Annotated in this window: 58 protein-coding genes (1 of these 58 cut by a window edge); 34 read left to right on the forward strand and 24 right to left on the reverse strand. The window is 68.7% G+C overall.

Translation table 11 applies throughout. The features are described from left to right. Positions 1-301: 301 nt before the first annotated feature. From ACFU5M_RS10075 to ACFU5M_RS10085, 3 genes are all read right to left on the reverse strand, one after another. The gene (locus tag ACFU5M_RS10075) at positions 302-790 is read right to left on the reverse strand and encodes a GNAT family N-acetyltransferase (protein ID WP_379046807.1); all 489 of its coding nucleotides are present in this window, start codon (positions 788-790) and stop codon (positions 302-304) included. Between the two features lie 52 nt (positions 791-842). Continuing rightward, entirely contained in the window at positions 843-2,540 is a 1,698-nt protein-coding gene (locus ACFU5M_RS10080; protein WP_379046810.1) for a GMC family oxidoreductase N-terminal domain-containing protein, read from the reverse strand. A 181-nt stretch (positions 2,541-2,721) separates the two neighbouring features. Further along, a complete protein-coding gene (locus tag ACFU5M_RS10085; protein ID WP_379046813.1) occupies positions 2,722-4,317 on the reverse strand; it encodes an FAD-dependent monooxygenase in 1,596 nt (531 codons plus the stop codon). A gap of 385 nt (positions 4,318-4,702) precedes the next feature. Between ACFU5M_RS10085 and ACFU5M_RS10090 the strand changes: the two genes are divergently transcribed. The 3 genes from ACFU5M_RS10090 (at position 4,703) to ACFU5M_RS10100 (ending at position 7,681) form a co-directional block, all read left to right on the forward strand. After that, complete coding sequence (locus ACFU5M_RS10090) at positions 4,703-6,223, forward strand: PucR family transcriptional regulator (RefSeq protein WP_379046816.1); 1,521 nt, start codon at positions 4,703-4,705, stop codon at positions 6,221-6,223. A gap of 315 nt (positions 6,224-6,538) precedes the next feature. Further along, positions 6,539-7,090, forward strand: coding sequence for a CBS domain-containing protein (locus ACFU5M_RS10095; protein ID WP_379046819.1), 552 nt, complete (start codon positions 6,539-6,541; stop codon positions 7,088-7,090). Positions 7,091-7,240: 150 nt separating this feature from the next. Continuing rightward, complete coding sequence (locus tag ACFU5M_RS10100; protein ID WP_379046822.1) at positions 7,241-7,681, forward strand: TraR/DksA C4-type zinc finger protein; 441 nt, start codon at positions 7,241-7,243, stop codon at positions 7,679-7,681. 195 nt (positions 7,682-7,876) lie between these two features. On the opposite strand, the gene ACFU5M_RS10105 is transcribed toward ACFU5M_RS10100, so the two are convergent. Continuing rightward, positions 7,877-8,941, reverse strand: a complete 1,065-nt coding sequence (locus ACFU5M_RS10105) for a fatty acid desaturase family protein (protein WP_379046825.1) — start codon at positions 8,939-8,941, stop codon at positions 7,877-7,879. Between the two features lie 360 nt (positions 8,942-9,301). Here ACFU5M_RS10105 and ACFU5M_RS10110 point away from each other — a divergent pair, with 360 nt between their 5' ends. Continuing rightward, positions 9,302-10,057, forward strand: coding sequence for a ZIP family metal transporter (locus ACFU5M_RS10110; RefSeq protein WP_379046828.1), 756 nt, complete (start codon positions 9,302-9,304; stop codon positions 10,055-10,057). 210 nt (positions 10,058-10,267) lie between these two features. Here the strand turns inward: ACFU5M_RS10110 and ACFU5M_RS10115 are convergent, their stop codons facing one another. Continuing rightward, positions 10,268-11,206 carry an AMP-binding protein gene (locus ACFU5M_RS10115; protein WP_379046831.1) on the reverse strand — a complete coding sequence of 313 codons (939 nt, stop codon included), beginning with the start codon at positions 11,204-11,206 and terminating at the stop codon, positions 10,268-10,270. Positions 11,207-11,363: 157 nt separating this feature from the next. Between ACFU5M_RS10115 and ACFU5M_RS10120 the strand changes: the two genes are divergently transcribed. Continuing rightward, on the forward strand, positions 11,364-12,650 hold the full coding sequence (locus tag ACFU5M_RS10120; RefSeq protein WP_379046834.1) for a PucR family transcriptional regulator: 1,287 nt from the start codon (positions 11,364-11,366) through the stop codon (positions 12,648-12,650). A gap of 21 nt (positions 12,651-12,671) precedes the next feature. Here ACFU5M_RS10120 and ACFU5M_RS10125 read toward each other — a convergent pair whose 3' ends face one another. Further along, positions 12,672-12,803, reverse strand: coding sequence for a hypothetical protein (locus tag ACFU5M_RS10125; RefSeq protein WP_379046837.1), 132 nt, complete (start codon positions 12,801-12,803; stop codon positions 12,672-12,674). Positions 12,804-13,088: 285 nt separating this feature from the next. Here ACFU5M_RS10125 and ACFU5M_RS10130 point away from each other — a divergent pair, with 285 nt between their 5' ends. From ACFU5M_RS10130 to ACFU5M_RS10140, 3 genes are all read left to right on the forward strand, one after another. Then, positions 13,089-13,550: a hypothetical protein gene (locus ACFU5M_RS10130; protein WP_379046840.1), complete on the forward strand. Its 462-nt coding sequence runs from the start codon at positions 13,089-13,091 to the stop codon at positions 13,548-13,550. A gap of 90 nt (positions 13,551-13,640) precedes the next feature. Further along, on the forward strand, positions 13,641-14,276 hold the full coding sequence (gene lipB, locus ACFU5M_RS10135) for a lipoyl(octanoyl) transferase LipB (RefSeq protein WP_379046843.1): 636 nt from the start codon (positions 13,641-13,643) through the stop codon (positions 14,274-14,276). 209 nt (positions 14,277-14,485) lie between these two features. Further along, a complete protein-coding gene (locus tag ACFU5M_RS10140; protein WP_379046846.1) occupies positions 14,486-15,613 on the forward strand; it encodes a TIGR03364 family FAD-dependent oxidoreductase in 1,128 nt (375 codons plus the stop codon). 55 nt (positions 15,614-15,668) lie between these two features. Here ACFU5M_RS10140 and ACFU5M_RS10145 read toward each other — a convergent pair whose 3' ends face one another. Further along, positions 15,669-15,821, reverse strand: a complete 153-nt coding sequence (locus tag ACFU5M_RS10145) for a hypothetical protein (protein WP_379046849.1) — start codon at positions 15,819-15,821, stop codon at positions 15,669-15,671. 218 nt (positions 15,822-16,039) lie between these two features. Here ACFU5M_RS10145 and ACFU5M_RS10150 point away from each other — a divergent pair, with 218 nt between their 5' ends. From ACFU5M_RS10150 to ACFU5M_RS10160, 3 genes are all read left to right on the forward strand, one after another. Further along, positions 16,040-16,234: a hypothetical protein gene (locus tag ACFU5M_RS10150; RefSeq protein WP_379046852.1), complete on the forward strand. Its 195-nt coding sequence runs from the start codon at positions 16,040-16,042 to the stop codon at positions 16,232-16,234. A 271-nt stretch (positions 16,235-16,505) separates the two neighbouring features. Continuing rightward, positions 16,506-17,441, forward strand: coding sequence for a DUF5996 family protein (locus ACFU5M_RS10155; RefSeq protein WP_379047100.1), 936 nt, complete (start codon positions 16,506-16,508; stop codon positions 17,439-17,441). Positions 17,442-17,840: 399 nt separating this feature from the next. Next, a complete protein-coding gene (locus tag ACFU5M_RS10160) occupies positions 17,841-18,083 on the forward strand; it encodes a hypothetical protein (RefSeq protein ID WP_379046855.1) in 243 nt (80 codons plus the stop codon). Between the two features lie 204 nt (positions 18,084-18,287). On the opposite strand, the gene ACFU5M_RS10165 is transcribed toward ACFU5M_RS10160, so the two are convergent. Then, positions 18,288-18,569: a hypothetical protein gene (locus ACFU5M_RS10165; protein ID WP_040866379.1), complete on the reverse strand. Its 282-nt coding sequence runs from the start codon at positions 18,567-18,569 to the stop codon at positions 18,288-18,290. Positions 18,570-18,882: 313 nt separating this feature from the next. On the opposite strand from ACFU5M_RS10165, the gene ACFU5M_RS10170 reads away from it, so the two are divergent. Next, the gene (locus ACFU5M_RS10170; protein ID WP_379046858.1) at positions 18,883-19,104 is read left to right on the forward strand and encodes a hypothetical protein; all 222 of its coding nucleotides are present in this window, start codon (positions 18,883-18,885) and stop codon (positions 19,102-19,104) included. A gap of 64 nt (positions 19,105-19,168) precedes the next feature. On the opposite strand, the gene ACFU5M_RS10175 is transcribed toward ACFU5M_RS10170, so the two are convergent. Genes ACFU5M_RS10175 through ACFU5M_RS10210 form a run of 8 tightly spaced genes read right to left on the reverse strand, consistent with a single transcriptional unit; the run spans position 19,169 to position 26,800 of the window. Next, a complete protein-coding gene (locus ACFU5M_RS10175; protein ID WP_379046861.1) occupies positions 19,169-20,110 on the reverse strand; it encodes an ABC transporter substrate-binding protein in 942 nt (313 codons plus the stop codon). Positions 20,111-20,142: 32 nt separating this feature from the next. Further along, positions 20,143-20,850, reverse strand: a complete 708-nt coding sequence (locus ACFU5M_RS10180; RefSeq protein ID WP_379046864.1) for a class II aldolase/adducin family protein — start codon at positions 20,848-20,850, stop codon at positions 20,143-20,145. A 13-nt stretch (positions 20,851-20,863) separates the two neighbouring features. Beyond that, positions 20,864-22,033 carry an LLM class flavin-dependent oxidoreductase gene (locus ACFU5M_RS10185; RefSeq protein WP_379046867.1) on the reverse strand — a complete coding sequence of 390 codons (1,170 nt, stop codon included), beginning with the start codon at positions 22,031-22,033 and terminating at the stop codon, positions 20,864-20,866. After that, entirely contained in the window at positions 22,030-23,130 is a 1,101-nt protein-coding gene (locus ACFU5M_RS10190) for an LLM class flavin-dependent oxidoreductase (RefSeq protein ID WP_379046870.1), read from the reverse strand. Before ACFU5M_RS10190 ends, ACFU5M_RS10185 begins: the two co-directional genes overlap by 4 nt. After that, positions 23,127-24,152 carry an ABC transporter substrate-binding protein gene (locus ACFU5M_RS10195; protein WP_379046873.1) on the reverse strand — a complete coding sequence of 342 codons (1,026 nt, stop codon included), beginning with the start codon at positions 24,150-24,152 and terminating at the stop codon, positions 23,127-23,129. The genes ACFU5M_RS10190 and ACFU5M_RS10195 overlap by 4 nt, the downstream gene beginning before the upstream one ends. Continuing rightward, positions 24,149-24,928 (reverse strand): ABC transporter ATP-binding protein, encoded by a 780-nt coding sequence (locus ACFU5M_RS10200; RefSeq protein ID WP_379046876.1) that lies wholly within the window; start codon positions 24,926-24,928, stop codon positions 24,149-24,151. The genes ACFU5M_RS10195 and ACFU5M_RS10200 overlap by 4 nt, the downstream gene beginning before the upstream one ends. Then, complete coding sequence (locus ACFU5M_RS10205; protein ID WP_379046879.1) at positions 24,925-25,764, reverse strand: ABC transporter permease; 840 nt, start codon at positions 25,762-25,764, stop codon at positions 24,925-24,927. Before ACFU5M_RS10205 ends, ACFU5M_RS10200 begins: the two co-directional genes overlap by 4 nt. Before the next feature lies 1 nt (position 25,765). Then, complete coding sequence (locus tag ACFU5M_RS10210; protein ID WP_379046882.1) at positions 25,766-26,800, reverse strand: NrtA/SsuA/CpmA family ABC transporter substrate-binding protein; 1,035 nt, start codon at positions 26,798-26,800, stop codon at positions 25,766-25,768. Positions 26,801-27,057: 257 nt separating this feature from the next. Here ACFU5M_RS10210 and ACFU5M_RS10215 point away from each other — a divergent pair, with 257 nt between their 5' ends. The 3 genes from ACFU5M_RS10215 to ACFU5M_RS10225 all read left to right on the forward strand — a co-directional run bounded on the left by ACFU5M_RS10215 (position 27,058) and on the right by ACFU5M_RS10225 (position 29,213). Then, positions 27,058-27,804 carry an IclR family transcriptional regulator gene (locus ACFU5M_RS10215; protein WP_379046885.1) on the forward strand — a complete coding sequence of 249 codons (747 nt, stop codon included), beginning with the start codon at positions 27,058-27,060 and terminating at the stop codon, positions 27,802-27,804. Positions 27,805-27,957: 153 nt separating this feature from the next. After that, entirely contained in the window at positions 27,958-28,785 is an 828-nt protein-coding gene (locus ACFU5M_RS10220; protein ID WP_379046888.1) for an SAM-dependent methyltransferase, read from the forward strand. 74 nt (positions 28,786-28,859) lie between these two features. Further along, positions 28,860-29,213 (forward strand): hypothetical protein, encoded by a 354-nt coding sequence (locus ACFU5M_RS10225; protein ID WP_379046891.1) that lies wholly within the window; start codon positions 28,860-28,862, stop codon positions 29,211-29,213. Here the strand turns inward: ACFU5M_RS10225 and ACFU5M_RS10230 are convergent, their stop codons facing one another. Next, positions 29,214-30,230: an NADP-dependent oxidoreductase gene (locus ACFU5M_RS10230; protein WP_379046894.1), complete on the reverse strand. Its 1,017-nt coding sequence runs from the start codon at positions 30,228-30,230 to the stop codon at positions 29,214-29,216. 59 nt (positions 30,231-30,289) lie between these two features. Further along, complete coding sequence (locus ACFU5M_RS10235) at positions 30,290-31,063, reverse strand: SDR family oxidoreductase (protein WP_379046897.1); 774 nt, start codon at positions 31,061-31,063, stop codon at positions 30,290-30,292. 66 nt (positions 31,064-31,129) lie between these two features. Here ACFU5M_RS10235 and ACFU5M_RS10240 point away from each other — a divergent pair, with 66 nt between their 5' ends. After that, positions 31,130-31,717, forward strand: a complete 588-nt coding sequence (locus ACFU5M_RS10240) for a TetR/AcrR family transcriptional regulator (RefSeq protein ID WP_379046900.1) — start codon at positions 31,130-31,132, stop codon at positions 31,715-31,717. Positions 31,718-31,916: 199 nt separating this feature from the next. Next, positions 31,917-32,723, forward strand: coding sequence for an LLM class flavin-dependent oxidoreductase (locus ACFU5M_RS10245; protein WP_379046903.1), 807 nt, complete (start codon positions 31,917-31,919; stop codon positions 32,721-32,723). A gap of 9 nt (positions 32,724-32,732) precedes the next feature. On the opposite strand, the gene ACFU5M_RS10250 is transcribed toward ACFU5M_RS10245, so the two are convergent. Beyond that, complete coding sequence (locus ACFU5M_RS10250; RefSeq protein ID WP_379047105.1) at positions 32,733-33,350, reverse strand: LysE/ArgO family amino acid transporter; 618 nt, start codon at positions 33,348-33,350, stop codon at positions 32,733-32,735. 80 nt (positions 33,351-33,430) lie between these two features. Between ACFU5M_RS10250 and ACFU5M_RS10255 the strand changes: the two genes are divergently transcribed. Both ACFU5M_RS10255 and ACFU5M_RS10260 read left to right on the forward strand, forming a co-directional pair. Further along, positions 33,431-34,312, forward strand: a complete 882-nt coding sequence (locus ACFU5M_RS10255; RefSeq protein ID WP_379046906.1) for a LysR family transcriptional regulator ArgP — start codon at positions 33,431-33,433, stop codon at positions 34,310-34,312. 339 nt (positions 34,313-34,651) lie between these two features. Beyond that, complete coding sequence (locus ACFU5M_RS10260) at positions 34,652-35,401, forward strand: LGFP repeat-containing protein (RefSeq protein ID WP_379046909.1); 750 nt, start codon at positions 34,652-34,654, stop codon at positions 35,399-35,401. Between the two features lie 654 nt (positions 35,402-36,055). On the opposite strand, the gene ACFU5M_RS10265 is transcribed toward ACFU5M_RS10260, so the two are convergent. Continuing rightward, positions 36,056-36,952, reverse strand: coding sequence for a helix-turn-helix domain-containing protein (locus tag ACFU5M_RS10265; protein ID WP_379046912.1), 897 nt, complete (start codon positions 36,950-36,952; stop codon positions 36,056-36,058). Between the two features lie 254 nt (positions 36,953-37,206). Between ACFU5M_RS10265 and ACFU5M_RS10270 the strand changes: the two genes are divergently transcribed. The 4 genes from ACFU5M_RS10270 to ACFU5M_RS10285 all read left to right on the forward strand — a co-directional run bounded on the left by ACFU5M_RS10270 (position 37,207) and on the right by ACFU5M_RS10285 (position 39,659). Continuing rightward, positions 37,207-37,353, forward strand: coding sequence for a hypothetical protein (locus ACFU5M_RS10270; RefSeq protein ID WP_379046915.1), 147 nt, complete (start codon positions 37,207-37,209; stop codon positions 37,351-37,353). 25 nt (positions 37,354-37,378) lie between these two features. Then, a complete protein-coding gene (locus tag ACFU5M_RS10275; protein WP_379046918.1) occupies positions 37,379-37,864 on the forward strand; it encodes a hypothetical protein in 486 nt (161 codons plus the stop codon). A gap of 151 nt (positions 37,865-38,015) precedes the next feature. Then, positions 38,016-38,939, forward strand: a complete 924-nt coding sequence (locus tag ACFU5M_RS10280) for an SAM-dependent methyltransferase (RefSeq protein ID WP_379046921.1) — start codon at positions 38,016-38,018, stop codon at positions 38,937-38,939. Between the two features lie 15 nt (positions 38,940-38,954). Then, the gene (locus ACFU5M_RS10285) at positions 38,955-39,659 is read left to right on the forward strand and encodes a DUF6081 family protein (RefSeq protein ID WP_379046924.1); all 705 of its coding nucleotides are present in this window, start codon (positions 38,955-38,957) and stop codon (positions 39,657-39,659) included. Between the two features lie 104 nt (positions 39,660-39,763). Here the strand turns inward: ACFU5M_RS10285 and ACFU5M_RS10290 are convergent, their stop codons facing one another. Further along, positions 39,764-39,958 (reverse strand): hypothetical protein, encoded by a 195-nt coding sequence (locus ACFU5M_RS10290; protein WP_379046927.1) that lies wholly within the window; start codon positions 39,956-39,958, stop codon positions 39,764-39,766. Positions 39,959-40,367: 409 nt separating this feature from the next. Here ACFU5M_RS10290 and ACFU5M_RS10295 point away from each other — a divergent pair, with 409 nt between their 5' ends. Both ACFU5M_RS10295 and ACFU5M_RS10300 read left to right on the forward strand, forming a co-directional pair. Beyond that, positions 40,368-40,664 (forward strand): hypothetical protein, encoded by a 297-nt coding sequence (locus ACFU5M_RS10295; protein WP_043704450.1) that lies wholly within the window; start codon positions 40,368-40,370, stop codon positions 40,662-40,664. A 401-nt stretch (positions 40,665-41,065) separates the two neighbouring features. After that, the gene (locus ACFU5M_RS10300; RefSeq protein WP_379046930.1) at positions 41,066-42,520 is read left to right on the forward strand and encodes an AIM24 family protein; all 1,455 of its coding nucleotides are present in this window, start codon (positions 41,066-41,068) and stop codon (positions 42,518-42,520) included. Between the two features lie 14 nt (positions 42,521-42,534). Here the strand turns inward: ACFU5M_RS10300 and ACFU5M_RS10305 are convergent, their stop codons facing one another. Next, positions 42,535-44,064: a metallophosphoesterase gene (locus ACFU5M_RS10305; protein WP_379046933.1), complete on the reverse strand. Its 1,530-nt coding sequence runs from the start codon at positions 44,062-44,064 to the stop codon at positions 42,535-42,537. A gap of 88 nt (positions 44,065-44,152) precedes the next feature. Continuing rightward, on the reverse strand, positions 44,153-44,665 hold the full coding sequence (locus ACFU5M_RS10310; RefSeq protein ID WP_379046936.1) for a DUF664 domain-containing protein: 513 nt from the start codon (positions 44,663-44,665) through the stop codon (positions 44,153-44,155). 212 nt (positions 44,666-44,877) lie between these two features. Between ACFU5M_RS10310 and ACFU5M_RS10315 the strand changes: the two genes are divergently transcribed. The 7 genes from ACFU5M_RS10315 to ACFU5M_RS10345 all read left to right on the forward strand — a co-directional run bounded on the left by ACFU5M_RS10315 (position 44,878) and on the right by ACFU5M_RS10345 (position 52,009). Further along, a complete protein-coding gene (locus tag ACFU5M_RS10315) occupies positions 44,878-45,219 on the forward strand; it encodes a hypothetical protein (RefSeq protein ID WP_379046939.1) in 342 nt (113 codons plus the stop codon). Between the two features lie 599 nt (positions 45,220-45,818). Beyond that, positions 45,819-46,373 (forward strand): hypothetical protein, encoded by a 555-nt coding sequence (locus ACFU5M_RS10320; protein WP_379046942.1) that lies wholly within the window; start codon positions 45,819-45,821, stop codon positions 46,371-46,373. 239 nt (positions 46,374-46,612) lie between these two features. Further along, positions 46,613-47,815 (forward strand): transcriptional regulator, encoded by a 1,203-nt coding sequence (locus ACFU5M_RS10325; protein WP_379046945.1) that lies wholly within the window; start codon positions 46,613-46,615, stop codon positions 47,813-47,815. Positions 47,816-47,919: 104 nt separating this feature from the next. Then, positions 47,920-49,437 carry an aldehyde dehydrogenase family protein gene (locus ACFU5M_RS10330; RefSeq protein WP_379046948.1) on the forward strand — a complete coding sequence of 506 codons (1,518 nt, stop codon included), beginning with the start codon at positions 47,920-47,922 and terminating at the stop codon, positions 49,435-49,437. Beyond that, on the forward strand, positions 49,437-49,835 hold the full coding sequence (locus tag ACFU5M_RS10335) for a DUF779 domain-containing protein (protein ID WP_379046951.1): 399 nt from the start codon (positions 49,437-49,439) through the stop codon (positions 49,833-49,835). The genes ACFU5M_RS10330 and ACFU5M_RS10335 overlap by 1 nt, the downstream gene beginning before the upstream one ends. Before the next feature lie 174 nt (positions 49,836-50,009). Then, positions 50,010-51,419 (forward strand): MDR family MFS transporter, encoded by a 1,410-nt coding sequence (locus ACFU5M_RS10340; RefSeq protein ID WP_379046954.1) that lies wholly within the window; start codon positions 50,010-50,012, stop codon positions 51,417-51,419. Between the two features lie 224 nt (positions 51,420-51,643). Beyond that, on the forward strand, positions 51,644-52,009 hold the full coding sequence (locus ACFU5M_RS10345; protein WP_379046957.1) for a DUF4345 family protein: 366 nt from the start codon (positions 51,644-51,646) through the stop codon (positions 52,007-52,009). A 13-nt stretch (positions 52,010-52,022) separates the two neighbouring features. On the opposite strand, the gene ACFU5M_RS10350 is transcribed toward ACFU5M_RS10345, so the two are convergent. Further along, complete coding sequence (locus tag ACFU5M_RS10350) at positions 52,023-53,459, reverse strand: amino acid permease (protein ID WP_379046960.1); 1,437 nt, start codon at positions 53,457-53,459, stop codon at positions 52,023-52,025. Between the two features lie 218 nt (positions 53,460-53,677). Here ACFU5M_RS10350 and ACFU5M_RS10355 point away from each other — a divergent pair, with 218 nt between their 5' ends. Together ACFU5M_RS10355 and ACFU5M_RS10360 are read left to right on the forward strand one after the other, a co-directional pair. Beyond that, positions 53,678-54,865, forward strand: a complete 1,188-nt coding sequence (locus tag ACFU5M_RS10355) for a serine hydrolase (RefSeq protein ID WP_379046963.1) — start codon at positions 53,678-53,680, stop codon at positions 54,863-54,865. 69 nt (positions 54,866-54,934) lie between these two features. Beyond that, positions 54,935-55,096 carry the start of an LLM class flavin-dependent oxidoreductase gene (locus ACFU5M_RS10360; protein WP_379046966.1) on the forward strand. It continues 831 nt past the right edge of the window, so the window shows 162 of its 993 coding nt (coding positions 1-162); it begins with the start codon at positions 54,935-54,937; its stop codon lies beyond the right edge, outside the window.

Raw genomic sequence — 55,096 nt, forward strand, 5'->3', positions numbered from 1 at the left:
CCTTGATGGCTCGTGTTCGAGCGACCGCCGCTTGCTCCTTCGTCACCTACGCGACGGCCACTCGAACACGAGCCGGGCCGCGAACGGAACATGCTCGGTCTCGCTTCGCTCGAAAGACGTGGCCGGGGGTGCGCGGGGCGCGTCGGCGATCGACCTACGCGACATCGTGCACGCGGCTCCGAGCGCGCGTCGCAGCCCGGCGACCGCTCGGACGCGGGCTCGTGGTTGATTGTGTACTCCTCGCAGCCGCAACGATCCTCGCCGCTGCGATGGGACCGGCGGCACAGTGCAGGGCAGCGGGTCAACCGCAGCGAACCCAAGCGGTCACCGCGTTGTCGTCCAGGGTGTAGGTGATCCCGCGGGCGGACAGCATCCGCAACACGGCTGTGTTGTCCGCCGTCGTGCTCACGAAGAGCTTCACATAACCCTCCGTTCCCGCCCGCTCGATCAGTCCGCCGAGCACGGCGGTTCCGATGCCCGCTCCCCGGCGGGACCGGCCGATCCATACTCCGGCCTCGGCTGCTCCCGGCGCGTCGGGCAGTGGACACAGTCGTGCCGCTCCGACCACCTCGCCGTCCACTCGGATGTTGTAGGTCGACTCGACCGGCGGACTCGCCAGCGCCCGGCCTCGGTGGAACGTCAGGAAACTCGCTTGCCGGTCGGCATCCCAGCCGCTGCCGGTCCCGTCGACCGGCATCACCTCGCCTGGCTCCGCGTCCCGCACCGCCGCGTGCAGCAGGTCGGTGAGGCCTCGCTCGTCCAGCGGTTGCAGGGTGACGTGGGTGGGCACAGCGCCGATCCTGTCACCCGGACCGACCACACGCGACCGGATTTCCGCCGGCTCAGATCGGGGTGATCGGCAGGCGCAGCGCGCCCCGCGCGGCGACCGGCACCACCGGATTCCTCGGTTCGACCGGGGCGAGCCTGCGGTAGCCGGTCCCGAGGGGCGGGCGCGAGTCGTCCTCGCCTTTGTTCGGCCACAGCGCCATGGCGCGTTCGGCCTGGGCAGTGATGGTCAGGGAGGGATTCACGCCCAGGTTCGCCGAAATGGTCGACCCGTCGGTGATGTGCAGGCCGGGGTAGCCGTAGACCCGGTGATACGCGTCGACGACGCCGGTCTCGGCCGAGTCGCCGATGGCGCAGCCACCGATGAAGTGGCCGGTGATCGGGATGTTCGCCAGCTCGGTCCACGCGCCCTGCGGAAGGCCGCCGATCTTCTCGGCGATCCGCCTGGTCACCTCGTGGCCCTCCGGAATCCAGGTCGGCGGCGCGGTGCCGTCGCCCGGCTTGGTCGTCATCCGCCTGCCGAACAAGCCGCGCTTGGTGTAGGTCACGATCGAGTTGTCCACGTTCTGCATGACGAGCACGCCGATGATGCGCTCGGACCAGCGCCGCGGACTGTGCAGCCGATGCAGGTGACGGCGCTGCGCGATGAGTTCGCGCACCCCCAGCAGCCAGCGGGCCCGGCCTTCCTGACCATCCACCAGAACGGTGGTCAGCAAACTCATCGCATTGCTGTCCTTGCCGTAGCGGACCGGCTCGATATGGGTGTACTCGTTGGGGTGGATGGACGAGGTGATCGCGACGCCCTTGGTGAAGTCGGAGTCTTTGCGCAGAGAGCGCGCCCCGAGCACTGCTTCGGAGTTGGTGCGGGCCAGATGCCCCAACCGCGGCGAGACATGGGGCAAACTGCCGTTCTCGCGCAACCGGTGCAGCAGTTTCTGGGTGCCGAGCGCGGCGGCCGCGAAAATCACCTGGTCGGCGGTGAATGTCTGCTTCGCCTTACGCACCCACCGCCCGGTGCGCACCGTCCGCACCTCGTATCCGCCCTCCGGCCGTGGCCGCACATCGGTGACGGTGGTCATCGGATGCACTGTCGCTCCGGCTTTTTCGGCCAGGTAGAGGTAATTCTTCACCAGGGTGTTCTTCGCGCCGTGCCGGCAGCCGGTCATGCACTCGCCGCAGTGGGTGCAGGTCGAGCGCGCCGGTCCGGCCCCGCCGAAGAACGGGTCGGCGACCTGCTGGCCCGGACGGGAATCGTTGTCGGCGAACAGCACTCCCACCGGCGTGCGGGAATAGGTGTCGCCGATGCCCATCTCCTCCGCGACTTCGCGCAGGATGCGGTCGGTAGGAGTGGTCGCCGGATTCCGGGTGACGCCGAGCATGCGCTTGGCCTGGTCGTAATACGGCGTCAGCTCCTCGCGCCAATCGGTGATGTGCGCCCACTGCTTGTCGCGGTAGAACTTCTCCGGCGGCTCGTACAGCGTGTTGGCGTACACCAGCGACCCGCCCCCGACTCCCGTCCCGCTCATGATGAAGGTGTCGTTGAGCAAGGTCATCCGCTGGATGCCGTAGCAGCCGAGTTTCGGCGCCCACAGGTACTCGCGCAGATGCCAGGAGTTCTTGGCGTACTCGTCGTCGGCGAACCGCCGGCCCGCCTCGAGCACGCCGACCCGGTATCCCTTCTCGGTCGCTCGAAGCGCGGCCACGCTGCCGCCGAAGCCGGAACCGATGACGAGCACGTCGTAGTGGCTGACCATGCGCTCGAGCGTATGGCGGCAAACACACAGGCGGGACGGGAGATACGGACGGGATATCGAGATTTCCGGCCATCTTCGCCTCCGCTTCCCGCCACAGGGAGCGACCGGCCGGGAAACCTCGGCGGCCCTCGTGTGCTCACTGCGTCGCGTCCGGCTCGAGAGCGCCGGCCGGGCTTGTCGTCTACTCCGGTGCGCCGAACCAGGACGACAGTGCTGCCCGTAGACCGGAGGCTGCGGTGTCGGCGGGTTCATCGATCGTCGCCGCCCAGGCGATGTGGCCGTCCGGGCGGATCAGCAGGGCGTCGGCTGGGCGGTTGTCGGTCTCGGCGCTGCGGATGTCGATGCGGTCGCGCCGGTCGCGAGCGGCTTCTCGGAGATCCCCGCGGTCGGCGAGGTCGAGGAGTACGGGCCGGGCGGTGTGCATGAGTTCGGCGACGCTGGTGGTGCCGTCGTCGGTGCGCAGCACGAGGTCGGGAGCGAAGGTGCCGGTCAAAGCGTGGTCGTTGGGGTTGGGCAGCTGATAGCGGATGTCGGCGCCTGCGATGAGGGCTGCCATACGCTGTAAAGCCGGTTCGTCGGTGAGTAGTTCCTGGAAAAGCGCCCGCAGCGCTTCGGCGGCCGGGTCGTGCCCGCGCCGTAGCGCCACCTGGGCGCGGGTGTGCAGCATGGTGCGCGCCCCGGCGAGGTGGCGTTCGTCGTGGTAGGTGTCCAGCAGTCCGTCCGGCGCCCAGCCGTGGATTCCGCCCGCCAACTTCCAGGCGAGATTGACCGTATCGAGCATGCCCGCGTTGATGGCCACGCCTGTGGCGGGGAACAGGTGGGCCGCGTCGCCGGCGAGCAGGATCCGGCCGTCGCGGTAGCGTTCGGCCTGCTGAGCCTTGAAGGTGAAGCGCGATAGTCGATGCGTTTGCGCCACAGGGATGTCCGCGCCCAGCACGCGGCGGATACTGTCCTGCAGTTCGGTCACCGTCATCGGGATGTCGTCGTCGTATTCGGCGGTCTCGTCCTCGATCGTGTAGACCGACAAACTCACCGAAGTGGGTGACGCACCGAGCCCGAAGAGTCCACGGTCGGTTCGTGTGAACCCCGCGCGGATCGTTCCGAATCCCGGAACTTCGAGGTCGCCGTTGTCGAGGCGGGCGACCGAGTCGGGCACGGTGATCTGGGCCAGCCGGTTGACCTCCGGATACACGGTGCCCGGGAACGCGATCCCGGCCATTTCGCGCACCCGGCTGCGCGCGCCGTCGCAACCCACCAGATATCGGGCGCTCACCCGGTACTCACCGTCCGGCCCGCGTACCTGCGCGGTGACCGCGCAGGCATCCTGGCTCACGCCCAGCACCTCATGTCCCCGGCGGACGCCGATGCCGAGTTCATCCACGCGTTCACCGAGCAGATGTTCGAGCTTCTGCTGCGGCAGCGGCAGCGCATGCATCGGGGACTCGCTCAGCTGTGTGAGATCCACATGCACTCCGCCGAACGGGAATCTCGGAGCCGGAACCGGATCGGTGCAGGCCGCTTCGAACCGCTCCAGCAAACCTCGGTAGCGCAGCAGTTCCAGGATCTGCCCGCCGAGACCACCGGCCTTCGGGGTGTCCCGGGGCCGCGGCAGGCGCTCCAGCACCAACGGGCGCACTCCGGCCAGCCGCAGCTCGGCGGCCAGCATCAAACCCGTGGGGCCCGCACCCACGATGATCACGTCGGTGTCCGGCACGCCGCTCTCCTCACTGCCCTTCGCCGCGGCCCCACTCGTCCCGGTCGCCGACATCACACGCATGTAATCAACACTCCATTCCAGCCGGTCTCGGCCTCGTCGAATTCTCGGTACGACCCGGTCCTTCATCGCTCTGCATGTCGACGACCCGGATCGTGGGCACGGCTGCTCTCGGCCGGTGAGACGCTACCGTGCGCCGCGCCTGCCACGCTGGGACCATCCACCCCGCAGTGGGCCGACCGTGCGCGGAGGGACGGGCCGAGCCACGATGCGCTGCTGGTGGCCCTGAGTGGACCCGGAACCGCGGAAATCGGCCGGTCGGGGGTACCGTTTTCGATACATGGCGCGGGGGCAGGCCGGTCGAGGGCTTCTTCGTCCACGAACTTCTGCCGGTCGCGTCGGGGGGCGGGATCGCGGATGCACCGTCGGTTCGACATCGGAGCGGCTCATGGTGACATTGGATCGGTTGGCGAACGTACTGAGTGGCTATGGGATCCGCTTGCGGCTGGGTGCGGTTCCCCGATCCGTGGAACTGCGCAGCGTGGTGATCCACGGGGCCGATCAGGACCCCACCGAAGTGGGCGATGTGTTGCTGGGCATCGGGGCACGCTCGGTGTCGGAGGTGGTGGACTGGGCGGTGTCGGCGCGGGCCGTTGTCGCGCTCGTCCGCGAGGGTGCGGAGACCGACGAGCCGGAGAACGAGGGCGTGGCCGTGCTGGTGGTCGACCCCGCGGTGGCCTGGAGCGAGTTGGCCGCCGTGGTCTACGGATTGGTGCTGGAAGGCCGTGAGACCGAGGCCGGGCGCGGCCCGACCGATTTGTTCGCCTTGGCCGACAGTCTGGCCGACGCGGTCGGGGGTGCGGTGACGATCGAGGACCGGCGGTCTCGCGTGCTCGCGTACTCGCGGCCACAGCAGAACCTCGACCCCGCGCGGGTCGAGACCATCCTGGACCGGGAGATGCCGCAGTGGTTGCGCGCGGTGTTCGATGCGTGCGGCGTCTTCGTTCATCTGGCGTCCTCGGATGAACCGTTGTTCGTTCCCGCGCAGGCGGAACTGGGTGTGACGGGACGGATGGTCGTGGCCGTGCGCGTGGGCCGGCAACTGCTGGGCTCGGTATGGGTGTCGTGCCCGGCACCGTTGGCCGGCGCTCGGCGCACAGCCTTGGCCGACGGCGCGCGCACGGTGGCCCTGCATCTGTTGCGGTCACGGGCCAGCGCGGACCTGGAACGCCAGGTGGAATCCGAACTGGTGATCCGCTTGCTGGAGGGCGCCGCGGACGCGGCGACGGTGGCCAGCAGGCTCGGGTTGCCGCCGGAGGGTTTGCGGGTGATCGCGCTGCGCGCTCGCAGCGCGGACGACCAGCACGCCGCGCTGCTGTTGCTCTTCGAGCGCGCGACAACCGGATTCGGCTGGTCGCGTTCGAGCCGCAGCGCTTTGGTCGGTGACACCATCTACACCGTGCTGCCCGCCGATCAGGCGGCGACGGCACGCCGCTGGATAAGCGAGCTACAGGCGGCACTGCCCGCGCCGATGACGGTGTCGGCCGGGATCAGCGGTGTTGCCCGCGCCACGGAATCGGCGTCGGCGCGCCGCGAGACCGACGAATGCCTGGCCTTGCACGAGGCCCGCTCAGCGGGTGCCCCACCCCCCGCCTATGACGAGTCATGGGATGAGATCCTGCTCCAACGGTTGCGCACAGCAGGGCTTGCTGGACGCACCCCCGCGCGGGGGCCGATCGCGGAGTTGCGGCAACATGACCGCACGAACTCCACCCGGTATGTGGCCACGCTGCGCGCCTGGTTGCAGGCGCAGGGCGATCCCGCCCAGGCGGGCACGCAACTCGGCGTGCACGAGAACACCGTCCGTAACCGCCTGCGCAAGATGGCAGAGGTGACCGACCTCGGCTTGGACGACCCTCGCAAACGGCTTGCCATGATGATCGAACTCGCCGTCACCGACGACGCCTGACCCACCCGCGCTGTGCTGTCGCCACAAATTCCGATCCCTCGATTGTCGGATCAGCGCAACGATCGCCCGTCAGGCAACGCCATCATGGGGTTGACCGCACCGAAGGCGCATAAATGACCTCCCGAGTCGGCACGACCGGGCGGACACCCTACCCCCGATGCGGCGCCCACAGGGCCGTAACGCTCCTACTCGCGGCCTCTACAAATGACGGTCCCGGCACCGGAGCACCAAGGACGGTCCGGGGAAGGATCGGCCCTTTTCGTGCCGGTCCGGTAACCAGTGAACGGAACGAGGAACATGCGGATATTCGAGGTCATGCAGAGACCGATCATTGCTGTGCGGCAGAGTGATTCGGCACGCGGGGCGGCGCTGCTGCTCGCCGAATCGGGCTATGCGGCGCTGCCCGTTCTCGACCGGGACGATCGCCTCATCGGGGTACTCACCAGCGGCGACCTCTTGCGGGCAGGCGAACTCGACGACACGGTCGGCGCAGTGATGACCACACCGGCTGTGTCGGTCCCGGAAAGCGCGGCACTGGCCGAGGTGATGCGCCGACTGGTGATGAACGGACTGCGCAGCCTGCCCGTCATCGATGCCGACGGCCGCGTGGTCGGCATGTTCAGCCGCGGCGACGCGTTGCGGATCATGCTCACACCCGACGACGCACTCACGGCCGATACACAGAACCTGCTCGATCAATACACCGGCGCGCGGCGATGGCATGTTCTCGTGCACGAAGGCGACGCCACCGTCTCCGGCCGGTTCGCCGACGAGTCCGAACGGCGCATCGCCATCGCCCTCACTCGCACGGTGCCCGGCGTCCGCACCGCCACCATCGCGACCACACCGGCCGCAGCCACGCACTGACCGACGGCCGGCGGCACGGGTGAACCCGACCTTCGACGTGGCCGCACTCCGACACGTCGATGCACGCAGATACACGACTCGGACGGCGTCGAGGGCGGCGCCATTCTTTCGACTCGACCGTATTTCGAACCACCGACACTGGAGACCCGGATGATCCGCGCACACACCGACCCGAGCGCCCGCCTCGACGACCACCTACCCGCACTGCGAGCCACACTGAACCAGCAACGCCGCTTCCGTCTCCAGCAACTGGCCGAACTAGAAGCCGAAATCGACCGCGCCGCCGCACCCACGAACGCGGCCGATGCGGCCCGGCAGGAGGTCACCATCGAATTGGCCGCGGCGGCACGGCAAGCGTTGGCCGACATCGAGGGCACCCTCGCACTCATCACCGCAGGCCGTTATGGCCGCTGCCGCCGCTGTCACGCCGAACTACCGATCCACCTACTGAAGGCCATTCCCACAACACAGTGGTGCCTGAACTGCCGACAGCATCGCCCTCCCCCCGACGATCCCCGTCCGATCCGCGGACAGCCGTCTCGCATACCGCGACGCGGCCTCTCGGCGGAACGTGACGCCCTCGCTCACTAGTCCCACTGCGATACCGGTTCGGTGACTCGTCCCGGCGCTCCTGTGTCCAGGCGCGTTTCCGCAGCTCGATCGCGACCACGTTCCGCACGCCACCGAGCCTGCCGAACGCATCGCCGAAGCATTCGTGGCCGAGCCGAGGGCGTCCTCCCCGGAGGCGACCCGGACCTGCGGGCGGAGGCGATCATCCGGCGGGTCTCATCCCACCCGATCGGCTGCCGCGTCAGCCGAATGCTCGATCGGACCGGCGGTGGTGAGCGGCCCGGCGAGCCGACCGACGCTGTGCAGGTGGCGCAGTGCGTGGACGTAGGAGTCCAGCAGACCGGTTTGGCAATAGGGCAGCCCGACTTCGGCGCAGAACTGCGCGACCAGCGGCTGTGCTCGGCGCAGGTTGGGCCGTGGCATGGACGGGAACAGGTGGTGCTCGATCTGGTAGTTCAGGCCACCCAAGGCCGTATCCACGAGCGGGCCGCCGCGGACGTTGCGGGACGTGAGCACCTGACGTCGCAGAAAGTCCATGGAGTCGTCGGCCGTCAGCACTTCCATCCCCTTGTGGTTCGGCGCGAAGGTGCAGCCCATGTAGAGCCCGAACAGGCCCTGCTGCACGAGGATGAAAACCACCGCCTTGGCCGGGGACAGGACCAGGAACACCGCGCAGAGGTACCCGGTGGCGTGAGCGAGGAGCAACAGCCCCTCCCAGGTGCGGTGCGGGATCGCCCACCGCAGCACCGCACGGGCACTCGCGTAGTGCAGGCTCCAGCCCTCCAGCAACAACATCGGAAAGAACAGCCAGGCCTGGTTCCGGAAGATCAGCCGCCGCAGGCCCCGGCCGGTGCGTGCTCGATCGCCGGAATGCGCCAGCACACCCATGACGTCGGGGTCGGCGCCCTCGGTGTTCGGGTGTGCGTGGTGCCGGTTGTGATTGCTGGTCCACCAGCCGATGCTCACCCCGATACCGAGGTTGCCGAACAGCACGCCGTACAGGTAGTCGGCGCGCCGGGTGCCGAAGATCTGCCGGTGTCCGGCATCGTGGCCGAGGAAGGCGATCTGGGCGAACACCGCAGCCAGGAACGCGGCGACGCCCAGCTGCCACCACGAGTCGCCGAGCACCACGAACACCGTCCAGCCGGCCGCGAACGCCGCGGCGGTGAGCGCGCTCTTCCATACGTAGTACCGTCGCCGCCGTCTCAGCAGTCCTGCTCCCCGTACCCGGCGCAGCAACACCGCGTACTCGCTGCCGCGTGCAGACACAGCACCTTCCATGACCACGGGCCGCCTACCGTCCTGCTCTCGCTGTCGTCCGCCGGACCTCATCCGACCGCTGGTGTCCGATCGCAAGTCAAGCACAGAACAGCTCAACCTCTTGGGATAACAGAATGCCGCGTTCGGAACACCGTTAGGTAAACAGATGTACCGGTCCTTCGCACATTTGCGTGACGATTCGTCTCCGTCGGCCGACAGGTGCACCGCCACCGTGGAGTACGAAACGATTCGCGCCGCCTTGCCCCGGGCGCGTCCTGGGGCGGCGCCTCGTTTCCGCCCCGGCAGTACGGGTAGCTAGGACAGGGAGTCGGCGATGGTCCGCGCCGGCTTCTGCGTTCCGAGCAGTGAGGAGACGGTCGGGTGTCTGGGTTGTGGGCTGCGGGCGGGTGGGGGTTGCTGGCGGGGTCCGCCCTGCTGGCGGGGGCTTCGGTGGGATTCCTGGCGCGGGTTCCGACGAAGATCGTGGCGAGCGTGATGGGGTTCGGCAGCGGGGTGCTGCTGTCGGCGGTGTCGTTCGAGTTGATCGCCGATGCGCACGAACGCGCCGGATTGCCGCCCACCGCGGTCGGGGCGGTGGGCGGTGCGGTGATCTACACCTTGGCCAACCTCGCTCTGGCCCGCCGTGGCGCCCGCCACCGCAAGCGTTCGGGAGACCAGCAACCCAGCGAGACCGAGCAATCCGGTTCCGGCACGGCCATCGCACTGGGTGCGCTGCTGGACGGCGTGCCCGAGTCCATCGTCATCGGGACCAGCTTGCTCGGGGGCAAAGCCGTCAGCGTCGTCACCGTGGCCGCGGTGTTCATCAGCAACATTCCCGAGGGCCTGTCCAGCGCGGCCGGGATGCGCCGCGCCCACCGCCACCCGCGCTACGTGTTCGGCTTGTGGGGCGGGATAGCGGTGATCAGCGGTGTGTCCGCCATGGCGGGCTACGGCCTGCTCGGTGACGCCGCGCCCGCCGTGCTGGCGGCCATCACCGCCTTGGCCGCAGGCGCGATCTTGGCCATGATCACCGACACGATGATCCCGGAGGCGTTCGAGGACGCCCATTTGTGGGTCGGGTTGATCACGGTGGCGGGTTTCCTCACCGCCTTCGCCCTGTCCCAGCTCGACCGATAGCGCTGTGTCGCAGTTGCGGCTCGACTTCGAGCGCGCTCCAGCTTTTGGCGTCGGTGGTCATGACGACCACACTGATCACCGGAGCGAACAAGGGGCTCGGTTTCGAGTCCGCCCGCCGGCTCCTCGCCGCGGGCCACCCTGCCCTGGTGATCGGATCGGCGCACCGACGCCGGGTCTTCGATCCGTCCGCCGTTGCGGCGTCGAGCCATCTCAGGGCGGCGCGGCGTAGGTGCGGCGCGGCCGCCTCCTCCTGGATGCCGGTGACCGGATCGAATCCGCTCGCGCGATGACCTCACCCAACCCGTATCCGTTGACGATGGGAATCGCATAGCGGTGTTCGAACCGGGTGCGCAACTCGAGGTCGGCCGGTGCCGCGCAGCAGAGGGCGAAGCGCACCGACGAGATGTCGGTGCGCATCCGGCCGGGCAGCTCGGACAGCGCCGCATACAAGCTCGGGACCGCGGAGGCGTAGGTCGGGCGAACGTGCTCGATCCGGTCCAGGAAAGACGTCGGATCGAGGGGCCCGGCCATGGTCGCGCGACCTCCGGCGACCAACGGCGACAACGCGCCCAGCAAAATGCCGCAGATCTGCCGCATCGGCAGAGTCGACAAGCTGTGGTCGCCATCGGCGAGGGCGAAGACCTTGTTCACCAACTGGCACATGGCCCCGAGGTTGCGGTGGTCCAGCATCGCTCGGTTGCCGCCGGCGCCGTAGGTGATCAGCGCCGGTGCCTCCCAGCCGGGCCACGCGGCTGCGGTGACGTCGCGTTCCGCCCCGTCGAGCGCCGCGACAGACGGGACGACCCGAACCGGCGCGGAGGTAACCGGGGCGCGCCCGGTGATGAGCGCCTTGGGGCCCGCGTCGGAGATCCGGGAGCCCGCTTCCGCGTCGGTCGCCGCCGGGTCGATCACGGCGGCCGTGGCGCCCAGCCGCCAGGTCGCGAACAGCGCGACCACGAGGTCGACGGCGCCGGGCAGCATGATCGCGACGACGTCGCCCTTCGTGATGCCAGCGGCGCGTAGGCGGGCTGCCGCACGCAGCACGGCCGCCAGGAATTCGCTGTTGTTCAGTTCGGTGCTGTCATCGGCAAGGGCCGGCGCATGCGGGGCGGCTGTGGCGCGAAGGTCCGGGAGGGTTGAAAGCGTCATGCGATGTCCTCCACAACGGCGTAGGGATTCGAATGACAACGGTAGAAAGCACAGCCCGGTTCGACACCGTCGTGCAACGATCAAATACCCGGCTTCTTTTGTCCCCGGAAGACAATATCGGCTTCGCAATTCACCACGATGTCACTACGATCACCTCGTGACGAGTTTTCGTCGCAACGGTTCGGTCGAAGTCGACCGTTGTGTCACGACGATCGCCGCCCGTATGAACGCGCGGGTGACGGACATCAGTGCGCGTATCCATCAAGCCCTCGAAGAGGAAATTCCCGAACTGCGCGCGGATGTTCCTACCGTCGAACTACTCGGGGCCAGTGTGCAGGGCAATGTCGACACAATGCTGCAGGCCCTGCGCCACGACATTCCCGCCCGGCGAATCGACCTGCCCGCGGCAGCCGACGAGTACACCAGGCGTCTGGCCCAGCGCGGCGTCCCGCTCAATGCCCTGGTTCGCGCCTATCACATCGGCCAGCGGCGAGGAACCGAACTGGTCTTCGCCGAACTGCAGGTCGCCGACATCGCACCGGTCGATCGGTTCCTCGTCGGACGGGCCATCGCCACCAGGCTGTTCGAATACCTCGATCGAGTTATCCAGCAGGTCGTGGCCGTCTATGAGGGCGAGCGCGAGCAGTGGTTGGAGACTCGCAACAGTGTTCGCGCGCTGCGGGTGCGCGAATTGCTGGTGGGCAAGGAGGCCGTCGATATCGACGGCACAACCGAGCAGATCCGCTATCCACTGCGTTGGCACCATCTGGCGCTGATCGTCTGGTATCCCGAAACCGGCGCCCACAGTGACGAGCTTTCCCAACTGCAACGGTTCGTCCGCGCGTCGGCCGAAACCGTGGGAACCGCCGCGAGTCCGCTGTTCGTCGCCGACGATCAGCTCAGTGGCTGGGCCTGGTTGCCGTACCGTTCGGCGCAACCCGACGCCGTCGCAGGCGTCCGTGATTTCGCGGCCGCACAACCCGACGCCCCGCGGGTAGCGATCGGCACGCTGGCCCCCGGAGTGCCGGGGTTTCGCCGGTCTCATCGCCTGGCGCTGGGCGCACGTTCGGTCGCGTTGGCGCGGGGAGACGCCGAACACCGCGTCATCGCGGCCGAGGACGCGGGGTTGTCGGTGGCGGCCCTGCTGGGCAGCGGCAGCGCGGAACTCCGGGAATGGGTCGGCGACGTGCTCGGCGACCTGGCCTCCGACACCGACAACGACGCACGGCTTCGCGAGACACTTCAGGTATTCCTGCGCGCCGGATCGAGTTACAAAGCCGCCGCCGCAGAGCTCGACCTGCACTCCAACTCGGTGAAATACCGCGTCGGACGCGCGATCTCGCGGCGCGGCAGGCCGATTGCCGAAGACCGGCTCGACGTCGAACTCGCCCTGCTCATCTGCCACTGGTACGGCCCATCGATACTGCGAGCGGATTCGGCGTGAGCAGCCGAACCGCCGAGTGGCTCAGGCTGTGGCGATGACAGCGCTCGCTACCAGAGCGGCGGCCGGACCGATGACCTGGCTGCGGCGCAATCGCTCGCGCAGCGCGTATACGCCCAGTACCACGGGGACGATCGGATAGAGGGAAGACAACACCGACCGCCACGGCCGAGTACTCGGTCCGCGTGGCGAAGAGGTAGGACACCAGTGCGGCGGCGGCGAGGATGCCGGAACACACGGCGGTGAGGTCGGCCCGATGTGACCGGGCCGTCGCGGCGTCCCCTACTCCTCATCTCGATACCGGTGCCCACGCCATCGATCGCTCGGGCAGTTCCACAACGATCAGGATTCGAGAAGCGCTGGTCACCGAAGCCGACTTACCGTCATCGGCACGGAGGTCCGCCCGGTAGACGCGGCAGGCCGGTGAGCAGAGGAGGACACATGACTTGGAACAAGCGGGTTCGACGGACACACCGGTGGCTGGCGATCGTCTTCACGATGACGATCGTGGTCACCGTCGTCGTCTTGGCGCTGCAAGGCCCCGTCTGGGTGTCCTACGTGCCGCTGCCCCCATTGGCCTTGCTGCTCTTGTCCGGTCTCGGCATATGGGTGCTGTCGTATGCCGCTACCCGACGCGGCCGCGCACCCGCGAACCTCCCGCAGGCCGGGGCGGCCCGCGCCGCCGCACCACGGGTCCGGCGGCTGCACCGTGGGTCGGGCATCGTCTTCGTCGCGACAGTCCTCGCCACCGTCGTGGCCTTGGCCCAGGAAGAGCCGGTCATCTGGGTGTCCTACCTGCCGCTGCTCCCGCTCGCCCTGCTCATGTTCTCGGGTCTGTACATGCTGGTAGGGCTGTATGCCGCCGAGCGGCGCGGCACCCGTCAGGCGGCACAGCCGGGCTGACGACCACGTGACACAGCGGTCGGCGCGGAGTTGCCGCTTTTCGGTCTACCGCCGACGCGATGACGGGCCTCGGAGAGCTATCGTCGGAGCATGCGATCCAGGCCGCTGACGTTGATCCAGGACGAGCTCGTCGACTACGAGAAAGCCATGGAACGCATGGGTGAATTGGTCGACCGACGCCACAGCGGCGCGCGGCCGGATAGCCTCTGGCTGCTGAGCCATCCGCCGGTCTACACCATCGGACGCAGAACGCCGCAAGACCACCTGCCGGATCCGGCCCACGACATCCCGGTCGTGCAGACCACACGCGGGGGCCAGCTCACCTATCACGGTCCCGGCCAACTGGTCGGCTACCTCATCGTCCGGCTCGACTCCGGTGAAGGAGTGGTCGACTACATTCGCGAGGTCGAGTTCCGCCTCATCGAGGCGCTCGGCCGACTGGGCGTTCCCGCGGAACGCCGCGATACCCCGCCCGGCTCCGAGCTGCTCACCGGGGTGTGGACCAGGCACACCGGCCGCAAGATCGTCTCCATCGGCATGCGCCAGAGCCGCGGGATCACCAGCCACGGCTTCGCCCTCAACGTCCACGGCGACCTGGAACCCTGGCACTGGGCCGTCGCCTGCGGGCTTCCCGACGTCGACATGACCTCCGTGGCCCGCGAATCCGGGTCGGCCACAATGGAACTGGTACGCCCGGTCGTCGCCGCCGCTTTCGAGGCGCGTTGAACAGCACGTGCTTGCCCGCGCGACCGGCCGAGTAGTGCTCACCTGAGTTCCACTCTCTGGGAGCGTCCACTCGAACAAGGTCCGCGATGCGCTGAACAGGCCGCCGAAAGGCATGGAGCTGCCCGCTTCCGCCCAGTTGTGGCGTGGCCCACAATCCAGGTCACAGCAAGTCCGCCCGCGATCCGCCCGGTCATTGCCATCCTCGAGTCATGCGATTGGTGATCATCGGAGGCGGCATCCTCGGCACCGCCCATGCCATGGCCGCGATCCGACGCGGGCATGAGGTCGTGCACCTCGAACGGGAACTCGAGGCGCGCGGGGCGAGCGTGCGCGACTTCGGCTCGGTCCGGGTGTCGGGGCGCTCGGCCGCGGAACTCGACCTCGTCCTGCGTTCACGGTTGCTGTGGGAGGAGATCGGCGGGAGGGTGCCCGGCGTGGGATTCCGGCCCGCGGGTTCGCTCATTCTGGTGCGCACCCCCGAGGAATTGGCGGTCGCCGAGGCCGCGGCGGCCGGCCCCGAGGCCGAAGTACGCGGTTTCGAATTGCTCGACCCGGAGACCGCCCGCGTCGTCAATCCCGCGCTGCGCGGCGAATTCCTCGCCGGACTGCATTGTTCGACCGACGCGGTCGTCGAACCACGGCAGGCGCTGCCCGCGCTGCGCGCCTATCTCACCGCGACCGGCCGCTACACCTTCCATTCCGGCACCGAAGCGCGGGATGTCACCGATACCGGCTCCGGCGCACGAACGCGCGACGATCAGGGGCGAGTCTTCGACGCCGACCTGGTGCTGGTCTGCCCCGGCGCGGTGCGCACCGGCCTGACCAGTGAACTGGCCGGAGCGCTCCCCGTGCGGCGGGTCCGGATGCAGATGATGCAGACCGCTGCACTGGGTGAGCCGCTCACCACCGCCGTCGCCGACGGCGACACGTTCCGGTATCACCCCGGCTTCGCCGGCCCCGAGGTCGAGGTGCTGAATCGCGAACAATCACAGACAGCGTCCGCGGCCGAGCACCGGATGCAACTGCTGTGCGTGCAGCGCCTGCACGGCGGGTTGACCATCGGCGACTCCCGCGAGCACGCCGAGCCGTTCGCATTCGACGTGGACGAGGCCCCTTACGAGCACCTCACGTCCGTGACCGAGGAGTTGCTGGGCCGCAAACTGCCGCCCGTCGTGCGGCGGTGGGCGGGCGTGTACAGCCAGAGCATGGATCCCGGCGTCCCGGTCCTCCGCGCGCGAGCCGACCAGCACATCTTGGTGATCACCGGAGCAGGCGATCACGGCCTGACCCTCGGACCTGCCTTCGGCGAGGAGACCGCCGATCTGCTCGAGCTCTGAGGAGGACACACCGGGACAGCTTGTTCCGGCCGCGCCGTATCGCCCGGCGGGCGGATCATCGGTGGCCGAACCCGTCCCCCGCGTAATCCACTCCATTCCACCAGGATTCGAGCGGCTCCGACTCGTAGGCATCGGGTGGCGGGCGATACCCGGCGGGCAGGTCGAACGACACCGCACCCGTGCGCAGGGCGATATCCCGAATGCCCACGAGCTTCGATTTCGTGCATCGACATCCGGGCTCCTGTCGCCGTCCGGTCGCGACACTATGCGTTACCAGACGTATCCCAAACCTCGGCATCCATGGTGCTGTCACACCACAGAATCCGCGCGTCGATTCGCGCCGGTCGCCCAGGGTGGGAAGAATGCTCCGCAATCACGAAAGTAATTGTCCGCCTTTGGATAATGTGCCTTATGGAGCGGACGGCAATGACTGGAGAAATAACGGTGGTACTGCTCTGGGTGGCGATCGTCGCCATCGTCGTGACTCTTCTCGGCGGTGCGGCCGCGGCCATGGTGTGGGATCCGAATTCCCGCCGGAAAGCCCGGGCAACCGGAAAAGGCGCCGCATTGCCGTTGGCGAGCATTCCGGCACCGCACGACAGTTGGCCCCGCCGGCCATGAGATGCGCTCGTCACCTGCGCAGCGGCCCCTGCCTCGGTGTCCGTCGACGCTGATCCGACCGCTCGGGGCGTCCCACCCCGAAACGTTGCCATACAGTTGCCATTCGCAACGCATGTCGGATTCCCAGGCCCGTGCCCAGCAGGTACGGTGACGATCAAGAGCGCGGGGCAGCGCCCTCACGGGTGTCGGCGTACGGCACTGGCACCGAGAACCCCGAGAAGACGGAGGTGCGGCAGTGACAGGCACCGAAACCACACCCGGGCCATGGCCGATGTTGCGCGTCGATGACTGGACGCCCACGCGCGAGACGCTGCATATGTGGATGCAGATCATCGGCAAGATCAGGCTTTCGCACGCTCCACTGGTCAACCATTGGTGGCAAGTCACTTTCTACGTCAGTCCGAGGGGACTGACCACCTCCGCCGTGCCACACCCGACGGGGTCCTTCGATATCGAATTCGACTTCCTCGATCATCGGCTGCACATCCGGTCCAGCGACGGCCGAACCCGCCAGGTCGCGCTCGAACCCAAGCCGGTAGCGACCTTTTACGGCGAAACCGTCACCGCGCTCGGCGAACTCGGCATTCCGGTGCGAATCCAAGCCGCGCCCAACGAGGTCGAGCCCGCCATTCCGTTCGCCGAGGACTACGAGCATCGCTCCTACGACGCCGCGGCCGCCACCTTGTTCTGGCGGCAACTGCTCGCCGCCGATCGTGTCATGCACCAGTTCCGCTCCCGCTTCATCGGCAAAGTGAGCCCGGTGCACTTTTTCTGGGGCGCAATGGATCTGGCGTGCACGAGATTCTCCGGCCGAACCGCTCCGCCACACCCCGGTGGCGCGCCCAACTGCGGCGACTGGGTGATGGTCGAGGGCTACTCGCACGAACTGAGCAGTTGCGGCTTCTGGCCGGGCGGCGGGCCCGACGGCGCCTTCTACGCCTACGCGTACCCGGAGCCCGAGGGATTCGCCGACTACCGGGTCGGCCCGCGACAAGCCTTCTACAACCATGACTACCGTCAGTTCCTCCTGCCCTACGAGGCGGTGCGCACCGCCGAAGCGCCGGAGCGCGTGTTGCTCGAGTTCCTCGACACGACATACGCCGCCGCCGCCGACCTCGGCCATTGGGATCGTGCGGCCCTGGAGGCCGACCCCGACCGCTGGCAGCACCAGCGCCGGGCGACCGGCATGGACGGGACACGATCGTGACCGCTTTCCGGGCAGGTGATGCGGCGTCGACCGTCGCGCCCCGCCGATCCGCCAGGAATGGCGCGCGTTCCGCGCATCGCACCGTTCGTCGGTGACATCCGCGGCTCTCGGGTACGAGGTCTTCACGCCGACGAATGGAGCGCGGGGTGCGCACGGCTTCGGCGATCGCGCCGCGGGCGAAGTGGCACCTGAACTACCTGGTGAACGGCTCGATGGTCAGGTCAAGTCGTCCATCCACTGCGGAACCCCCGGTTCAGGCGACCGTTTGGTAGTCATCTGGGTTCGCGAACCTTCCCACCTATGGGGAACGATCCTCCTAGCGGTGCACCGATCAATGTATCGTTATATGACGGCACGTTAATTGACGGGATGAATCTTATGCACAACACGAGGAAGCGCGTGACAGTGCGTCGAGTGGTGGCCTCGGCGCTGATCGGCGGGGCGGTCGTCACGGCGGCGACAGTCGCTCTGCCCGAACCTTCGGTGACCATCACCGCGGATCGGTACTCGCACAACCCGGCCGACAAGCGCGGTTCCGGGGTGGGAGAGCGCGCCCGGAGCAGCAACCACGGCGGATACCGCGGGCGTAACGAGCGCCCGTGCCAGTACACCCCCGAGGGTTACTGCACCGGAGGGCGCTGACCTCCGCTCGCCAGGTCGGCGGCGGGCTGGATCGCCGAGGGCGGCCCGGAAGGGCCGCCCTTCCGCGTTTCCGCAGGCCGGTAGGCGAGGTGGACGACGCCGTCGGCGTCGCTGCAATCTCCCAACACGGTGCGGTTCGACCGAGACGCGAGAGCCGGCCCGACGGTCGCCGCCGGGCCGGTGCGCCACGAGTCCGTGCCCGTGTCAGCCGATGATCGAGTTCATGATCGTGCCGGCACTGGTCGCCACCGCGCCCCCGGCCATCGCACTGGCGACCATCTTCGGCGACTGGAGGCTGCCGCCGTTCCATTTCTCCCACGCGAACCTGCCGCCGCCGTAGGTGATCGCCGTGATACCGGACAACTGGACCAGCCAAGTGAAATAGCGACCCATCTGCATCAATTTGTCCGCGAGCGGCGGCTCTTCCGCGGTCGGATTTTCGAACTGCTGCGCGATCACGGTGTCGTGCAGCGCGGCCAGAATCATGCTCACGTTCGTGCTCCTTTTCGCATGCCGAGGTGATGCCGGAGACAGATTCGAAAAGAAAGAGCTGCGCTACCGAGGAGTTCGGCGCGCCACGGGCACTGCGACGCCCACGGCCGCCGAGCCGGCGGTCCCGTGTCGTGGTCGTGTCCTGCTTTCCGGTGGTTGCCGGGAAACTCGTGACAAGATCGATTAGACCGTATGACGAGGGCGTATTCCTCGCGACACACCGTGCTGCGCATGATTCAACTCACAGCCTCCCGCCGTGCCGGACCACGCTGCGGCCTCTACGATTTCATTGAGTGCAGAGGCTGACATGACGTCGGTGCAGTGCGGCGCCGAACCTTCCGCTGAGATCACCGTGACCGCGGGGAGGACACAAATGCACACCGCTTTCTTGATTCCACTGCTCATCACGCTATTGATCGTCACCGCGACGGCCATCGTGGCCGGTTATGCCACCGTTTTCGCAGCCTATTGGTTCGAGCTGCGCTCCACCGAAAGACACGGCGGGCGGCCCGATATGTCGCCGCGCTGACATTTCCTCGGACACGACGAACGGGCCGGGGTCGCTACGACACCCGGCCCGCCGTTTCGTCGGATCAGACCGTTACGCCGGATTTCCCGGTCACCGTCTCGCCGATCCACGGCAGCACGGCGTCCCGGACCCGGACCGTGCCCGGCAGCAGGCCGTTGGCGGCCAGTAGATCGGCCGCGTGCTGCTGTTCGTCCAGGAATTCCTCGGAGACGGGCTGCACACCGAAGGGCCTGGCGCGCAGGGCGGCTTCCCACGCGTCCAGGCTCGCGGCCCCACCGCGGGCCACCACGTCGTCGACGAAGTACTGGGCGGCCGCGCGCGGGTTCTCCTGGATCCACGCGTCCGACTGCTGCAAGGCGGTGATGATCGCCGTGAGCGCCGCGCGGTTGCCTTCGGCGAAGTCCCGCCGCGTGAACCACAACGAGGGGTGACTGAACAGCGACTCGGTGTCCACGAGCGTGCGCAGGTCGGCGGCCGCCTCGATCGCGGCGAGACCCGGATACGCGCCGACCCAGGCGTCCAGGTCGCCGCGCAGCAGCGCCGCTCCGCCGTCGTGCACGTCGATGTCCACCGGTTCGATGTCCTTCCACGTCAGGCCCGCGCGGTCCAGCGCGAGCAGCGCGAGGGTGGTCTGCCAGGAACCGTGCGCGATGCCGACCCGCTTGCCCTTCAGATCCAGCACCGTCTCGATGCCGGAATCGGCTTCGGTGACCAAGCGGCCGTTCTCCACCCGAGGTCCGGAGATGCCGACATAGACGATGTCGCGTCCGTTGGCGAGCGCGGTCACCGGGGGCGTGAAACCGGTGCCGATGAAGTCGTAGCCGCCGTCGAACAGATGATCGGAGTGCAGCGACGGCAGTCCCGTCCTCGGGTCCACCGGCGCGGGGCGCGGCAGCTCGCGCAGGTCGACCCACTCCACGTCGGGCAGCAGATGCTCCAGGATGCCGCGGTGGCGCAGAACGAACAGGGAGTTGTTGTGCGGGAAGTAGCCGACACGAATGGTCATGATCATTCCTCGATTTCGCTGGGTGGGGCCGGTCAGATCAGGCCGCGGCGGCGGGCCTCGTCGGCCAGGCCGGTGCGGCTCCACTGCACCGCGAGGTTGGACGGATCGAATTCGACCGAGCCGCCCAGGGTTTCGGCGATCGCCTGGTATTGCGCGCCCTCCTCGAGCAGCACGACGAACTTCGCCAGCTCCAGCAGTCCCGAGCGGCCGATGACGTTCGCTCCGCCGTTGGCCTCGAAGATCGCGACCAGGTCCGGGTCCTCGACCAGCTCGGACAGGATGAAGTCGCCCGCGCCGATGCTGCGGTCGATGTGCGGCGGGACGGCCCTGGACAGGGTGAGCCGCTGGGCGGCCGCGTAGCGGATCGGCAGCGTGCGATGGGTCTGCGCCCACCCGCCCAGCCACGGGGTGTGTATGTGCACCACGGAGGTGATCTCCGGATGCGCGCGGAACACCTTCGCGTAGCCGGTGACGAATCCGGCGGAGCCGTTCCCCGACAGCACCTCGCCGTCGAAGGTGGCGACCACCGGCGCGATGGCACGGTCCTCGGCCCACGGCCCTGGTTCGTTCAGGGCGACGGCTATCTCTTCACCGGGCACGCGCTCCACGAAATTGACGGTGCCGTTGCCGGAAACGGTGCCGGTCTCCCGGAACACCCGGAATGCCTTCTCGGCGTCGCGGGTCGCGGCGGCGACGAAGGTGGTGACGGACTCCGGCAACCGGGTCTCGGTGGTGGTCATGGTTTCTCCTGAATCATCGAGCGGGGGAAAGGGAGGGCGCGGCGGTGGACGCGGTGAGCCGGGATCGGCCGAGCAGTGGGAGCACCTCTTCGCCGACGCGATAGGCCTCCTCCAGGTGCGGGTTGCCCGCGAGGATGAACGCGTCGACGCCGAGAGCGATCAGCTCGTCGAGCCGTTGCGCCACCTGTTCGTAGCTGCCGACCAGGCCGAATGCCGGACCGCCGCGGATCAGGCTGAATCCGCACCAGACGTTGGGTTGCACTTCCAGGTCGCGGTATCCGGTGATGGTCTCCGGCACCCACCCCTGGATGCGGGCGGCGCCGACCGAGTCGCCTCGCGCGGCCCGCTCGGCCGCGCCGCGGTCGACGAAGGCCCAGCCCTTCTCGATCTCCGCCCAGGCCGCCTCCTCGGTGTGCCTGGCCAGGATGTCGACGCGTACGGCGAATTTCGGTGTGCGTCCGCTGGTTCCGGCGTGGGCGCGCACACCGTCGAACTTGGCGCGCAGGTCGGCGAACGGCTCCAGCCAGGACAGGTAGTAGTCGGCATGCGTGCCCGCGGCCCGCACCGCGGCGGCCGAGGATCCGGAGAAGTACACCTCGGGAAACGGCTGTCCGGCGAGGCCCGGCGCGAGGGCGGCGCCCTCGGTCCGGAAGAACCGGCCGTCGTGGTCGTAGGGTTCGCCGTCCCACACACCGCGCAGCACATCGAGGAACTCGCTGGTGCGGGCGTAGCGATCGTCGTGCGAGACCTTGTCACCCCACCACAGCTGGGCGGGCCCGCCGCCCCCGCTGATGATGTTGTAGACCAGCCTGCCACCGGTCGCGCGCTGCAGGCTCGCCGACATTCGCGCCGCCTGCACCGGGTGCAGGAAGCCGGGCTGGAATGCGACCATGAAACGGTAGGTGGTCGTCTCCCCGGCCAGCGCCGCCGCGACCGCCCACGGGTCGTCGGTCACCGGGAACGAGGGCAGCAGGCCGCCGAGGAATCCGGCCGATTCGGAGGCCTTCGCCACCGCCGCCATGTGGTCGATATAGCCGTAGCCGTCGAGTTCGCCGCCACGGATGGCGGGTGCGATATTGCCCGGCCCGTATCCGTTGGCGTGGCCGCGGTTGTAGCGGCGCGGCGTGCGCAGCGACGCGTGATCGCCTTCCATGCCGATGCGCCAGTAGATGTCGATGGTCATACGATTGCCTCCTGCTCGGTCAGGGTGCGGCCGACCGGGTCGGCGAGGAACAACAGGTGCTCCCCCGCGCGATGCAGTTCCTCGATGTGCGGGTGCCCGGCGAGCACCACGCTGTCGACACCTGCCTCGGTGTAGGACGACAAACGGTGCGCGACCTGCGTGTAACTGCCGACGAGGCCGATGGCCGCGGAGTATCCGAGGCCGGCGAACCCCGCCCAGCGGCCGTCGCCCAGATCGTGTGCTCGTGCGTCCGGCCCGTCCGGGTGCGCCTCGCGCCAGAGGCGTTCGGCGCGAGCCCATGCCTCGTCCTCGGTTTCCCGCGCGATGACCGGCAGCTCCAGCCCGGCGCGCACCGTGCGTCCCGCCGCCGTCGCGCGCTCACGCAAGGCGGCGATCGCGGTATCGACACCCGCCTCGGTCTCGGTGAAGACGTGCACGTCCCCGTGTTCGGCCGACAACTCGAGCGCGGCGGCGCAATCGCCGGTCAGGTAGACCGTCGGGAACGGCAGCCCGGACAGGATGCCGCGGAAGCCGCCGTCGATCACGTCGTAATGCGTTCCGGCGTAGTGGAACCCGGTGCCCGCGAAGCCCGCCGAGGGGACCGCGGCCTCGTTCCAGACACCGCGGGCGACGGTGAGGAACTCCGCGGCCCTGGCGTAGCGGTCGTCTCCGGTGACACGATCACCGCGTGCCCGCGCGTCGGCGGGGTCGGTGTCCACGGCCAGTTGCCAGGCCAGTCGGCCGCCCGAAACGCGTTGCAGGGTGGCCGAGATCTTCGCCGCGTAAACCGGAGTGCCGAACGCGGGCTGGAATTCGACCACCACGCGGGAGTGCCGGGTGCCGCGCAGCGCACCGCCCGCCACGATCCACGATTCCTCGCCGTCGGGGTCGTAGGGCGCGAGCACCCCGTCCAGCCCGGCGAGTTCGGCGGCATCGATGATCTGCGCGAGGTCGTCGAACGGCCCGAAGCGTCCCGGGCGCAGGTCGGTCGCGGGCGTCACCGGCGCGGGGCCGCAGAATCCGCCGCGATTGCGCTGTTCGGGACGGGCGTGGCGGCCGTCGCCCCGGGAAGGCAAGCGCCACAGGAACTCGGTCATGCCGTGGCCTTCCCGGATGCGACGAGTTCCTGGGCCCGCGCCAGCGGCTCGTACGCGACCCAGGAGTCCAGGTCGAAGTCGGCGGCGAGGAAACCGTGCGCGCAGAGGAACTGCTTCTGCACGCCGATCAGCTCGACCCGTTCGTCCGACAGCGAGGGGTGTAGGCCGCGGTGGAAGTTCGCGCCGTACGCCGCGACGACACCCTCCGGGCCGGAGAGTGTTTCCCGCTGGAGCACATCCCGGACCCCCTGTAGGTTGCCCGCGGCCCAGTCGGCCGCACGCAGGCTCTGCGCGAGGAACTCCACCACCACCTCCGGACGCGATTCCAGCAGGTCCGAGTGCACGGTGATCGGGCGTGGCGTCCCGTTGTTGACCCGGAAACGTTTCGCCTCGGTCGCGTCCAGGTCCACCGCGACGCGCAGGCCGTGCTCACGCGCGACTTCCTGGGCGCGGGCGCCCTTGACGTAGATGGCGTCCACCTCGCCGCGCAGCAACTCCGCCACACCCCAGGTGACCACCCGGCGATCCGCCTGGATCTCCGTGCGTACCTGCGGGTTCCGCTCCACACCGATCTCGACGACGTGCACGTCGGCGAGGGTGTGACCGCCGAGCCGCAGGGCGTTCGCGAAACCGTGCAGGGCCATCGCGCGGGGGAAGCTGCGCGCCTGGTCCTGCGCCCACGCCGGGACGCCGATGCGCAGACCGGCCAGCTCGGCCGCGCCGCCGACGGTGGACTCCGGACCGACCAGAATGGCTTGCGCCTCGTCGATCCAGGTCAACCCGATCAAGCGGGTGGGCGAGCCCTGGGCGCGCGCCGCCAAGGCCGGAACATTCCCACCCTCCCGGATGAGCCCGGACAAATCGTGCAGGAAGTGGTGTCCGGCCAGCTCCGGTCCCGCGTCCTGGAGGACGCCGAACTCCAGCCCGGCTCGCGCGGCGGCGTCGCCGAGCCAGCCGAGGCTGTGCGCGAGCCCGCTCGCGGTGGGCACCGGGCAGCGGGTGTACCAGAGGGTGTCGGTCATGAGGCACTCCTTGGAGCGGGCGTGGTGCGGCCCACGCCGAGCTGATCGAGAAAAAGGGCTTGGTAACGCAAGGTTTCGGGGTCGGCGCGGTCACGCGGGTGGGCCACGTCGATGCCGACGTCCACCGCGAAGCGGCCCTTGTCCAGGATCAGCACGCGGTCGGCCAGGCGGATCGCCTCGTCGACGTCGTGGGTGACCATGAGTACCGCGGGGCGGTGCCGGGCTACCAGGTCGCCGACCAGGTCCTGCATCTGCAGGCGGGTCAGCGCGTCCAGCGCCGCGAAAGGCTCGTCGAGCAGCAGCAGTTCGGGGTCGCGCACGAGCGCACGGGCCAGCGCCGCGCGCTGTGCCTCGCCACCGGAAAGCGTGGCGGGCCACTGCCTGGCCTTGCCGTCGAGGTTGACCTCGGCCAGGGCGCGCAGCCCGGCTTCGCGGTTGAGCCGGGAACGGCGCTGCCCGACGATGACGTTCGCCAGCACCCGTTTCGAGGGGATCAGCCGCGGCTCCTGGTAGACGGTGGTGCGCCGTCCGGGGACGAGCACCTCCCCCGCGTCGGGCGCTTCGAGTCCGGTCAGCAGGCGCAGCAGCGTGGTCTTGCCGGTGCCGCTGGGCCCGAGCAGGACGACGAACTCGCCGCGCCGGATGGTCAGGTCGACGCCGTCGAGCACGGTTTTGTCACCGAACGACTTGCGCAGGCCGGTGATCGAGACGGCGACCGGTTCGGTCACCGCGGGCGCGGCGGCCGCCTCGGCTCCCGGTTCGGTGACGGCGGTCATCGGATCGCCACCTGTCCGCGCCATGGCATCGCCAAACGCTCCGCCAACCGCACCAGCCCGTCGAAGATCAAGCCGAGCAGCGCGTACAACACGACGCACAGCACCATGTAGTCGGTGCGGTTGTACTCCTGCGCCAGGGTGACCAGATAACCCACGCCTTCCCTGGTGCCGACCTGCTCGGCGGCGATGAGACCGGTGATGCTGATCGACAGGCACACCCGCAGCGCCATCAGCACGCCGGGCAGGGCCGACGGCAGGACGACCTCGAGTACCAGCCGCGAGCCGGTCAGCCCGAAACTCCGGGCCGCCTCGACCATCTTGCGATCGACGTTGCGCACCCCGAGGTAGGTATAGGCGTACATCGGCGCCACCGTCGCGACGGCGATGAGCAGCACCTTGTACAGCTCATCGATGCCGAACCAGGCGATGAACAGCGGCACCAGCGCGAGGAACGGCACCGCGCGCAGGATCTGCATCGTCGAATCGACCAGCTCCTCACCGAGACTCGACAGCCCCGACAGCAGCCCGAGCGTCAGCCCGATGGCCACGCCGATACCGACGCCGAAGGCGGCGCGCACGAACGACGCGAGCGCGAAGTCCAGCAGCTGTCCGGTGCCGAGCAACTCGGTGAACGCCGTCCACACCGCGGGCGGGCCCGCGAGCACGCGCTCGGAGAGCGCTCCGGTCGCGGAGCCCACCCACCAGCCGGCGACGATCAGCCCGGGGAGAAGGAACCGCAACGGTAGCGAAAGCCATGTGGGCCTGCGCTTTCCGACACGGCTACGGGGCGGGGCGAGCGCGGTGGGCACCAGCCCCGCCGCGGCGATCACCGCCATCTCAGCTGCCCGCCTGGATCGCGGCCAGCTGCTCGGGCGTCAGCTTGGACTTCAGGTCGTAGAAGATGTCGGCGGCGGTGATCCTGCGGGTGATCACGCCGTTGCCGAAGAAGGTGTTCACCACGTCGGCCAAGGCGGTGGCGTCCGCCTCGTTCGGCAGGTGCGGCGCCGTGGCCTCGCCGCCCACCCGGTAGGCGTCGGTGAGCCGCGCGCCCGACAGTGCGCGCGGGCCGGTCTTCTCGAAGACGTTCTCGAAATCGGCCGGGTTGGCCCGCTGCTTCGCCGTGAGGTCCTGCAGCACGTCGAGATACTTCGCCGCCACGTCCGGGCGCTGGTCGAGCACCTCGGTGCGGAACACGACGACCGTGTTGTCGTTGGAGCCGATGCTCTTCTCCGTCGCGATCTCGACACCGCCGTTGGCCTTGGCCTCCTGGTAGGGCACCAGGAACGACGCCCAGCCGTCCACCTTGCCGGTCGCGAACGCCGAGGCGGCGTCTTTCTGCTGCAACGGAACCCGCGTCACCTTGTCGGCCGGGACGCCTGCCTGTGCGAGCGCCTTGAGCAGGATGTATTCGCCCTTGGCCGCGGGATTCACCGCGACGCGCCTGCCGACCAGGTCGGCGACCGAATGCACGCCCGATTCCGGGGTCACGATGATGCCGCTCTGATCCTTGCCCGCCGGATCCTGCACGGCGACGATCCGCACGCCGACGTCCTTGGACAGCGCGCCGACGACCGGGCTGAACGCCGCACCGGAGACGTCGAGTTCCTTGGTGTTGAACAACTTCAGGTTGGAGCTGAAGCCGGGGGTGGTGGTGACCCACTCGATCTTCGCGCCGAGCGGCGCCAGCGCCGCGTCGAAGGTGCCGTCGCGCTTGCCGACCGCCAGCGGGCCGGAGTTCCCCGGGTCGGCGACTTTGAGCACGAAGGAGGCGCCTGCGCCGGTGTCGCCGCCGGTGTCCGAACCACACGCGGCGACGAGTGCGACGAGGGGAACGATCGCTAGCGCGATGCGCATGAGGGCTTGCCGCCACATCGTGAGGACTCCTTGTCCGAATTGTCGATCAATGCCCTCGCAGAGTAGGGACGGCGACGCCGGGTCACGAGGTAATGCTTTCCGAGGATCGGAAAGCTTGACATATCGATCTCCCTATACTTCCCTGATCCGAACTGCTGTGAGCCAGCTTCTGGCGGAGTGCTCGCGACGAAGGCCTCGACGTATTCGCTGAAGCTTTCCAAATATCGGAAAAGAGCAAACCTTCTCACCCCCAGTGTTGTGTTACCGTCGGATCCGTGGAACCCTCCGGCGTGCAGACCGTCGCCCGCGCCCTCTCGGTCCTGGACTGCTTTCGTGACGGCCGGGAACGCGGCGTCTCGGAAGTGGCGCGGCAGCAGGGTCTCGCGGTCAGTACCACGCACCGGCTGCTAACCACGCTCGTGCAGGCGGGCTTCCTGGAGAAGAACACCGAATCCAGCCGATATCGCATGGGCGGCGCCCTCGCGGAGTGGGGCCAGATCGCCTACCGCCAGCACCGGATCTATCTCGCCGAGCCGTATCTGGAACAGCTCGCGGGCACCACCGGAGCCAGCTGCTCGGTCGCCACCCGCCACGGCATCCACGCCGTGCTGCTCGGTACCAGCCGGTGGCGGGAGACCGACGGACACGAACTGCAGGGGGTGCGACTGCCGCTGCACGCCAGCGCGCTCGGCAAGGCCCTGCTCGCCTGGTCGGAGACCACCGACGAGCAGCTGTGCGAGCTTCCCTACGACGAGGGAACCGAGCGCTCGGTGTCCGGGCCCGGCGAGCTGCGCGCCGAACTGATCACCGCGCGGGAGCGCGGATACGCCTACAACGACGAGGAACTCGATCCCGGCTTCCGCACCATCGGCCTGCCCATCCTCGATCCGGCGGGCCACTGCCGGTTCGCACTCGGCCTGCGCGGGCCGACGACGCTGATGATCCCCGCACGCGTGCCGTTCTTCGTCGAGCTCGCGAAGGTCACCGCACAGGAGATCTCGGCCAGGTTCGCCGCCGCCTAGCTTCGCGAAAATAGGACGATCCGGTCGAACAACCACCTGCCGCGGGTGCGCCGCCCTATTGTTGACGCGTAATCGATAGCGCGAGGTCGTCATTCGGGAGACGACTGCGGTGCCGCGCCGGTGCTGTCCGGCGTCGACCGGGGAAGGAGTCGCATGCCGAACGGTCACGCGCGGGTGCGCGCCGGGTCGTCGACCAAGCTCGATATCAGGCTCGCCCACGAGGCGCGGGTCTACGACTACTGGCTCGGCGGCAAGGACAACTATCCGGCCGATCGCGCACTCGGCGACACGATCGCCATGCACATCCCGACCATCCGCGCCATGGCCCGCGCCAATCGCGCGTTCCTCGGCCGGGCGGTGCGCTATCTGGCAGGCGAGGCGGGGATCGATCAATTCCTCGACATCGGCACCGGCCTGCCCGGCGCGGGTAACACGCACGAGGTGGCACAGCGGATCGATCCGGCCGCACGCGTGGTCTACGTCGACAACGACCCGCTCGTGCTCGCCCACGCCCGGGCGCTGATGGCGAGCACACCGCAGGGCAGGATCGATTTCCTCGACGCCGATCTGCGTGATCCGCGCGCGGTTCTGGACGCGCCCGTCCTGGCCGACACTTTCGACCCGGACCGCCCCATCGCGATATTGCTGGTCGCGATCATGATGTTCTTCCGCGACAGCGACGATCCGCACGGTGTCGTGCGCCGGCTGCTGGAGGCGGCGCCGTCCGGCAGCTATCTGGTGCTCACCCATTCCACCGGTGATTTCGACCAACGCGCCATGGCGCGCGCGGCGGCCGCCGCCGAGCAGGCCGGTATCGCGTTCCGCCCGCGCAGTCGCGAGGAGGTCGAATCCTTCTTCGCCGGAACCGAACCGGTCGAGCCGGGTGTCGTGCCGATCGCGGCTTGGCGTCCGGAGACGGAGGCCCTAGCGGCCGAGCCGCGCTCCGCCTGGTACTGGTCGGGCGTGGGACGCAAACCCTGAGCGGCGTTTGAGCCGCCCCCGTTCGGCAATCACGTCGAAGGTATCCGGCGGCCGCGCAAGGGCGAGGTGGTGACATGGTCGACGACGTCGAGAAGCGCTGGCGCGATCCGCGCGGGTTCCGCCGCGCGGCGACCTACGTCGCCTCGGTGCTCGCCACCGCCGCGCTGGTCCTCCTGCTGAGCGTGCTGTGGGCCGCGCAGCGCGAGTGCGCGGACGAGGCCCGACTGTTGTGTGACAGCGCCGCGCAGCTCGCCGTGGTGCTCGGGCCCGCGGTGGTCCTGCTGATCGGCGGCATCGGCGCCTTCGTCGAGACCTACGTGCAGTGGCGCCGCGGCCGGACCTGGCCCATCTGGCAGGGCGCGGGCTGGTTTCTGTTCATCCTGATGGTGGTCTATCTCGGAATCGGCGGCGGCGCGGCGGCGCGCTGATCAGTCCGCGACCCGCACGACCATCTTGCCGAAGTTGCGGCCCTCCAGCATGCCGACGAAGGCCTCGGGAGCGGCGGCCAAGCCGGACACGACGTCCTCGAGGTAGCGCACGCGGCCCTCGGCGACCCACTCGCCCATTTCCCGCAGGAAATCCGGGTACAGCTCGCGGACGAATTCGGTCTGGATGAATCCGCGCACCGTCAGGCTCTTGGTCAGGATGCGTCCGTAGTAGGCGGGCAGCCGGTCCGGGCCGTCCGGGGCGCCGGCCGCGTTGTAGTTGGCGATCAGCCCGCAGACAGGCACGCGCGCGTAGGTGTTCAGCAGCGGATAGACCGCGTCGGCCACCGCTCCGCCCACGTTCTCGAAATAGACATCGATGCCGTCGGGGACCGCCGCCGCCAGCTGCTCGGCGAAATCGGGGGCGCGGTGGTCGAGCGCGACGTCGAAGCCGAACTCGTTCAGGTAGGCGACCTTGCGAGGGCCGCCCGCGATGCCCACCGTGCGAGCGCCGCCGATCTTGGCGATCTGGCCGACGGCCGAGCCCACCGGCCCGGTGGCCGCGGCGACCACGAGCGTTTCACCCGGCTGCGGTTTGCCGATCTTGCGCAGTCCCGCGTAGGCGGTGAATCCCGGCATGCCGAGCACACCCAGCGCGGTCGAGACGGGAGCCTTGGACCGGTCGAGCGTGCGGACACCGCGCGCCGGCGCGACGTCGTGGGTCTGCCAGCCCGAATAGGCGAGCACCAGATCGCCTTTCGCCACCGACGGATCGCGTGATTCGAGTACCTCGGCCACGGTCGCGCCGACCATCACCCCGCCGATCTCCACCGGCGCGGCATACGACTCGGCCGAACTCATCCGGCCGCGCATGTACGGGTCGAGCGACAGGTACAGGGTGCGCAGCAGAACCTCACCCTCGGCCGGGGCGGGCAGCTCCGCGGTCTCGGTCCGGAAATTCTCCGGGGTGGGCGCGCCCACCGGCCGGGATGCAAGCACGATTCGCGTCGACTCGACCATGCGCCCACCCTAGCCGCAGGCACGGGCGCCGGACGCCCGCGCCCGATCGTGTCCGGCGATCACCAGGACGGCGCTTTCGGCCCCAGGAACAGGCCGCCGTTCACCTCCAGCGTCTGGCCGGTGACCCAGCGCCCGTCGTCGGAGGCGAAGAAGGCCACCGCGTCGGCTATGTCCGCGCCGCGGCCGACGCGCTCCAGCGCCGTCATGCCCGCGACCCCGGCGATCGCGCCGTCGTTGGTATGCAGCCAGGAGTTCATGTCGGTGTCGGTGATGCCGGGCGAAACGGTGTTCACGGTGATCCCGCGCGGCCCGAGGGTGTTCGCCAGCGAGCGGCTGAACACGTTGAGCGCTCCCTTGGTCATGCCGTAGACGACTTCCGGCGTGGCGAACCAGGTGACGCCGGAGGAGATATTGACGATGCGTCCGCCGTCGCGCAGCAACGGCAACGCCCGCTGCACGATGAACAGCGGCGCCCGCACGTTGACGGCGAACAGCCGGTCGAAGTGCTCGGGCGTGGCCTGTTCGACGGTGGCCTCGTAGGCGATGATCGCGGCGTTGTTCACCAGGATGTCCAACGGCCGGTCGCCGAGACCGGCGGTGAGTTCGCCGAACAGCTGGTCGATGTCGCCGTCGGCTCCGAGTTCGGCGCGCACCGGGAACGCCCGGCCGCCCGCGCGCCGGATCGCCGAGACCGTCTCCTCCGCCGCCTCCTTGTTGGTGCCGTAGTGCACGGCCACCTCGACGCCGTCGGCGGCCAGCCGCTCGGCGATGGCCCGGCCGATCCCCCGCGAGGCGCCGGTCACCAGGGCGGTCTTTCCGTTCGAACCAGTCATGCTGCACTCCCGCATTCTCGTTAGGTAACGTTCCCTAACATCGTTGACAGCGGTTACCGTATTCCCGTGGAACCGAAACGTCGAGCCGCCGCGGATACCAGGGAGCACATCCTGGTCGTCGCGCGGGAGTTGTTCTACGAACAAGGGATCCGGGCGACCGGCGTGGATCGCGTCGCGGCCGAGGCGAACGTGGCGCCGCCCACCCTGTACCGGCTGTTCGGTTCCAAGGACGATCTGGTCGCCGCTTACCTGGAACGCGAGGACCGCCATTACCGGGAGTGGTTCGCCGCGGCGGCGAGCGGGAACGGCCCGCGCGAGCGCATCCTCGCCCTGTTCGACGCGCTGGCAGAGCAGGTGCGCCCGGAATCCTGTCGTGGTTGCCCCTTCCTCATCGCGCTCGGGGAATTCCCGGACCACGACGTGCTCGGCCACAAACACGCCGTCGCGATGAAGAGCTGGGTGCGGACGCAATTCGCAGCGCTGGCCGGCGAACTCGCGGCGACCGCGCCGATCGCCGATCCGGCGGCGCTGGCCGACCAGTTGATGCTGGTGATGGAAGGCGTCTACGCCACGACGCAGGCGTTCGGCGCGACCGGTCCGGCCGCCCGGTCCCGCTCGTTGGTCGAGGCCCTGCTTCCCGGCGCGTCGGCCTGAACCCGAAGCCGACTGCCGTACAGACAGCGCTGGAGGATCACGCGGCGCGGGCGCGAGCGATCCGACGCCGACCGCCGGTCATCCCGCGGCGAATGACGAAACCATCCCTCCGGCAACGTGTTCGAGATGAGCGTACGGAGCATCGACTCGAGTGAGCGGGACATTGGCGCGGGAGGCCCGGCTTCGTAGCGTCGGAACCATGACCATGGAAATCGGCATCATCCTGCCCACCTCGACGCCCGATCCCGCGCAACCCATCCTGGGTGACGTGCGAGCCGCCGCCCGCCTCGCCGAGCAGGGCGGCCTGGACTCGGTCTGGTCCGCCGACCACCTCGTGGCCAGCGCGCCGATTCTGGACAGCACCGTGGTGCTGGCCACCGCCGCCGCCGCGACCGACCGCATCCGCATCGGCTACGGCGTTCTGCTGCTCGCATTGCGGCCGGTCGCGTGGGCCGCGAAGCAGATCGCCACGCTGCAGTACGTCTCCGGTGACCGGCTGATCCTCGGTGTCGGCACCGGGAATCCGGCGCACGGGGATGCCGGATGGCGGGCGGCGGGCGCCTCTTTCGCCGAGCGCGGCCGTCGCACGGACGAGGCGTTGCGCGTCCTGCCCGGTCTGGTCGCCGGGCATGCCACGGTCCTACCCGACGGCACCGAGATCACCCTGACACCGGGTGCGACCATGCCGCCGGTACTGGTCGCCGGTGACGGCGAGCGGGCGCGACGGCGGGCGGCGGCCTACGCCGAAGGCTGGATCGCCATCGGACTCGCGCCGAACCGGGTCCGCGCTAGCGTGGCCGAATTGACCACGCTCGCGGCCGAATACGGCCGCCCACCGCTCAGCGTGACGATCGTGGCGCCCTCCTTGGCGACCGATCCCGGCCAGGCGGCCGAGCAGTTGGCCGCCTACGCCGAGGCGGGCGCGGCGCGCGTCGTACTCGCCCCGTCCGGAGCGCAATGGCAGGCAGGCTACGAGTTCGCCGCGAAGATCAAGGCGCAGCTCTGATCGCGGCCCTCATCCGGCGCACAGCAATCCCAGCCCGAGGGCGAGCAGCACTGCCGCGATCACCGTATCGAGCACCCGCCAGGCGAGCGGGCGGTCGAACAGGGGGCCCAGCAGTCGCGCGCCGAAGCCCAGCGCGGTGAACCACAGCACGCTGGCCAGCATCGCCCCCGCGCCGAGGAACCAGCGATCCGGGCTCGCGTAAGTACTGGCGAAGGAGCCGAGCAGGACCACGGTGTCCAGGTATACGTGCGGGTTGAGCCAGGTCAGCGCCAAGGAGGTGGCCACCGTCGCACCGAGTGCCGCGGTGGCCCTCCCAGATTCGGCGCTCAGCGCGGCGGAGCCGAACGCCCGCCGGCCCGCCAGGACCGCATAGCCGATCAGAAACGCCGCACCCGCGTAGCGCGCCACCACGAGCGCCTCCGGAGCCGACTCGACGACCACGCCGAACCCGCCGACCCCCGCCGCGATCAGCACGATGTCGGACGTCGCGCACACCACGACCACCGCGAGCACATGCCTGCCGTTGATCCCTTGGCGCAGGACGAACGCGTTCTGCGCGCCGATCGCCACGATCAACGACAAGCCGAAGCCCAGACCGGACGCGGCCGCCACGGCCGCGGAGGAAATACTCACGCCGATCGACGCTATGGCCGCGTGATATCCCCAGGCAAGCTAAAGATTCTTACCTATGATTAAAATTCCTTGATATGGATCTCCAGCTCGACCAGCTTCGCGCTCTGGACGCCGTGATCAGCGAGGGAACCTTCGAGGCCGCAGCGCGGCGGTTGAACGTGACGCCGTCGGCGATCAGCCAGCGGATCAAGGCGCTGGAGGACGCCGCGGGCCGGATCCTCGTGCAGCGCGCGAAACCCGTTCGAGCCACCGAATCCGGATCAGCCGTTCTCCGGCTGGCCAGGCAGATCCAGTTGCTGACCGCGGACGCCGCGCGCGAACTCGGCGACGAAGCCTCCGAAGGCGCGATCCGGGTGCCGATCGCGGTCAACGCCGACTCGCTGGAAACCTGGGTACTGCCCGCGCTCGGCCGTGCGCCGCGCGGAGTGTGCTTCGAGATCCACCGGGAGGACGAGGAACACACCACGCGACTACTGCGCGACGGCACCGTGATGGCGGCGATCACCTCGACCGCGCGACCGGTGCAGGGTTGTAAGGTCGATCGTCTCGGCGCGATCCGCTACCGGCCGATGGCGAGCCCGGAGTTCGCCGCCGCCTGGTTCGCCGACGGCACGACGGCGAAGTCCTACGCCACCGCCCCGGTCGTGTTGTTCGACCGCAAGGACGATTTGCAGGATCGGCTGCTGCGCGGGCGCGGTCGCGAGCCGCTGGATCCGCCACGCCATTACGTGCCCTCGTCCACCGGCTTCGCCGCGGCGGTCCGGCTCGGGCTCGGCTGGGGCATGCTGCCCGATCTGCAGACCGACGACGACCGAGCGACCGGCCGTCTGGTCTCGATCGATCCGGGCGTCGTCATCGATGTCCCGCTGTACTGGCAGCAGTGGCGTCTGGATTCCCCCACCCTGGGTGCCATCGCCGCCACCATCGCCGAAGAGGCGGCGCGCGTCTTGCGCTGACAGCTGCGAATTCCGTTACTCAGCAACCTTTTCCGGATTCGTCGCACCGCCGGGCCAGAAGTGCGGGCACTCTGCCCCGGCGGCGCCGTATCCGAGAAGGCGCGACCGTGGGCACGGTAGCACCGTCAGTTGTTCGGAGCCCCGAATGAGTCGGATGGGCTGCGCACGGCAAATGCCCGGTGATGTCGCGGCGGCCGGGGCGCCGACCGCACGACACCAGGCCACTCGACTACCTCGTATTCCTCCATATCGGGACGCGGCGAGGTAATTTGATCTCCGCTACGCCGACCACAGCTTCAGCTCCATCCCGCACCCACCCGAGATGCACAGGAGTTCACTTTGGCACGGCACCGTCGCCCGAACCGCTCGCGCGCCCACGGCGCTTTCGCCGTCGCCGCCGTGGTGGGCACACTGCTCGCCGGTATCGGAACCGATGCGGCGGCGCGCCCGATCGGCCCCTACGACGTCGGCGGGGCGATCGAGGTCGAGTACGACGAGGCCGGTGGGCCCGCGTTCTTCGGCGACCCGGTCACGCCCGACTCGCCCGCTGCCCGCGGTGGCCGCTACCAGGCGTTCGAGCGCGGCTCCTCCATCTACTGGCACCCGGACACCGGAGCCAACCAAGTCGGCGGCGCGATCCGCGACAAATGGGGCAATCTCGGTTACGAAGGCGGATCGCTCGGTTATCCCGTGACGAGGGAAGCGGCGACCCCCTCGAAACCGGGCAGTTACAACGTCTTCCAGAACGGTTCGATCTACTGGTCGCTCGGCACCGCCGCGCATCAGCTCGGCGGCGTGATCCGCGACAAGTGGGGCACCTACGGCTGGGAGAGCAGCCCGTTGGGATTTCCCATCACCGACGAATCCTCCGCCCGCGCAGGCAACGGCCGCTACAACCTCTTCGGCGGCGGGGCCATCTACTGGTCCCCGCGCACCGGCGCCCACGTCGTCTGGGGATCCATCCGCGAGTCCTGGGAGGCCGCGGCGGCCGAAGCCGGACGCTACGGCTACCCCACCAGTGACGAATACGACTTCGAGAACGGCAAAGCCCAGGACTTCGAGGGCGGCCGCATCACCTGGACGCCCTAGCCGCCCCGGCGAGTGCCGTGCGCCCGCTGGCCGAAGCGAACAAAGCGGTGCAGGCGCTGGAGAACAAGGAAGGGCGATCCGATCCGGATCGCGCTGACACCGTGAACTTCCGGCAATCCGGACGTCGCAGTGATTTGTCACGGCTCCGCCGGCGACCCCAACTCGCGTTGGGGCCGCCGCGGCCGAACCAGCCGCTGCCCGAGCCTATCCTCAGACCCCGACCTCGACAGGGATACTGCCACATCACCGCAGCCGCGTCGCATCGATGATCTTCCATCGGTACGTACATGCGCGCGTGCATGTGCATTGGCGCGACCTGTCTCGAAAAGCTCGAAAATCGTGGTGAACGCGCTCTGATCGATAACAGAAGAATATCGGAGAGAGTGGCGTGAGACCGAACTGTTATCTCATGCAGGTCGCATTTCGCCGAGTCAGGTTCGACGGCAACGCAATTCACATCCGCAGACGAGGGTTCGATCCGGGGGCTGCACATTTCAGCGCGCCGCACTCGAATCGAGCCGACCGCCCGGTTTTCGAACAGCACGTTTGGACCCACCCCCGAAGGCGCGCAGTACCCCTGCGCGGAGACGGACACCACGGTGGGCAAACTTTCCGCGTAAGCCGCACGGCGAGTACGGCGACGCCCGTCGCGCCCTATTCGCCCGAGCGCATCTCGCCGAGCAGCTCGCGTAGGAATCGGATGCTCTCGGCCGGAGACAGCGCCTCCACGCTGATCCGGTTCATCACCGACATGTACAGCTCGACATCGCGCTGCTTGTCCAAATACAGCGAGCTGGTGAGCTGCTCGGTGTAGACGATGTCGGCCAGCTCGGGTTCCGGGAAACGGAGAATGCTGAACGGGCCACCCGCGGCGGAGTGCCCGCCGGCCGAATACGGCAGTACTTGGATCCGAATGCTGGGACGATCGGCCATCGCGACCAGATGCTCGATCTGCTCGAGCAGAACCTCCACCCCGCCGACCGGCCTGCGCAGCGCGGCCTCGTCGATGACCGCCCAGAGCGTGGGAGCGGCCGCCCGGTAGAGGATCTGCTGGCGGCGCATGCGAATGGCGACGCGGCGTTCGGTCTCGTCGGTATTGCCCAGCTGGATCACCGCGCGTGCGTAATCGGCGGTCTGTAGCAACCCTGGCACGAATTGCGCCTCGTAGGTGCGGATCGTGGTGGCGGCCTGTTCGAGGCCGATGTAGGTCTCGAACCAGGCGGGAAGCAGATCACTGTAGTGCTGCCACCAGCCCGGGTCGTTGGCCCGCCGGGCCAGCTCGAAGTAGGTTGCGCGTTCAGCGGGGTCGACAATGCCGTAGAGGCTCAGCAGGTCGTGCAGGTCGCGTTCTTTGAAACCGGTCCGGCCCAGTTCCAGTCGGCTGATCTTGGCGTGCGAGCCGCGGATGGCGTCGCCCGCGGCCTCCCTGCTGATCTTGCAGCCCTCGCGCAGCTGACGCAACCGGCTACCCAACGCGATCCGCAGAACGGTCGGACCACGTTCTGCGGCAGGAAAATCCGCGTTGTCGCCGGCATCCTCGTCATTGCTCATGCATGCCTCCGGCCGATCGGGGGTTAGACCGCGGGGCGTAGTGCCTCCACCATCACAGCTCTCTGAACGTCGGCTGCTGATCCTACTAGGCCGGTCCCGGACATCGGTCCAGGCGCGAGCGCGCGCCGGAAGTCCGGCTCGCAATAATGTATTCGCAAGAGTGCCAACGCAATATCTTGTCCACAATCCCGAGCGAGGCCGCGGCGGGGTGCGTAGAGTCGCCCCCGACGGTGGCCACGCGACGGAGGAGCGCCATGACGTCGACAAAGGGACCGGCCCGCCCAGCGGATGTGGCCCCGGCGGTACCCACCATCACACGCGTGTGGCTTGGTGGCCTCACGCTGCGCACGCAGTGGCCCGACGAAGGGCTCATCCTCGGCGGCATCGGCCGCAGAACGTAACCCGTCCCCCACCACGGAGCCCGAGATGACATCGAACGACGTGCAGATCACCGAGCAGGACATCCAGGACAAGCTGACCGGCGTCCTCGGTTCCACCAACATCGACCTCGCGACGTCGAAGGAGGGTGTGAACTGGTGCTCGAACGCGTTCTTCGCCGAACTGGACGGCGATCCGTTCCGCTTGGCGCTCGTGCTCGAGTCGGGCGGGCGGACGTTGGACGGCCTGCGAGCCAATTCGAGCATAGGAGTGAAGGTCGTCCCGGACGGGTTTCTGAACCCGTTCGCCCAGGGTCTGGGCACGGCCGTGGCGCACACCCGGGCGAGCGAGCGGGAGGAGATATTTCGGGCTCTGTTACGGAAGGAGCCACGGATCGAACCGTTCCTGTCCACGCCGGTCGAGGCGGTGGTCGTGCATGTCGACTGGTGGCGTGTGACGCACGTGCAGGGTGGATGGCTGCCGGGGCGGGTGCTGCACCGGCCCGGAGGAAACGGAGTCGCCACCGGCTCGTGAGTATCGACCAATTCGTATGCTCGGGCTTGGTCGGAAAAGCGCGATGAATCCACGAAATCAGCACTGGCCGAATGGATCCGCACGAATTGCCCGCCGAATCGGCGGACTCTAGGCTGGTGAGCCAGGCGACGGAAACTATAGGGAGGTCTCCATGTCCGACCCCGCTCCCCAGACCGGTGTCCGCGCTCCGGTAGGCGTGGACACGACACGCGCGAGCATCGCCCGCGTCTACGACGCCACCCTCGGTGGCAAGGATAACTACGAAGTCGACCGCTACGTGCGCGACAAAGTCGCCGAAGTCGCCCCCCGGCAGAGCGATGTGGCCCGCATGAATCGCCGCTGGCTGCACCGCGTGGTGCGCTATCTGGCCGGCACCGCAGGCATCGACCAGTTCCTCGACATCGGCGCGGGGCTGCCGACCGTCGGCAACACCCACGAGATCGCGCAACAGCAGAATCCCCAGGCGCGCGTGGTGTACGTCGACAACGACCCGGTGTGCAACATCCACGGCCGCGTCCTGCTCGAGCGCAACGAATTCACACACTTCGTGCCCGCGGATCTCACCGCGCCGAAGACCCTGCTGTCGCACTCCGAAGTGACCCAGCACCTAGACCTCACCCGGCCGCTGGCGCTGATCCTGTGCGGCATCCTGCATCACGTCGACGACGACCTCGATCCCGCCGGGATCATGCGTCAGTACATCGATGCGCTGCCCGCCGGCTCCTACGTCGCGATCACGCACTTCTACGATCCGGCGGACGGCGGCGAGGCGCACGAGATGGCCATCGAGCTGCAACGGCGTTTCACCGAAATGGGCTTGGGCTCCGGCTGGTACCGCACCCGCGAGCAGATCGCGTCGTACTTCGGCGATCTGGCGCTGATCGAGCCCGGCCTGGTCGAACTCGACGATTGGTGGCCGATGGGTCCCGCGATACGTCCCCGGCTGACCGAGGAACGTCTGCTGTTGGGCGGTGTCGGCTACAAGCCGGGGTCGTCGAACGGCGTCGTGACCGCACTGCGCCGCCGCGCGACCGCCGACGACCTATCGGATCCCGCCGGTGGACGACACGGCTGAAAGGTAACTTCCGCAATGACTTACGACGACCTGAACGGACCGGATCTCCGCGCGGACCGGTGGCGCTTCCTGGAAGTCCCGCTCGGCCCCGGCCAGAGCTGGCGATACGCCGACCCGGCAGCTCGCACCGAAGTGGGCGAGGGCGCCGTGTCGGTCCGGATCGACGCCTTCACCCGGTCCCACGCCGAGGTCCAGATCCTGGACAACCCGAAGCATCTGCTCGTGTCGACCGAAACGTTCGATCTCGGCCGCGGTCCACGGACTTTCACGGTGGAGATGGCGGCGGAGAACATCGGCGCGACCGGCGAGGACTACCGGGACGGATTCGCCGCGTTCAACGTCCTCGATATGAGCAGCGCCCAGGTCTTCGACCTGATCGTGACCAGTAGACACGCGTATGCCATCCACGAACGGCTGTTCGTGCCGGGCGTCGTCCCGGCGGAGGAGGCGTTCACCCACGTGGTGCACGCGCCGCTGGCAGGCGTCGACATCAAGCCCGGCGAGTTCCACCGCTACACCGTCACGATCGACCGGGCCGCGGGCACCGCGGGCTGGTACGTCGACGACGCCCCGGTGTACATCACCCGCGCGGCGCAGCTGCCGGAGACGGTGCAGATCGGTTTCGGCATCATCACCTTGCGTCCGATCGAAGACGGGCACAGCACGTCACTGCGCGGGCAGGGACTGCACGCGTCGTGGCGCGACTTCACGGTGGAGTGACCGGCCCCGCCGAGCGGGGCGAAGATCGCTGAAAAGAACTGGTGCCCAGCCATACTCGGCCGGGCACCAGATCCGTATACCGCCTGCCGGACGGCCGTGACAGGTCAGACGCTCTCTTTGCGCGGCCATTCGACACTGCCCGACCGGGCATAGTCGTCCGGCGCGGCGCCGTCCTCGTCCATGCCGTACTCGTAGTCGTACTCGTCCGACTCCGTACGACGGCGCGGATCCCACACCATCGCCACGGCTGACACGGCCAACAACGTGACGACAATGGCCGCAATGACTACGTAGAGCACTCTTCCACCCTCCTGAAGGAAAAACCGAATAGCACACCGCCGTGCCGGATACTCAACGCGCACAGCTTCTTCGACGCCGCAGGCATCGTAATCCGCACCACCGCGAATCGGACATTCCGACGTCGGTTACCGACCGGTCGCCACCGGATCCGGGCCGGGCGGCAACATCCGCCGATTCCCCGGAAATGCCCCGCGAATGTTCAGCGTCACTTAGGCTCGGCACAGTCCCGGTGGCTCCGGGACATCCGGCGCGGCATCGGTATGCCCAAGCCTGCCGCGATCGCTGGTGGTAGCGGTGGGGTTCACCCAATTCGTTGAACCTCGCCGTCCCGCCACTTCCCGTGGAAACGCAAGGACATTCGCGTGGAATCACCCGCTTCGGGCATCCTTCGAGCTACCGTCTTCGGTCATGGACGACATCGAACTGCAGCCACCGACCGTCGCCTCCGCCAAGCACACCGGCCTGGTCCTGGACATCGCCACCCTCGACATCCACAACCCGCTCGCCCGGCCCGGCGAGCTCACCTATCCGTACGTTCGCTGCACCGACCATCGGGTCCTGCGTCTACCCGAGCCGTTGCACCGGTGGGCCACCGAGACCATCGCGCTCAACCACACCCAGCACGCCACCGGCGCCCTGCCCTTGTTCCCCGGGCAGGTCGAATTCGGCATCCTCGACGGCACCATGTACGCCGAAGTCCTCTGACCCATCCATGACGAGAGCCCGGTCGCCACGGCCGGGCTCTCCCGCGTACGGGATTCGGCGCCGCAGCCGGCCGGATGCGCGAGAGTGCCATCGCGATGCCCAGCCGCGACCTCGGGGCGGCGCGAACCCTGGACTGTGGCGGCCGAGACGGGCCGCGCCATCGGCGTGCGCCGCCGGAGTGGGCCAGCGCCTGACTCGCGTCGCCCGGCGGGCATCGGTCGTCCGATCGACGGACGTCACGTGCCCGATAACGGCGATGGACCGGCCGGCGCACCGACTCGAAGCGTCTGGTGGACGCACGGCCCGGTGTGCCTGTGGCGCGCGCCGCGGACGCGCGACACACTGGAGCCCGTGAATCGCATGTCAACCCGACGGCGCCGCCGCGGATCGGACGGCTTGCCGTGACCGACCTCGCCCGCGGTGAGAACCGCCCCGCCCCTGGCGACCGGCTGACGGTGACCGTGACCTGCTCGGCTCCGGTCGACGTCTCGGCGCTGTTGCTGAATTCGGCGGGGCGGGTGCGCTCCGACGCCGATTTCGTGTTCTTCAATCAACCGGTCGCCCCGGGCGTCGCCTACCGGCACGGTCAGGGCACGGGCGACGTGGTGGACATCCAGACCGGCGCGTTGCCCGGCGACGTGGACCGCGTCGTCGTCACCGCGAGCCTGGACGGCAGCGGCCCGCCCACCTTCGCATCCGCGGGCTCGCTGCGCGCGACCATCGCGTCCTCCTCGGGCACGCTCGCCTTCCCGATGACGGGGCTGAGCACCGAAACCGCCGTGGTGTGCGTGGAGATCTACCGTCGCGGCGGCGCGTGGAAGGTACGTGCGGTCGGGCAGGGGTACGACAACGGACTGGCCGGAATCGCCACGGCCTTCGGCGTGAACATCGATGACGAGCCGGCCCCGCCTGCCGCGCCACCCGCTGCGGCTCCCCCACCGGCATATCAACCAGCCCCGCCTGCACCGGCATATCAACCAGCCCCGCCTGCCGCGCCATCCGCGTATCAATCTCCCCCGCCGCACCAACCTGCCTATCCACCGCAACCGGGCTATTCCGCGCCGGCCGCCGCGGTACCGCCACCACCGATGCACTCACCTCAGCAAGGAGCGCTGCCGATGCAGAGCGAACTGTTCGCCCCCAGCCACGCCGAAGTCACCGGCGCAGGCATTCAGAAGCAGGGCGGCAAGATGATCAAGGTGGCCGTCAACGGCGAGGTCATGGCTCGCGCCGGATCGATGGTCGCCTACCAGGGCGATCTGCAGTTCCAGGCGCTCGGTGCGGGTGGGATCGGCCGGGCGATCCAGCAGCGCCTGACCGGTGAGGGCGTTCCGCTGATGAAGGTGTCCGGGCGTGGGGACCTGTTCGTCGCCAACGGCGCCGCCGACGTGCACACCATCGACTTGGACGGCACCGACGGCCTCACCATCAACGGCGCCAACGTGCTCGCCTTCGATTCCACCCTGCGCTACGACATCCGGATGGTGCAGGGCGCCGCCGGATTCGCCAGCAACGCCGGGCTGTTCAACTGCGTTTTCACCGGCCGCGGCCGCATCGCCATCACTACCCACGGCACGCCGGTGGTGCTCGATGTCGACCAGCCGACCTACGCCGACCCACAGGCGGCGGTGGCCTGGTCGTCGAGCCTGCAGACGGGCATCAAACGCAACGATTCGTTCGGGCTGGGTCGGCTGATGGGCCGCAGTACCGGCGAGGGCATGACGCTGTCGTTCTCCGGACGCGGTTTCGTCATCGTGCAGCCGTCGGAGCTGCCGCCCGGCGGCTTCGTCGGAGGTACCGGCGGCGGACAGGAAGCCGGCCAGAGCGGCGGTGTGCTGGGCGGACTGTTCGGCTGACGGGAGAGTCGCGGTCAAGCCCGGAGCGAAACCAGTTCCACGACGGTGACGTCCGATGGCGCGCCCACCCGCACCGGCGGACCCCACGCCCCGGCTCCCCGGGAGACGTACAGCTGGGTGTCGCCGTATCGCTCCAGCCCGGCTACGGTCGGATTCGCCAGTCCGGCAAGGTAATTGCCGGGCCAGAGCTGGCCGCCGTGGGTGTGGCCGGACAGCTGGAGATCGACGCCGTGCGCCACCGCGTCCTCGATCAGCACGGGCTGATGCGCCAGCAGCACGGCGGTGCGTGCGCGGTCGCGGTCACCGAGCGCCCGGCCGAAGTCCGGCCCCTGCCCGGTTCGTTCGCCCTGCACGTCGTTCACGCCCGCCAGGTCGAATCCGGGCAGCTCGGTACGGGCGTTCGCGAGCAGGTGCATGCCGAGTTCCTGGACGTGTTCCACCCATTGCTCGGCGCCGGAGAAGTACTCGTGGTTACCGGTCACGAAGAACGCGCCGTGGCGGGCGCGCAGCCCGGCCAACGGCTCGACCGCCGAGCGGAGATGCTCGACGCTGCCGTCCACCAGGTCACCGACGACCGCGATCAGGTCGGGTTGGGTGTCGTTGACGGTCCGCACCACTCGCTCCGCGAAGCCGCGCCCCAGGATGGGGCCGAGATGCACGTCGCTGACCACCGCGATGCGGAACCCGTCGGCTCGGCGCGGCAACTTCGCCAACGGAACGGCGACACGCTTGACAGTCGGCCCGTCCAGGACGCCGTAGGCGCCGATGCCCACGGTGGTCGCCGCGGCGGCGACGGCGGCACCGCCCACCACTCGCGAGACGAAAACGCGACGCGGTAGGCGGGCAGGCGAGAACTCGGCAGGAACGGCGGGAGCGGCCGTGTCCGGCGGGGATCCGGCTCCCGTCGAGGACTCCGGCGTAGACCCATTTTCCGTAGGAGACTTCTGCGCGTGATCGCTTCCCGTGGAAATCTCCAGCAGGGAGCCACTCCTGACAGGAAACCCGTGTCCGGCGCCACTCCCCACGAGAGACTCCGGCGCGGATTCGCTTGCCGCGCGAAACTCCGGCGCGGATTGGTTTCCCATAGAAGACTCCGCCACAGAACCGCCCCCCACGGAAGACTCCGCCACAGAACCGCCCCCCACAGGAGAGTCCGGAACGGAACCGCTTACGACGGAAATCTCCGGGTCCCGTGCCGCTCCACCCCGATCGAGCCGACGCAGCGCCAAGAGCCGGATCGGCTCGCCGATCGCCAGCGCCAGCAGCAGGTACACGAACAACGCGCCCCACAGATAGCCGGGCCAGGCGATGATCCGGACCACCGCGAACGGAGCGGACGCCAGTTCCGCGACCGTCGCGCCCAACAGCAGGAGCGGCCCGGCCAACACGATGGCGGTGCCGACGCGCCGCGCGCGGGACCCCGCCGCGGTCGTATCCCGCACGAGGCGCCGCCATACATACCAGTGGGCGCCGACGACCGTGAGCACGACGACGCCCACGAGAACGAGTACGGCGACACCGACCAGAACACTCTTCACGACCACGGCGGCACTCTCTGTGAACATTCGGCTTGCGCGGTCAACCTACGTCACAGCGAGAGCCGCGCACGGCTGGGCGGCTTCCCGGTGCCGGTTATTCCGTCCGTTCCAGCACTCCCCGCAAAAACGCGGCTTGGCCCGCATGCTGCAGATCATCGGAGAGCACGCTGATCAGCCGTACCCCCAGCGTCACCGGTGGGTCCCACCGGATGTCGACGACGCGGTCCAGATCGCCGTCCTCCAGTTTCCGGACGAAACGCAGCGTCTGTTCGTGCACCGCGTCGTAGTAGCCCGTGAGCAATTCGGCCGAGGCCCTGATGACGGCCACGTCGGCGGGGCGGTCGCCGTAGCCGGTCGCTCCTGCGTCGATGGGCAGATCGAAGCGGTCGTACCAGCCCCGCGCGGTCCAAACCTGCTCGGCGCCGGTCACATCCGCCAGGTGATCATCCTGTACGCGGGTCAGATGCCAGATCAGCCACGCGATCGAGTTGGCACCCGGATCGACCCGGCGGGCGAGCTCGTCATCCGCCAGCCCGTCCACCGCTTCGTGCACCACCTCCTTGATCCGCTCGTAGGCGTCGGTGAGCACATCGGCGCTGGTAGCCATCTGTCGACTCCTTCGGGTGGTCCGCTGCCCCGACGGTACCCAGCGCGGCGGCACGGTACGAGCGGCGACGCTCCGGAAACGAATTCTCGCACGTTCGCACCACATTGAATGCGCCGTTGTTCAACGGTACGATATACATCGGTGAGATAGGGTCGATGGCCTCGGAATCGGTCACCGACCGGACGAAGACGTACCGAAGTGAGGAAATACCGATGATTCACGACGTCGATACCGGACGCGCCCGGCGAGCGGTTGTCCGCGTGGCGATGGTCGCCGCGCTCGCACTGACCCCCGTCGCCGCGGTCGCCGCGCCCGCCATGGCGCAGCAGCCGACGGTCGCGCAGGCGAGCCAGGCTCAGGAGATCCACGGCGGCTGGCACCGCCACGGCGGCTGGGGCCACCACGGCGGGTGGGGCGGTTACGGCGGCTGGGGCGGTTACGGCGGTTGGGGCGGTTACGGCTACGGAGGCAACCCGTTCGGCTTCTACGGCAGCCCGTTCGGCATCTGGCCCGGCATCGCCTGGATGCTGCCCGGCACCGGTAGCGCGTTCTGAGCGCAGCGCTCCCGCAGCACGCCAGATGATTCCGGCTCCGCGCCACCGACCCGGTGCCGTGAACGCGGCCGCGCTCCGCATAGGCGCGGCCCGGAATCATCTGGCGCCTATCGAAATCGTTCCCCGAGCCCGGTGGCCGCACGTACCGAAGCGATCTCCGGATCGAGTGCCGCAACCCCCGCAGCGGCCGCGAATCGCGGCTTCGCGCCGAATGACCGGCCGGGCGGCGAAGTTCACCCTCCGATCTCGAACCGGGCCGCGGTAAACTCAGCACCCCGGCAGCGCTCGGCCGACGAAATCGTCTGATCCGGTTGCCACGCTGGAATTTTCCAGAGATATCAGGCGCTGGCGCGTGAATTCCGCAAGGCGTCAGCGGAATCAGCACACATTCTGCAATTCGGCCGAAACGGACAGCGAAACAACCGCTGCCCGTGCGTAATTCAGCAGCGCACCGGCTGCGGCCACGTCACCGATTTTTCGTGAAATTCGCAGAACGATTGCTTCGCGAAAGCCCTGCGGCCAGAATGGGTGGGGCCGAGAACCGGCATCTTGGGGATTCGTCGGCACTCGTGGCCGACACGACTATGTGGGGAAAAACGATGAGAGTCAACAGATTCGCCGCAACCGCCCTACTGGCGGTCGGAGCCACCGGAATAGCGACGGGTGTCGCGCACGCACAGCCCGCGGCACCGGCGCAGGTCAGCGTGCACGGCGTCGAGCAAGGAATCGGTTTCACCTCGGCTCCCGCCGCCGACGGCACCGGGGTGGTCACCACCCTCGACGCGGGTACCTTCGCGTTGACGGCCGACGCCAGGGCGGTCGAACTGCGCAACGGCGCGGGACAGGTCGTCGCGACCATGCCCCTGGCGTTCCAGGCCACCGGCGCGACGCACGGGCTGGCGCCCACGATCACCGACGCCGGCCGCACCCTCACGGTGACGCCGGTCGGCGCGCCCGCGTCCACCGAGCGCCTCACCCAATTCGTCGGTGAGGACGAAACGCTCGCGCGCAAGCAGTACAACGCCGGCGTCGGCGCCATCATCGGCGCGGGCATCGGCGCCGTGATCGGCTTCTTCCTCGGCGGGGTCGGCGCGCTGGTCACCGTTCCCATCGGGGCGGGCATCGGTGCGCTGATCGGTTTCTCCACACCGTAACCGGCAGAGTCGGTGTGCGGCCCCCGAAGGACGGCCGCACACCGATCGCCGGTCGCACCGCCGGGATTCCCTGGACGTCCGCGTACTTTCGTGCGCCGCTCGGCCGAGGGGAACGCTGCGGTCCGACCGTCGTTCGTCCACGACCCGTGGACGTCGAGCCGAAACGGAATGCCCGGCTGTGCTGGGGCATGATGGGAGGGCACGGAGACGATCGGAGCGAAGACACAGGATTCGCGGAGATGGCACAGCGCAGTTCCCTCTCGCAGCAACGCGCTGCACTGGAACAAGAGTGGTCCCGATGGATACCCGCCGGGACACCGCAGGGTGATTCCGCGCTGCGCAGCGAGGTCGCGCAATCGTGGCTGCGGTCGTTGCGCACCGTGGATCCGGCGTGCGAGCACGCACCCTGCGCCGAAGCCGATGTCGCCGCCCGCTGGGCCGAGTCTCCCTTGCGCACACCGGTATCCGAACTGACCGACCAATTGCGCGACATCACCGAAGGCGCGGGCTATGTCGCGGCGATCACCGACGAGACCGGCACCATCCTGTGGTCACACGGCGGGCCGGTGATGCGCCGCCGCGCCGAACAGGTCAACTTCGCGCCGGGCGGTCGATGGGACGAGGCGCACATGGGCACGAACGCGCTGTCGCTGGCGTTGCGCACCGCGCGGCCGCACACCGTGTTCTCCGCCGAGCATCTGGTCGCCGCCCTGCATGGCTGGGTCTGCTACTGCGCGCCGATCCGGGCCGCGGACGGTCGCCAGCTCGGCGTGCTGGACCTGTCCACCACCTGGGATCGCGCGCACCCGCTGGCCATGTCCACCGCCCGTACCCTGGTCACCGCCATCGAGACCAAGCTGCACCACCGCATGGCCACACCGGGTGTACGGCTGACCTGTCTCGGCGCCACCCGCTTGATCCGCGACGGCGCACCCGTGCGGCTACGCCCGAGGCACCTGGAGATCCTGGCCCTGCTGGCACTCGAACCCGAGGGGTTCACCCACGAACGCCTGCACTTCGCGGTGTACGGCGACCGGCCGGTCGGGACGAGCACGCTCAAGTCCGAGATGTCCTACCTGCGGCGCGCCACCGGCGGCGACATCACCAGCCGGGTCTATCGGCTGGTGAGCCCGCTGTCCTGCGACGCCGTGGACGTGCTCGCGGCGCTCGAAACGGGCGACACCGCCACGGCGGTCGAGCTGTATCGCGGGCCGCTGCTGCCGGACTCGGACACTCCCGGCATCGTGCAGTGGCGCGAGTATCTGGAGGTCGGCGTGCGTACCGCGGTGCTGTCCAGCGGAAACGTCGAGCACGCGCTGCGTTACGGCGAGCGCGTCCCACACGACATCGAGATCCACGAACACGCGCTTCGCCTGCTTCCCCCGGGCGATGGGCGTCGTGCCCTCGCGGCCGCCCGGCTGCACGGCGCGCTGCGCGACTGAGCTCGCGCGCCTCAACGTTTCGTCAACCCTCGCGGTGCATAGTGACCCGCATCACGGCCGCCGTGCCGTGTGCATCATCCGCAACCAGCGAGGAGTCACCCGCCATGAGCTACGCGAAGCCGGGAACCGAGGGCAGCGTCGTCGAATTCGCCACGCGCTACGACAACTTCATCGGGGGTGCGTGGACCGCCCCGGTGGAAGGCCGCTACTTCGAGAATCCCTCCCCGGTGGACGGCCAGACCTTCTGTGAGGTGGCGCGGTCCTCCGCCGCCGACATCGAACTGGCCTTGGATGCCGCACACCGGGCGGCCGACGGGTGGGGCGCCACGTCGACCACCGAGCGCGCCAACCTCCTCAACAAGATCGCCGACCGGATCGAGGACAACCTCGAGGCCCTGGCCGTGGCCGAAACCTGGGAGAACGGCAAGCCGGTCCGCGAAACGCTTGCCGCCGACCTGCCACTGGCGGTCGATCACTTCCGCTACTTCGCCGGGGCGGTCCGCGCCCAGGAAGGCGGCATCAGCGAGATCGACGCCGACACGATCGCCTACCACTTCCACGAACCTCTCGGCGTCGTCGGGCAGATCATCCCCTGGAACTTCCCGATCCTCATGGCCACCTGGAAGCTCGCGCCCGCCCTCGCCGCGGGAAACGCCGTGGTGCTCAAGCCCGCCGAGCAGACCCCGGCCTCGATCCTGAAGGTCGTCGAACTGATCGCCGATCTGCTGCCGCCGGGAGTCCTCAACGTGGTCAACGGTTTCGGCGTCGAGGCGGGCAAGCCGCTGGCGGCAAGCCCACGCGTGGCCAAGGTCGCCTTCACCGGCGAGACCACCACAGGCAGGCTGATCATGCAGTACGCCAGCGAGAACATCATCCCGGTCACACTCGAGCTGGGCGGTAAGAGCCCCAACATCTTCCTGCCCGACATCATGGCCGCCGACGACGCATTCCTCGACAAGGCGGTGGAGGGCTTCGTGATGTTCGCCCTCAACCAGGGCGAGGTGTGCACCTGCCCGTCCCGCGCGCTGATCCACTCCTCGATCTACGACGAGTTCATCGCCCGGTGCATCGAACGCACCAAAGCCATCCGCAGCGGCAATCCGCTCGACGAGGCGACCATGATCGGCGCACAGGCCAGCAACGACCAGTTCGAGAAGATCCTGTCCTACATCGATATCGGCCGCCAGGAGGGCGCCGAGGTGCTCACCGGCGGCGGCCCGCGCAAGGTCGACGAGTTCCCCGGCGGCTTCTACGTCGAGCCGACGATCTTCTCCGGCCGCAACGACATGCGGATCTTCCAGGAGGAGATCTTCGGGCCGGTCGTGTCGGTGACCACGTTCGACTCCGTCGACGAGGCGCTGGAGATCGCCAACGACACCCTCTACGGACTCGGAGCGGGAGTGTGGACCCGCGACATCAATGCCGCCTATCGCCTGGGCCGCCAGATCAAGGCGGGCCGGGTGTGGACCAACTGCTATCACGCCTACCCCGCGCACGCCGCCTTCGGCGGGTACAAGAAGTCCGGCATCGGGCGCGAGAACCACCGCATGATGCTCGACCACTACCAGCAGACCAAGAACCTGCTGGTCAGCTACTCGCCGGACAAGCTCGGATTCTTCTGATGCCGGATCCGGTCGGCCGCGTCGAGTTCACCGCACCGGCGCGAGCACTGCTGAGCCGACTGATCGAGCAGCACGGCCCGGTGATGTTCCATCAGTCCGGCGGCTGCTGTGACGGCAGCGCACCGATGTGCTACCCGCGCGGCGAATTCCGGGTCGGCGCATCGGACGTGCTGCTGGGGCACCCGGCGGACACTCCGTTCTGGATGAGCGCCGACCAGTACGAGTATTGGCGGCACACCCATCTGACCGTCGACGTGGTGCCGGGCCGAGGCAGCGGGTTCTCCCTGGAAGCGCCCGAAGGAGTGCGCTTCCTGATCCGTTCGCGGCTGCTCACCGACGAGGAACTCGCCGTGCTGGAGGCGCAGCCGCCCCCGACCGGGGCGGATCTGCCGCACTGACCCGGGGCCGCGGGCCACCGACGACTACGGTCGCGCCGGTGCACCGGCAGGGCTGCTCACCAACCGCCGCCGGGTGAGCAGCCCTGCCGAGCACGAAAAATCCGTGTGCGGGAATAGCCGGGAGCCGGATACGGTCGTTCGAGGTGATTAGACAGGCGAACGAGAGGGGCCGCGGTGGCGACCGAGACTGTGACGGCGGCCGTGGGGCTTCGATCCGAGCGCGGCGCCATCCTCGGCTCCCTGATGCTGGCGACCGCGCTGGTCGCGCTCGACTCGACGGTCATCGCCACGGCGGTACTCACCATCACCGACAGCCTCGGCGGCTTCGCGCAGTTCCCATGGTTGTTCTCCATCTATCTGCTGGCGCAGGCGGTGACGGTGCCGATCTACGGCAAGCTCGCCGACACGGTGGGCCGCAAACCCGTGATCTTGTTCGGCATCGCGATGTTCGCGCTGGGTTCGCTGCTGTGCGGGGTGGCGACCAGCATGCTCGGGCTGATCGTCTTCCGCGCCGTGCAGGGCATCGGCGCCGGAGCGATCCAGCCGATGACGATGACGATCGCGGGCGATTTGTACACGCTGTCGGAGCGCGCCAAGGTCCAGGGATATCTGGCCAGCGTGTGGGCCATGTCGAGTGTGGCGGGCCCGCTGCTGGGCGGCCTGTTCGCCGAGTACGTCAGCTGGCGCTGGATCTTCCTGATCAACCTTCCGCTCTGCGCGCTGGCCGGATGGATGCTGGTGCGCAATTTCGCCGAGGCCGCGCCGCGCCGCAGGCAGAGCGTCGACTATCTGGGTGCCGCTCTGCTGACCGTCGGCGCGGGCGCGCTGATCCTCGGACTGCTCGAAGGCGGCCAGGCGTGGGCGTGGACCTCGCCGGTCAGCGTCGGGATCTTCGTGGGCGGCGCGCTCCTGCTCGTGCTGTTCGGGCTGGTCGAACGCAAGGCGCGGAATCCGATCCTGCCGCTGTGGGTGTTCACCCGCCGCGTGGTGATCGCCAGCAGCCTGGTGTCGGTCCTGATCGGCGCCGTCCTGATCGGAGCGACCTCTTACGTGCCCACCTTCACCCAGGGTGTGCTCGGCACCGGCGCGCTGGTCGCGGGACTGACCGTCGGCGCGCTCACCCTCGGCTGGCCGCTGGCCGCGTCCCAAGCGGGCAAGGTGTACCTGCGCATCGGCTTTCGCGCGACGGCCCTGATCGGCAGCGGTCTGGCGGCGCTCGGCGCCGCGAGCACGCTGCTGATCACGCAGCACTCCGCGCTGTGGCAGGTCGCCGCGTCGTGCTTCGTGATCGGCACCGGTATGGGCTTGGTCGCGACGCCGACCCTGATCGCGGCGCAGACCAGTGCCGAGTGGACCGAACGTGGCGTGGTCACCTCGGCCAACATGTTCGCGCGCTCGCTCGGCAGCGCGGTGGGCGTCGCCGTATTCGGTGCGATCGTGAACTCACGGGTCGGCCACACCGACCATCCGCTGCCCGCCACACTGGCCTCGGCGGTGCATCTGGTCTTCGTCACGATCGCGGCGATGGCCGCGGTCATGCTCGTCGCTTCGGCGATGATGCCCCGGGGGTCGGCGACCGGCTGACCGTCGGTCCCCCACCGCGCTCGGACACAGTGGCGCGAGGTGCTCCGGTCGCTCCGGACAGGTGGGCGGCAACCGGGTGGCACCGATGCCGGGCGGCCCGCAGACCAGGAATGCACCGACGAAGCGGACGACACGACTCGAGGCAGCGGGTTTTCGGAAGCGTCCGGCACCGGCCCTGGCGCAAGCTGAGCTTCCCGAACCGAACCGAAAATCTGGAGGTCGCAGTGGCACAGGCCGTATGCGGGATCGTCGGCGTCTTCTTCCTCGGCATGGGCGTGTACGCACTCGCCGCGCCCACCGCGCTGATCCGGCCGTTCGGCGTCCGGCTCACCGAGGCGAGCGCCCGCTACGAAGTGCGCGCCGTCTACGGCGGCTTCGGCCTCGCGATGGCGGCCGTGCTCGCGGTGGCCGCGACGGACCTCGGTTCGCTGCGCGGCGGGATCATGGTCGCGGTCGGCGCGGCGCTGGCGGGCATGGCCGTCGGCCGGGTGGCGTCCGCCGTGCTCGATGAGCGGACGGCCTTCTACCCGACCTGGTTCTACGGCGTGGTGGAGACGGTCGGCGCTGTCGCGCTTTTCGCGGCCGCCTAGCGGAGACCGCTCGTCAGCTGGTGTGCACGGGGTCGGTCGCGGTGCTGAAGCTACCGACCTTGCGCAGCGCGAGGTACCCGGCCGACACCAGCACCGCCCACACCGCGCCGACGACGATCGCGGTGCGCCCGCTGTCGGTGAACAGCAGCAGCACGACCACCAGCGCGAGGAACGCCAACGCCAGCACGGTGGTGTAAGGCGCTGCGGGCAGCCGGTAGTCGCTCGCGGGCAGCTCCCCGCGGGCGACCTTGGCGCGGTAGAGCAGGTGGCAGACCAGGATGACGCCCCAGACGAAGATGATGCCGATGGTCGACACCGAGGTGATGTACGCGAAGGCCTTGTCCGGGGAGATGATGTTGACCACCACGCCGATCACCATCGCCGCCGCCGACGCGGTGATCCCGGTGTAGGGCACCGCGTTCGCGCTCAGCTTGCTCAACCGGGCGGGCGCCTCGCCGCGCAGCGACAGTGTGCGCAGCATCCGGCCGGTCGAGTAGATCCCCGAGTTGCACGACGACAGTGCGGCGGTGAGCAGCACGAAGTTGACGATGCCCGCCGCGCCGGGGATGCCGATCTGCTCGAAGACCTCCACGAACGGGCTCTTGCCCGCGTGGAAGTTGCGCCAGCTCGACACCGCCATGATCACCACGAGCGCGCCGACGTAGAACAGGCCGATCCGGAAGGGAAGCGTGTTGATCGCCTTGCGCAGCGTCTTGCGGGGCTCGCGTGCCTCCCCGGCGGTGACGCCGACCAATTCCACACCGACGTAGGCGAACAGCACGATCTGCAACACGAGCAGCGACTGGCCGAGGCCGTGGGGGAACACGCCCCCGTCGGCCCACAGATTGGTGACGGTGGGGTCGGGCGCGTGACCGAAACCGAACATCAACACGCCGATGCCGAGCAGGATCATGCCGACGATCGCGGTCACCTTGATGGTGGAGAACCAGAACTCGCCCTCGCCGAACAACCGCACCGAGATCAAGTTGGCGCAGAACATCACCGCGAGCACGACCAGTGCGGTGATCCACGGCGCGATGTCGAACCAGTACTCCACGTACTTGCCCGCCACGGTGATCTCGGCCATGCAGGTGGCCACCCACACCGCCCAGTACGACCAGCCGGTCACGAAACCGGCGAAGCGACCGAGGAATTCGTGCGCGTACTCGGCGAAACTGCCCGAGATCGGCCGGTAGGTCAGCAATTCGCCGAGCGCCCGCATGATCACGAAGATGGCCAGGCCCGCCGCGAGGTAGGCGAGGATGAGACCGGGACCGGCTTGCTCGATCGCGCCGCCCGCGCCGTAGAACAGGCCGGTGCCGATCGCGCCGCCGATGGCGATCATCTGAATGGTGCGTGGGCTCAGGCCCCGGGCATACCCCTCCGAGTCCCCGCCGTCCGCTGGATCCGAGGCTTCCACGTCCTGAAGGTGACGGTCGGAGGCTGTCATACTGCGGTCCTTCCCCTCGCTCGGCAGCGGCGCCGGTCGCCTGCCGGTGGGCCGGACACACGATGTCGGATCATCGCACGCCCGGCCCGGCTCGGGTGGTCACGCTACCGCCCCGCCCGCGCGCGCGTCGTCTCCGGTCCGGCCGCAGGGGCCGTCCGGACCTACCGGACCGGCGTCGGACATGCCATCATCGGATCCCCTACCGATGGACTTTCGTCATGACCGAAGCACCGCCCCGGCGCACGCGTCCCGGCCGCTCCGCGCTCCGCGCCGTCGTCGTTCTGTTCGCGATCGTCGCCGTCGCGGTCGGCGCGGCGTTCGCGACGACCGCCGTCCTGCACATCCCGTCGCCGCCGACGCTGCTGCGACTGCTGACCGACCCGCCGTCGGCGCAGGGCGCGCTGTTCGAGAGCCGGACGGTGGCCGCCGCTCCCACCCCGCGTCCCCTGCCGATCGCACCGCGGCCGCTGCCCGACCAGGTGCCCTGGAAGGGCTCGCACCTCTCGATCGCCGACTTCCTCGGTATTACGCACACCAATTCGTTCCTCGTCCTGCGCGACGGCGCTTTGACGCACGAGTGGTACCGCGACGGCTTCACCGCGACCACCCGCCAGTCCTCGTGGTCGGTGGTGAAGTCCATCGTGTCGCTGCTGACCGGCCGAGCCGTCGCGGCGGGGAAACTTACCGAGGACGACCGCTTGGTGCAGATCCTGCCCGAGCTGACCACCGGCGGCGAGTACGACACCGTCACCATCCGCGACCTGCTGGACATGGCCTCCGGCGTAGACGTATCGGAGAACTACAACAAGTATCTGCCGCTGACGGGCACCGCCCGGATGTACCTCACCGAGGATCTGGCCGGATTCGTCCACGACCACCACGGCCTGCGGTTCCCTCCGGGCAGCGCGGGCGAGTACCGCAGCGTGGACACCCAATTGCTGGGCATGGCGCTGGCGCGGGTCGAAGGCCTGCCGCTGGCCGAGCTGCTGGAGCGCGACATCTGGGCGCCGATCGGCGCAGAAGACGACGCGCTGTGGAACATCGATCGCTCCGGGGGCCAGGAAAAGGCGTTCTGCTGCTTGAACGCGACCGCCCGCGACTTCGCCAAGATCGGCCGGCTGGTGCTGGACGGCGGCCGGGCAGGCGACGCGCAGATCGTGCCGCCGGCCTGGGTGGAACGCATCCGTACGCCTGCACCGCACCAGGTGGGCGTCTGGCCCTACAGCGCGCAATGGTGGCACCCGACCGGCGGGGACGGCGCCGACCTCACCGCCGTCGGCGTGTACGGCCAGTACGTCTACGTGGACCCGCCCAGCGGCACCGTCATCGTCAAGCTCAGCGACCACGGCACCACCCAGGACGAGCAGGAGACCATCGAGGTCTTCCGCATGATCGCACGCGGCTGAGGCGGCCGGGCGAAATACACCGGAGACGGGCGGCGTTGGCAGTGGAGATCGCCACTGTGGAGGAGCCTTATGATCGACGTCCCGCTGTCCGTACTGGATCTGGCGCCGGTGCAGTCCGGCCGCACCGTCCGGGAGGGGCTGGACGCGACCACCGAATTGGCCAGGCGTACCGAGGATTTGGGCTACCACCGCTTCTGGGTCGCTGAGCACCACAACATGCCCGGTATCGCC

Origin of the sequence: Nocardia sp. NPDC057455 (genome assembly GCF_042802775.1) — a bacterium.
Classification (GTDB): domain Bacteria; phylum Actinomycetota; class Actinomycetes; order Mycobacteriales; family Mycobacteriaceae; genus Nocardia.

Excerpts from the sequence above, each read along its gene's own strand:
- ACFU5M_RS10080 (WP_379046810.1), bottom strand. The coding sequence starts at position 2,540 with ATGGTCAGCCACTACGACGTGCTCGTCATCGGTTCCGGCTTCGGCGGC.
- ACFU5M_RS10085 (WP_379046813.1), bottom strand. The coding sequence starts at position 4,317 with ATGCGTGTGATGTCGGCGACCGGGACGAGTGGGGCCGCGGCGAAGGGC.
- ACFU5M_RS10090 (WP_379046816.1), top strand. The coding sequence starts at position 4,703 with ATGGTGACATTGGATCGGTTGGCGAACGTACTGAGTGGCTATGGGATC.
- ACFU5M_RS10095 (WP_379046819.1), top strand. The coding sequence starts at position 6,539 with ATGCAGAGACCGATCATTGCTGTGCGGCAGAGTGATTCGGCACGCGGG.
- ACFU5M_RS10100 (WP_379046822.1), top strand. The coding sequence starts at position 7,241 with ATGATCCGCGCACACACCGACCCGAGCGCCCGCCTCGACGACCACCTA.
- ACFU5M_RS10105 (WP_379046825.1), bottom strand. The coding sequence starts at position 8,941 with ATGGAAGGTGCTGTGTCTGCACGCGGCAGCGAGTACGCGGTGTTGCTG.
- ACFU5M_RS10115 (WP_379046831.1), bottom strand. The coding sequence starts at position 11,206 with ATGACGCTTTCAACCCTCCCGGACCTTCGCGCCACAGCCGCCCCGCAT.
- ACFU5M_RS10130 (WP_379046840.1), top strand. The coding sequence starts at position 13,089 with ATGACTTGGAACAAGCGGGTTCGACGGACACACCGGTGGCTGGCGATC.
- lipB (WP_379046843.1), top strand. The coding sequence starts at position 13,641 with ATGCGATCCAGGCCGCTGACGTTGATCCAGGACGAGCTCGTCGACTAC.
- ACFU5M_RS10140 (WP_379046846.1), top strand. The coding sequence starts at position 14,486 with ATGCGATTGGTGATCATCGGAGGCGGCATCCTCGGCACCGCCCATGCC.
- ACFU5M_RS10150 (WP_379046852.1), top strand. The coding sequence starts at position 16,040 with ATGACTGGAGAAATAACGGTGGTACTGCTCTGGGTGGCGATCGTCGCC.
- ACFU5M_RS10155 (WP_379047100.1), top strand. The coding sequence starts at position 16,506 with ATGTTGCGCGTCGATGACTGGACGCCCACGCGCGAGACGCTGCATATG.
- ACFU5M_RS10165 (WP_040866379.1), bottom strand. The coding sequence starts at position 18,569 with ATGATTCTGGCCGCGCTGCACGACACCGTGATCGCGCAGCAGTTCGAA.
- ACFU5M_RS10170 (WP_379046858.1), top strand. The coding sequence starts at position 18,883 with ATGACGTCGGTGCAGTGCGGCGCCGAACCTTCCGCTGAGATCACCGTG.
- ACFU5M_RS10175 (WP_379046861.1), bottom strand. The coding sequence starts at position 20,110 with ATGACCATTCGTGTCGGCTACTTCCCGCACAACAACTCCCTGTTCGTT.
- ACFU5M_RS10180 (WP_379046864.1), bottom strand. The coding sequence starts at position 20,850 with ATGACCACCACCGAGACCCGGTTGCCGGAGTCCGTCACCACCTTCGTC.
- ACFU5M_RS10185 (WP_379046867.1), bottom strand. The coding sequence starts at position 22,033 with ATGACCATCGACATCTACTGGCGCATCGGCATGGAAGGCGATCACGCG.
- ACFU5M_RS10190 (WP_379046870.1), bottom strand. The coding sequence starts at position 23,130 with ATGACCGAGTTCCTGTGGCGCTTGCCTTCCCGGGGCGACGGCCGCCAC.
- ACFU5M_RS10195 (WP_379046873.1), bottom strand. The coding sequence starts at position 24,152 with ATGACCGACACCCTCTGGTACACCCGCTGCCCGGTGCCCACCGCGAGC.
- ACFU5M_RS10200 (WP_379046876.1), bottom strand. The coding sequence starts at position 24,928 with ATGACCGCCGTCACCGAACCGGGAGCCGAGGCGGCCGCCGCGCCCGCG.
- ACFU5M_RS10205 (WP_379046879.1), bottom strand. The coding sequence starts at position 25,764 with ATGGCGGTGATCGCCGCGGCGGGGCTGGTGCCCACCGCGCTCGCCCCG.
- ACFU5M_RS10210 (WP_379046882.1), bottom strand. The coding sequence starts at position 26,800 with ATGTGGCGGCAAGCCCTCATGCGCATCGCGCTAGCGATCGTTCCCCTC.
- ACFU5M_RS10220 (WP_379046888.1), top strand. The coding sequence starts at position 27,958 with ATGCCGAACGGTCACGCGCGGGTGCGCGCCGGGTCGTCGACCAAGCTC.
- ACFU5M_RS10225 (WP_379046891.1), top strand. The coding sequence starts at position 28,860 with ATGGTCGACGACGTCGAGAAGCGCTGGCGCGATCCGCGCGGGTTCCGC.
- ACFU5M_RS10230 (WP_379046894.1), bottom strand. The coding sequence starts at position 30,230 with ATGGTCGAGTCGACGCGAATCGTGCTTGCATCCCGGCCGGTGGGCGCG.
- ACFU5M_RS10235 (WP_379046897.1), bottom strand. The coding sequence starts at position 31,063 with ATGACTGGTTCGAACGGAAAGACCGCCCTGGTGACCGGCGCCTCGCGG.
- ACFU5M_RS10245 (WP_379046903.1), top strand. The coding sequence starts at position 31,917 with ATGACCATGGAAATCGGCATCATCCTGCCCACCTCGACGCCCGATCCC.
- ACFU5M_RS10255 (WP_379046906.1), top strand. The coding sequence starts at position 33,431 with ATGGATCTCCAGCTCGACCAGCTTCGCGCTCTGGACGCCGTGATCAGC.
- ACFU5M_RS10265 (WP_379046912.1), bottom strand. The coding sequence starts at position 36,952 with ATGAGCAATGACGAGGATGCCGGCGACAACGCGGATTTTCCTGCCGCA.
- ACFU5M_RS10270 (WP_379046915.1), top strand. The coding sequence starts at position 37,207 with ATGACGTCGACAAAGGGACCGGCCCGCCCAGCGGATGTGGCCCCGGCG.
- ACFU5M_RS10275 (WP_379046918.1), top strand. The coding sequence starts at position 37,379 with ATGACATCGAACGACGTGCAGATCACCGAGCAGGACATCCAGGACAAG.
- ACFU5M_RS10280 (WP_379046921.1), top strand. The coding sequence starts at position 38,016 with ATGTCCGACCCCGCTCCCCAGACCGGTGTCCGCGCTCCGGTAGGCGTG.
- ACFU5M_RS10285 (WP_379046924.1), top strand. The coding sequence starts at position 38,955 with ATGACTTACGACGACCTGAACGGACCGGATCTCCGCGCGGACCGGTGG.
- ACFU5M_RS10295 (WP_043704450.1), top strand. The coding sequence starts at position 40,368 with ATGGACGACATCGAACTGCAGCCACCGACCGTCGCCTCCGCCAAGCAC.
- ACFU5M_RS10310 (WP_379046936.1), bottom strand. The coding sequence starts at position 44,665 with ATGGCTACCAGCGCCGATGTGCTCACCGACGCCTACGAGCGGATCAAG.
- ACFU5M_RS10315 (WP_379046939.1), top strand. The coding sequence starts at position 44,878 with ATGATTCACGACGTCGATACCGGACGCGCCCGGCGAGCGGTTGTCCGC.
- ACFU5M_RS10320 (WP_379046942.1), top strand. The coding sequence starts at position 45,819 with ATGAGAGTCAACAGATTCGCCGCAACCGCCCTACTGGCGGTCGGAGCC.
- ACFU5M_RS10325 (WP_379046945.1), top strand. The coding sequence starts at position 46,613 with ATGGCACAGCGCAGTTCCCTCTCGCAGCAACGCGCTGCACTGGAACAA.
- ACFU5M_RS10330 (WP_379046948.1), top strand. The coding sequence starts at position 47,920 with ATGAGCTACGCGAAGCCGGGAACCGAGGGCAGCGTCGTCGAATTCGCC.
- ACFU5M_RS10335 (WP_379046951.1), top strand. The coding sequence starts at position 49,437 with ATGCCGGATCCGGTCGGCCGCGTCGAGTTCACCGCACCGGCGCGAGCA.
- ACFU5M_RS10350 (WP_379046960.1), bottom strand. The coding sequence starts at position 53,459 with ATGACAGCCTCCGACCGTCACCTTCAGGACGTGGAAGCCTCGGATCCA.
- ACFU5M_RS10355 (WP_379046963.1), top strand. The coding sequence starts at position 53,678 with ATGACCGAAGCACCGCCCCGGCGCACGCGTCCCGGCCGCTCCGCGCTC.